At 53.3% G+C, this 57,671-nt stretch carries 47 protein-coding genes (2 of these 47 running past the window's edge); 12 read left to right on the top strand and 35 right to left on the bottom strand.

Going from position 1 to position 57,671, the window contains the following annotated elements; genetic code table 11:
* Together LX66_RS08210 and LX66_RS08205 are read right to left on the bottom strand one after the other, a co-directional pair.
* Positions 1 to 577, bottom strand: partial view of a hypothetical protein gene (locus tag LX66_RS08210; protein WP_145711650.1) — the 5' portion only. 179 nt of this gene lie to the left of the window's left edge; the window shows 577 of its 756 coding nt (coding positions 1–577); its start codon is at positions 575 to 577; the stop codon falls past the left edge of the window.
* A 121-nt stretch (positions 578 to 698) separates the two neighbouring features.
* Complete coding sequence (locus LX66_RS08205) at positions 699 to 2,003, bottom strand: M28 family peptidase (RefSeq protein ID WP_145711649.1); 1,305 nt, start codon at positions 2,001 to 2,003, stop codon at positions 699 to 701.
* A gap of 99 nt (positions 2,004 to 2,102) precedes the next feature.
* Between LX66_RS08205 and ruvB the strand changes: the two genes are divergently transcribed.
* On the top strand, positions 2,103 to 3,134 hold the full coding sequence (gene ruvB, locus LX66_RS08200; protein ID WP_145711647.1) for a Holliday junction branch migration DNA helicase RuvB: 1,032 nt from the start codon (positions 2,103 to 2,105) through the stop codon (positions 3,132 to 3,134).
* A gap of 8 nt (positions 3,135 to 3,142) precedes the next feature.
* Here the strand turns inward: ruvB and LX66_RS08195 are convergent, their stop codons facing one another.
* The 3 genes from LX66_RS08195 to LX66_RS08185 form a co-directional block, all read right to left on the bottom strand.
* Positions 3,143 to 3,844 carry a response regulator transcription factor gene (locus LX66_RS08195; protein WP_145711646.1) on the bottom strand — a complete coding sequence of 234 codons (702 nt, stop codon included), beginning with the start codon at positions 3,842 to 3,844 and terminating at the stop codon, positions 3,143 to 3,145.
* Between the two features lie 84 nt (positions 3,845 to 3,928).
* A complete protein-coding gene (locus LX66_RS08190; protein WP_145711644.1) occupies positions 3,929 to 4,726 on the bottom strand; it encodes a DUF3108 domain-containing protein in 798 nt (265 codons plus the stop codon).
* A 9-nt stretch (positions 4,727 to 4,735) separates the two neighbouring features.
* The gene (locus LX66_RS08185; RefSeq protein WP_244620333.1) at positions 4,736 to 5,647 is read right to left on the bottom strand and encodes a lysylphosphatidylglycerol synthase domain-containing protein; all 912 of its coding nucleotides are present in this window, start codon (positions 5,645 to 5,647) and stop codon (positions 4,736 to 4,738) included.
* A gap of 110 nt (positions 5,648 to 5,757) precedes the next feature.
* On the opposite strand from LX66_RS08185, the gene ruvC reads away from it, so the two are divergent.
* On the top strand, positions 5,758 to 6,324 hold the full coding sequence (gene ruvC, locus LX66_RS08180) for a crossover junction endodeoxyribonuclease RuvC (protein WP_145711641.1): 567 nt from the start codon (positions 5,758 to 5,760) through the stop codon (positions 6,322 to 6,324).
* 95 nt (positions 6,325 to 6,419) lie between these two features.
* The gene (locus LX66_RS08175) at positions 6,420 to 7,172 is read left to right on the top strand and encodes a response regulator transcription factor (RefSeq protein WP_145711639.1); all 753 of its coding nucleotides are present in this window, start codon (positions 6,420 to 6,422) and stop codon (positions 7,170 to 7,172) included.
* Here the strand turns inward: LX66_RS08175 and LX66_RS08170 are convergent.
* From LX66_RS08170 to rsmA, 4 genes are all read right to left on the bottom strand, one after another.
* Positions 7,147 to 7,545 (bottom strand): HIT family protein, encoded by a 399-nt coding sequence (locus LX66_RS08170; RefSeq protein ID WP_145711637.1) that lies wholly within the window; start codon positions 7,543 to 7,545, stop codon positions 7,147 to 7,149. The genes LX66_RS08175 and LX66_RS08170 overlap by 26 nt on opposite strands.
* A 79-nt stretch (positions 7,546 to 7,624) precedes the next feature.
* A complete protein-coding gene (gene greA / locus LX66_RS08165; RefSeq protein ID WP_145711635.1) occupies positions 7,625 to 8,098 on the bottom strand; it encodes a transcription elongation factor GreA in 474 nt (157 codons plus the stop codon).
* A gap of 110 nt (positions 8,099 to 8,208) precedes the next feature.
* Positions 8,209 to 9,135 carry an NAD(P)-dependent oxidoreductase gene (locus LX66_RS08160; protein ID WP_145711633.1) on the bottom strand — a complete coding sequence of 309 codons (927 nt, stop codon included), beginning with the start codon at positions 9,133 to 9,135 and terminating at the stop codon, positions 8,209 to 8,211.
* Positions 9,132 to 9,884 carry a 16S rRNA (adenine(1518)-N(6)/adenine(1519)-N(6))-dimethyltransferase RsmA gene (gene rsmA / locus LX66_RS08155; protein ID WP_145711631.1) on the bottom strand — a complete coding sequence of 251 codons (753 nt, stop codon included), beginning with the start codon at positions 9,882 to 9,884 and terminating at the stop codon, positions 9,132 to 9,134. Before rsmA ends, LX66_RS08160 begins: the two co-directional genes overlap by 4 nt.
* Before the next feature lie 130 nt (positions 9,885 to 10,014).
* Here rsmA and pdxA point away from each other — a divergent pair, with 130 nt between their 5' ends.
* Positions 10,015 to 11,076 carry a 4-hydroxythreonine-4-phosphate dehydrogenase PdxA gene (pdxA, locus tag LX66_RS08150; protein ID WP_145711628.1) on the top strand — a complete coding sequence of 354 codons (1,062 nt, stop codon included), beginning with the start codon at positions 10,015 to 10,017 and terminating at the stop codon, positions 11,074 to 11,076.
* A 96-nt stretch (positions 11,077 to 11,172) separates the two neighbouring features.
* Here the strand turns inward: pdxA and LX66_RS08145 are convergent, their stop codons facing one another.
* From LX66_RS08145 to LX66_RS08095, 11 genes are all read right to left on the bottom strand, one after another.
* Entirely contained in the window at positions 11,173 to 12,021 is an 849-nt protein-coding gene (locus tag LX66_RS08145; protein WP_145711626.1) for a class I SAM-dependent methyltransferase, read from the bottom strand.
* 91 nt (positions 12,022 to 12,112) lie between these two features.
* Positions 12,113 to 12,415 carry a winged helix-turn-helix domain-containing protein gene (locus tag LX66_RS08140; RefSeq protein WP_170232352.1) on the bottom strand — a complete coding sequence of 101 codons (303 nt, stop codon included), beginning with the start codon at positions 12,413 to 12,415 and terminating at the stop codon, positions 12,113 to 12,115.
* 137 nt (positions 12,416 to 12,552) lie between these two features.
* A complete protein-coding gene (locus LX66_RS08135) occupies positions 12,553 to 13,209 on the bottom strand; it encodes a hypothetical protein (RefSeq protein ID WP_145711624.1) in 657 nt (218 codons plus the stop codon).
* Between the two features lie 121 nt (positions 13,210 to 13,330).
* Positions 13,331 to 15,484, bottom strand: coding sequence for a TonB-dependent receptor (locus LX66_RS08130; RefSeq protein WP_145711622.1), 2,154 nt, complete (start codon positions 15,482 to 15,484; stop codon positions 13,331 to 13,333).
* 178 nt (positions 15,485 to 15,662) lie between these two features.
* Positions 15,663 to 17,240 carry a F0F1 ATP synthase subunit alpha gene (atpA, locus tag LX66_RS08125; RefSeq protein ID WP_145711620.1) on the bottom strand — a complete coding sequence of 526 codons (1,578 nt, stop codon included), beginning with the start codon at positions 17,238 to 17,240 and terminating at the stop codon, positions 15,663 to 15,665.
* Positions 17,241 to 17,268: 28 nt separating this feature from the next.
* Positions 17,269 to 17,829: an ATP synthase F1 subunit delta gene (gene atpH / locus LX66_RS08120; protein ID WP_145711618.1), complete on the bottom strand. Its 561-nt coding sequence runs from the start codon at positions 17,827 to 17,829 to the stop codon at positions 17,269 to 17,271.
* Positions 17,830 to 17,909: 80 nt separating this feature from the next.
* Positions 17,910 to 18,404 (bottom strand): F0F1 ATP synthase subunit B, encoded by a 495-nt coding sequence (gene atpF, locus LX66_RS08115; RefSeq protein WP_145711616.1) that lies wholly within the window; start codon positions 18,402 to 18,404, stop codon positions 17,910 to 17,912.
* 87 nt (positions 18,405 to 18,491) lie between these two features.
* On the bottom strand, positions 18,492 to 18,749 hold the full coding sequence (gene atpE / locus LX66_RS08110; RefSeq protein WP_145711615.1) for an ATP synthase F0 subunit C: 258 nt from the start codon (positions 18,747 to 18,749) through the stop codon (positions 18,492 to 18,494).
* 52 nt (positions 18,750 to 18,801) lie between these two features.
* On the bottom strand, positions 18,802 to 19,995 hold the full coding sequence (atpB, locus tag LX66_RS08105) for a F0F1 ATP synthase subunit A (RefSeq protein WP_244620330.1): 1,194 nt from the start codon (positions 19,993 to 19,995) through the stop codon (positions 18,802 to 18,804).
* An 81-nt stretch (positions 19,996 to 20,076) separates the two neighbouring features.
* Positions 20,077 to 21,825 carry an ABC transporter ATP-binding protein gene (locus LX66_RS08100; RefSeq protein ID WP_145711613.1) on the bottom strand — a complete coding sequence of 583 codons (1,749 nt, stop codon included), beginning with the start codon at positions 21,823 to 21,825 and terminating at the stop codon, positions 20,077 to 20,079.
* 155 nt (positions 21,826 to 21,980) lie between these two features.
* Positions 21,981 to 24,179 carry a hypothetical protein gene (locus LX66_RS08095; protein ID WP_145711611.1) on the bottom strand — a complete coding sequence of 733 codons (2,199 nt, stop codon included), beginning with the start codon at positions 24,177 to 24,179 and terminating at the stop codon, positions 21,981 to 21,983.
* A 167-nt stretch (positions 24,180 to 24,346) separates the two neighbouring features.
* Here LX66_RS08095 and LX66_RS08090 point away from each other — a divergent pair, with 167 nt between their 5' ends.
* From LX66_RS08090 to LX66_RS08080, 3 genes are all read left to right on the top strand, one after another.
* On the top strand, positions 24,347 to 25,096 hold the full coding sequence (locus tag LX66_RS08090; RefSeq protein ID WP_145711609.1) for a DUF1003 domain-containing protein: 750 nt from the start codon (positions 24,347 to 24,349) through the stop codon (positions 25,094 to 25,096).
* A gap of 153 nt (positions 25,097 to 25,249) precedes the next feature.
* Positions 25,250 to 25,933 carry a response regulator transcription factor gene (locus tag LX66_RS08085; RefSeq protein ID WP_145711607.1) on the top strand — a complete coding sequence of 228 codons (684 nt, stop codon included), beginning with the start codon at positions 25,250 to 25,252 and terminating at the stop codon, positions 25,931 to 25,933.
* Positions 25,934 to 26,138: 205 nt separating this feature from the next.
* The gene (locus LX66_RS08080; RefSeq protein WP_170232350.1) at positions 26,139 to 27,188 is read left to right on the top strand and encodes a sensor histidine kinase; all 1,050 of its coding nucleotides are present in this window, start codon (positions 26,139 to 26,141) and stop codon (positions 27,186 to 27,188) included.
* An 8-nt stretch (positions 27,189 to 27,196) separates the two neighbouring features.
* On the opposite strand, the gene LX66_RS08075 is transcribed toward LX66_RS08080, so the two are convergent.
* The 8 genes from LX66_RS08075 to LX66_RS08040 all read right to left on the bottom strand — a co-directional run bounded on the left by LX66_RS08075 (position 27,197) and on the right by LX66_RS08040 (position 42,572).
* Positions 27,197 to 28,516, bottom strand: coding sequence for a porin (locus tag LX66_RS08075; protein ID WP_211366065.1), 1,320 nt, complete (start codon positions 28,514 to 28,516; stop codon positions 27,197 to 27,199).
* 87 nt (positions 28,517 to 28,603) lie between these two features.
* Complete coding sequence (locus LX66_RS08070; RefSeq protein WP_145711603.1) at positions 28,604 to 30,106, bottom strand: MBOAT family O-acyltransferase; 1,503 nt, start codon at positions 30,104 to 30,106, stop codon at positions 28,604 to 28,606.
* A complete protein-coding gene (locus tag LX66_RS08065) occupies positions 30,090 to 31,298 on the bottom strand; it encodes a GDSL-type esterase/lipase family protein (protein ID WP_158642572.1) in 1,209 nt (402 codons plus the stop codon). Before LX66_RS08065 ends, LX66_RS08070 begins: the two co-directional genes overlap by 17 nt.
* A gap of 37 nt (positions 31,299 to 31,335) precedes the next feature.
* Positions 31,336 to 32,748 (bottom strand): GDSL-type esterase/lipase family protein, encoded by a 1,413-nt coding sequence (locus LX66_RS08060; protein ID WP_145711600.1) that lies wholly within the window; start codon positions 32,746 to 32,748, stop codon positions 31,336 to 31,338.
* A 38-nt stretch (positions 32,749 to 32,786) separates the two neighbouring features.
* Positions 32,787 to 33,317 (bottom strand): glucosaminidase domain-containing protein, encoded by a 531-nt coding sequence (locus tag LX66_RS08055; protein WP_145711598.1) that lies wholly within the window; start codon positions 33,315 to 33,317, stop codon positions 32,787 to 32,789.
* A 174-nt stretch (positions 33,318 to 33,491) separates the two neighbouring features.
* Positions 33,492 to 35,240: an aspartate--tRNA ligase gene (aspS, locus tag LX66_RS08050; RefSeq protein WP_145711596.1), complete on the bottom strand. Its 1,749-nt coding sequence runs from the start codon at positions 35,238 to 35,240 to the stop codon at positions 33,492 to 33,494.
* Between the two features lie 70 nt (positions 35,241 to 35,310).
* The gene (locus LX66_RS08045; protein WP_145711594.1) at positions 35,311 to 36,360 is read right to left on the bottom strand and encodes an NAD(P)/FAD-dependent oxidoreductase; all 1,050 of its coding nucleotides are present in this window, start codon (positions 36,358 to 36,360) and stop codon (positions 35,311 to 35,313) included.
* A gap of 134 nt (positions 36,361 to 36,494) precedes the next feature.
* The gene (locus LX66_RS08040; protein WP_158642571.1) at positions 36,495 to 42,572 is read right to left on the bottom strand and encodes an alpha-2-macroglobulin family protein; all 6,078 of its coding nucleotides are present in this window, start codon (positions 42,570 to 42,572) and stop codon (positions 36,495 to 36,497) included.
* Positions 42,573 to 42,693: 121 nt separating this feature from the next.
* On the opposite strand from LX66_RS08040, the gene LX66_RS08035 reads away from it, so the two are divergent.
* Positions 42,694 to 43,383, top strand: a complete 690-nt coding sequence (locus tag LX66_RS08035) for a response regulator transcription factor (protein ID WP_145711590.1) — start codon at positions 42,694 to 42,696, stop codon at positions 43,381 to 43,383.
* Positions 43,384 to 43,818: 435 nt separating this feature from the next.
* On the opposite strand, the gene sucD is transcribed toward LX66_RS08035, so the two are convergent.
* The 5 genes from sucD to LX66_RS08010 form a co-directional block, all read right to left on the bottom strand.
* Positions 43,819 to 44,706, bottom strand: a complete 888-nt coding sequence (sucD, locus tag LX66_RS08030) for a succinate--CoA ligase subunit alpha (protein ID WP_145711588.1) — start codon at positions 44,704 to 44,706, stop codon at positions 43,819 to 43,821.
* 199 nt (positions 44,707 to 44,905) lie between these two features.
* Positions 44,906 to 45,712 (bottom strand): ABC transporter ATP-binding protein, encoded by an 807-nt coding sequence (locus LX66_RS08025; RefSeq protein WP_145711586.1) that lies wholly within the window; start codon positions 45,710 to 45,712, stop codon positions 44,906 to 44,908.
* Positions 45,713 to 45,739: 27 nt separating this feature from the next.
* Positions 45,740 to 46,483 (bottom strand): MlaE family ABC transporter permease, encoded by a 744-nt coding sequence (locus LX66_RS08020; RefSeq protein ID WP_145711584.1) that lies wholly within the window; start codon positions 46,481 to 46,483, stop codon positions 45,740 to 45,742.
* A 33-nt stretch (positions 46,484 to 46,516) separates the two neighbouring features.
* Complete coding sequence (locus tag LX66_RS08015) at positions 46,517 to 47,548, bottom strand: hypothetical protein (RefSeq protein WP_145711582.1); 1,032 nt, start codon at positions 47,546 to 47,548, stop codon at positions 46,517 to 46,519.
* 10 nt (positions 47,549 to 47,558) lie between these two features.
* The gene (locus LX66_RS08010) at positions 47,559 to 49,868 is read right to left on the bottom strand and encodes an NADP-dependent malic enzyme (protein ID WP_145711580.1); all 2,310 of its coding nucleotides are present in this window, start codon (positions 49,866 to 49,868) and stop codon (positions 47,559 to 47,561) included.
* 130 nt (positions 49,869 to 49,998) lie between these two features.
* Between LX66_RS08010 and LX66_RS08005 the strand changes: the two genes are divergently transcribed.
* On the top strand, positions 49,999 to 50,439 hold the full coding sequence (locus LX66_RS08005) for a DUF4293 domain-containing protein (protein ID WP_145711578.1): 441 nt from the start codon (positions 49,999 to 50,001) through the stop codon (positions 50,437 to 50,439).
* Here LX66_RS08005 and uvrA read toward each other — a convergent pair whose 3' ends face one another.
* On the bottom strand, positions 50,440 to 53,256 hold the full coding sequence (gene uvrA / locus LX66_RS08000; RefSeq protein WP_145711576.1) for an excinuclease ABC subunit UvrA: 2,817 nt from the start codon (positions 53,254 to 53,256) through the stop codon (positions 50,440 to 50,442). It lies immediately after the preceding gene.
* A 474-nt stretch (positions 53,257 to 53,730) separates the two neighbouring features.
* Between uvrA and LX66_RS07995 the strand changes: the two genes are divergently transcribed.
* The gene (locus tag LX66_RS07995; RefSeq protein ID WP_145711574.1) at positions 53,731 to 54,312 is read left to right on the top strand and encodes a sigma-70 family RNA polymerase sigma factor; all 582 of its coding nucleotides are present in this window, start codon (positions 53,731 to 53,733) and stop codon (positions 54,310 to 54,312) included.
* 61 nt (positions 54,313 to 54,373) lie between these two features.
* Here LX66_RS07995 and LX66_RS07990 read toward each other — a convergent pair whose 3' ends face one another.
* On the bottom strand, positions 54,374 to 55,573 hold the full coding sequence (locus LX66_RS07990; protein ID WP_145711572.1) for a thiolase family protein: 1,200 nt from the start codon (positions 55,571 to 55,573) through the stop codon (positions 54,374 to 54,376).
* Between the two features lie 176 nt (positions 55,574 to 55,749).
* On the opposite strand from LX66_RS07990, the gene rlmN reads away from it, so the two are divergent.
* Positions 55,750 to 56,793, top strand: coding sequence for a 23S rRNA (adenine(2503)-C(2))-methyltransferase RlmN (rlmN, locus tag LX66_RS07985; protein WP_145711570.1), 1,044 nt, complete (start codon positions 55,750 to 55,752; stop codon positions 56,791 to 56,793).
* 67 nt (positions 56,794 to 56,860) lie between these two features.
* A protein-coding gene (locus LX66_RS07980; RefSeq protein WP_211366062.1) for a pseudouridine synthase crosses the window boundary here: on the top strand, positions 56,861 to 57,671 show its 5' portion. It continues 278 nt past the right edge of the window; 811 of the gene's 1,089 nt are visible here — the first part of the coding sequence; it begins with the start codon at positions 56,861 to 56,863; its stop codon lies off the right edge, out of view.

Raw genomic sequence — 57,671 nt, 5'->3', positions numbered from 1 at the left:
AGGAAAGGGAAGTGTCGGTAACCATAACGTCCCTGGCATGGGCTTTTAAATTTACCTCGCCGGCCAGGCGCACGCTGAAAGGAATATCATTACCTTCCCAGGTAATAAATCCTTTCATGATGGCCGCAGGATTTTCTTCATCGCCGGCTATTTTAACAGCTACTTTTACGTGCTCATAGGTACCCCTGGGTATTTCTATCATGCCCAGGAATCCAATGGCTTCCAGCACGTCTACCATACGGTCTGTCTTCAGTTTGAACTCCACTTCATCGTTGCCTTTTTTTGCGGCGAATTTTACTTCTCTTACCCGTACCATTACTTCCGTCCAGGTAAAGTCAAAGCTACCGGAGGTTTTAGCCATGGAAGGGTTGTTGGTAATAGTGGCCAGCCGCTCGATCCCGGCTGCATCGCCGCTGATTGTAGAGGAGGGATTGGTGGCGGTCATTTCATAACTGATCTTGCCATCAGCATCCGCATCCGGTGAAGGCGCCGGAGCATCCATCTTGGTGCAGGCGGAGACAAAAAGTATTGACGCCAGGGCCAATGCTCCGCAGATCTTGTGGAATTTAGGTTGCATTTTGATATGGTTTTAAGTGTGGGGATTGTGAAAACGAAGTGAATTTAAGCCTTAATCCCGATAAAAAATGCAACCGGCGCCGGAATTTAAATTAAATTAATTATATGTTACACCACGATTATTAAGGCTTTACTGTTGACTTCGGTTTATCCATCTCTATGCGGGTGGGCGTATCCGTGCCGTTCACGATAGATACAGCGCTTTGTGCAATAGCCTTGATGGTGTTGGTAATATTTTCGATATCCAGGCTTTCCACCTCATCATTTACCGTATGGTAGAGGGTGTCCTTATCGATCTGGTCTGTAGAAATAGTATGCGCCGGCACGCCCAGGCGGGCCAGGGTAGCATTGTCTGACCGGAAGAACAGGTTCTGCTCCGGGTAAGGGTCCGGGTGAAAGCGGAACACGGAATGCTCCAGGTTGCGCTGCAATATCGGGCCGAAGTCAGACCGTTCAAAGCCTGTAATGAAAGCAGTGTTTTTCCCAAACTTCGCTTCCTTGCCTATCATTTCAATGTTGAACATGGCCACTACTTTGGCGGGATCAAGCTGCCGGGAAAAATACCGGGCCCCGTAGCTGCCCATTTCTTCGCCTGTAAAAGCGGCAAACACCAGGGTGCGGGCCGGGGAATGGTGCCTGAAATAATAGGCCAGCGCAATCACGGCCGTAGTGCCGCTGGCATCGTCGTCCGCCCCGTTGGCAATGCTGTCCTGCTCCACCGGCGCTATAATGCCCAGGTGATCGTAGTGCGCGGAAAAGATCACGTACTCATCGGGCTTGCTGCTGCCGGGTATCATGCCCACTACGTTAAAAAGCGGCAGGGGCGTAACCTGCTGGCGCACCTCCAGGTTCACGCTGCGTATGGCCGTATCCGTAGGCTGCTGCAGCACCAGCACCAGGTTGGCGCTGTCTGCCATCAGGTTGCTGTTCTGCAGGTATTGCCGGTACTGGCGGAAAGCTTCAGCCTGGGCGGCGTCCACCCATACGATGGTGTTCCCTTTCTGCTGGCGCAGTTCCCGGATCCGTTCGTAGAAATTATCGCCGGCCTTTACATGCTGCTCCGCCACCTGCCCTTCCTGGTTCCAGGTAAGCTGGCCGGCGCTGCTTTGCACGATAACATCATCGGGTATACGTTTTTCATTATTGATGGTGAGATCTACGGACACCGGTTTGATACGGTACATATAAAAATTCTGGCGGAACCCCTTGGCGCCCTGCCAGGGCTGAAGCCCGGCTTTCTCGAATTCCTGCTCAATAAAGGATGCGGCTTTATCTATCCCGGGGCTGAACGTTTTGCGGCCCTGCATCTCGTCGGACGCCAGCGTGGTGATAATGCGCTCAACCTCCCCGCTGCTGATGCTGTCCTGGGAGCGGGCTACAGTACTGAATGCCAGCAGCACAAATCCGGTTAACCATATCCTGATCATAGAGGTAATATATTAGTAGATCACAAATAAACTAATATACTAATAAACAAGCAAACCCATACGGCATAATTGCGTATTTTTGGGCACTTTCAGTTGATTATGTCCAATCCGCATTTAAGACCTGATGAGCACCGCCTGAGCGCCGCAGAAAAAGAGTTTGAGAACAGCATACGCCCCCGGGAGATCGTGGATTTTTCCGGGCAGGAGCAGATCATTGAGAACCTGAAAGTGTTTATCAAGGCTGCCAAAATGCGCGGGGAAGCGCTGGACCACATCCTGTTCCACGGCCCCCCGGGACTGGGAAAAACCACCCTGTCGCGCATTGTGTCCAACGAGCTGGGTGTGAACATCCGGGAAACATCCGGGCCGGTGATCGAAAAGCCCGGCGACCTGGCCGGCCTGCTGACCAACCTGGAAGACAAGGATGTATTGTTCATTGACGAGATACACCGGCTGAGCACCGTAGTGGAGGAGTACCTGTATTCCGCCATGGAGGATTACCGTATTGACATTATGATAGACAGCGGCCCCAGCGCCCGCTCCATACAGATCAACCTGCACCCCTTCACTTTGATCGGGGCCACTACCCGCAGCGGCTTGCTCACCGCCCCGCTGCTGTCACGCTTCGGTATCAAGTCGAGGCTGGAATATTACAACGCCACTACCTTGCAAAAGATCATCTGGCGGGCGTCTGCCCTCCTGCAAACCAAGATCACTTCCGAGGCCGCCATGGAAATAGCCCGCCGCTCCCGGGGCACGCCCCGTATTGCCAACGGGCTGCTGCGCCGCGTGCGCGACTTTGCGCAGGTTATGGGCAATGGCTCCATTGACCTGGACATCGCCAAGTTCAGCCTCAAAGCCCTGAATGTGGATGAATACGGCCTGGATGAGATGGACAACCGCATCCTGAACGTGATCATTGAGAACTTCAAGGGCGGCCCGGTGGGCATTACCACCATTGCCACCGCTGTGGGCGAAGAAGCCGGTACGCTGGAAGAGGTATATGAGCCGTTCCTGATACAGGAAGGCTTTATCAAACGTACGCCCCGCGGACGCGAGGTAACCGAAAAAGCGTATGTGCACCTGGGGAAAACACCCGGCGCCAGGGGTGGCGCGGGGCAATTGTTTTAATACGCGCTCTACTCTTTCACCACCAACCTGAACCCGTTCCCGTGAATATTCACGATCTCGATATCGGGGTCCTCTTTCAGGTATTTGCGTAGCTTGGCAATGTACACGTCCATGCTGCGGCCGTTAAAGTAGGTATCGCTGCCCCATATCTTCTTAAGGGCCAGTTCCCTGGGCAAAAGATCGTTCTTATGTTCGCAGAGCATGCGCAGCAGCTCGTTCTCCTTGGGGGAGAGCGTATGCGACTCCCCGTTGCGGGTAAGCGTGCGCAGCCGGGCATTGAAATCGTAGCGGCCTATGGAGAACTCATGCTGCTCTTCCTCTTTGCTGCTCAGCTCCTGGTTACGCTTCAGGATAGCCTTTATCTTCAGTAGCAGCAGCTCGCTGTCAAAGGGTTTTACAATATAATCGTCCGCCCCCAGCTTGTATCCCTGGATGATATCCTCTTTCATGGTTTTGGCGGACAGGAAGAACAGGGGAATATCCGGGTCCACGTCCCGTATTTCCTCCGCCAGTTTAAAACCGTCCATATTGGGCATCATAATATCCAGCAGGCACAGGTCAAACTTGTCGCGCCTGAAGGCCGCCAGCGCCAGGATACCATCGCGGGACAGTTCTACGTCATAGTCGTTCAGCTCCAGGTAGTTCTTCAGCACCATACCCAGATTGGTATCATCTTCTGCCAGCAATATTTTTGGTTTACGCTCTTCCATAAGGATTATAGTTTGGGCAAATATAGAATTTTATAGCGTTTCCGGGCTGCTGCAGCTACTGATCAGCCGCCCGCAGCCTGTATTTTAACGTTTCTTTATTAGGGAGGAAAAGGCATGCCGGAGGTTTTTATACCCGATCATGTCTACCACGATGCTGCCTACGGAGATGGCGCTTTGTATGCGCAGGGGCACTTTATTGGCGTCATCGCTCACCCATACGTCCATCTGCTCCCCGCCCTGGAACATGGTGCCTTTGATCAGCAGGGGCTTGAACCGTATGGCCCGGAACTTGCCGAACTTGGTATTCACCTCCTCCTTTCCCATGTACCGGATATAGATGTTATACACCTCGTCGTCCAGGAACATATCAAAGTGTATCTTGTCATTGGGCTTGTACTTGTTGAAGTCGATATTGCGGGCGTAGTACACGGCGCTGATCACGTCCTGCACGCAGTCCGGCACCTTAAAGGTGCCATTGGTGCTGGTGGCGGTGTTCTGGGCCTGGTTAAAGGTAACGTTGTTGTATATCTTGTAACCGCCCTCGCTCACGTTCCGGATGAATTTCAGGGGTTTCAGCGTGGCGGTGTCCACATAGCTCTCGTACCGGTCGCGCACCTTAAAGAACCAGTCATAGGCCCGGTAGGTTTTGCCTTCTCCTACCAGGTGGTACACGTCTTTACCGCCCAGCTTTTCCAGCAGGCAGTTAAAGGTGGCCTCTCCGGCCCCCACGTATACGCCGCTGAGCCGGTAAAACACTTTGAGGGTGATCTGCTCTCCGGGCTGAAAACTTCCATTGGTAACACCACAAAACTCGCTTTGGGCTTTAACGGGATAACTGTGCAATAAACCTACCAGTAAAAATATGAGTATAAAATACCTCATTGATGGATCCTATTTATCCTTAAAAATCTTTACTCCTAATAGCAGTACACTGCCCACTATAGCCGGTAAAAGCAGGTTTATCAGCCAGATACCTACTGTGGCAGCTATGATAGCTGCGGTGTTTGTGCTTAACAGGCCCAGGAAGTAAAGGCTTACCTTTCCTCTCAGCCCTATCTCCACGATGGCGATGGTGGGGACCAGCGCCATCACCAGGTAGGTGACTGCATTCATCATAAATCCTTGCCACCACAGCATTTCAACGCCAAACGTATCTAATAAAATCAAATACTGTGCCGAGAAGACCATGTACCTGCAGGCAGAAAGCAACAAAAGATACTGCAATTCCGCAGTAGTATAACGGGTTATGATCTGTACAAACACTTTCGCCTTCCTTAAAGCCGGGATCCTTTCAAAGATGGCTACTATAATCTGCAACCGAAAATATAATATTATAATTAACGCGCCAATAATCACCAGCAGGCCCAGTAAAATTTTTTCCCAGAAGTTGGGGGCAAAATAGCCGTGTTCCTTTACCAGCGGGAAGTTGTTGATATAATAGACCAGCCCTGTTAACCCAAAGATAATAGTAATGATCAGTTGACTCAGGCTGCCTACCACGGCAGCGGCTATGGACTTCAGCTTGTTCTGGTTGCTCATGTACAGCATGCGCCCACCGTACTCGCCTATACGGTTAGGCGTATTGATGGACAGGGATACGCCGGACAGGATGGCGCTGAAGGCCCGCAGGAAGGATACCTGCTCCAGCGACCTTACCAGCAACTGCCACTTGCGCGCCTCCAGCCCCCAGTTAAAGAGCATGAGTATCAGCACCAGGGCCAGGGCAATCCCCCCCTTCTGCTGCAGGGTGAAAGCCATTTGTTTTAAGGAGGATGCCAGGTTGGGCTGTAACTTCACCTGCATATATATGGAATAGGCCAGCCAGCTAAAAAGGCCTATCCCTAACAGGTAATTGAGAATTATTTTGGTACTTTTGTTCAGACATTCAAGATTTTGGCAAAAATAAACTGCGGTTGGCAAAGAAGTCAAAAATAATTCTGGGGATAGATCCGGGTACGCTGGTAATGGGGTATGGTCTTATACAGGTACAGGGCAAAACGGCCAGTCTTATTAAAATGGATGTGCTAAAACTATCCGGTCATAAGGATCACTACGAAAGGCTACAACTGATACATGCCTGTATACAGGAACTGATATTTACCTACAAACCCGACTGCTGTGCTATTGAAGCCCCTTTTTTTGGCAAGAATGTGCAGAGTATGCTGAAGCTGGGCCGGGCGCAGGGCGTAGCAATCGCCACTGCCATGCACGCCGGGCTTTCCGTAGCAGAATATTCCCCGAAAAAAGTGAAACAATCCATAACAGGTAATGGTAATGCAGACAAGGAGCAGGTATGGCAAATGTTACAACGCATACTGCTGTTCTCCGAACGGCCTGATTTCCTGGATGCCACGGATGCGCTGGCAGTAGCCGTTTGCCATTTTTTCCAGGAAACCAGCCCGCTTTCCACGGTCTCCAAAGCGAAAGGCTGGGAACAGTTCATGCAACAGCACCCAGACAGAATAACGGGTGGTTATTAGTGGGCACGGGACAGCGCCATTACTGAACGATTTCCGTTAATACCAGACGATGGTAGAAAATATGACATTTTATATTAATCAGCATCACTGCAACTATGAAAGCAAGAATCCTATTTGTGGAAGATGATCAGAATGTGGGTGCGGTAACAAAACGTAGACTGGAAGAGCACGGCTATGAGGTAAGGCATTGTACTGACGGGCTGATGGCCTGGGAAGAATTCCAGCACCGGACTTTTGACATATGCCTGCTGGATGTGATGATCCCCAAAAAGGGAGGCGTTCCTGAAAAAGACCATGGGTTTGAACTGGCCAGGCAGATCCGTAAAAGAAATGATGTGATCCCCATCCTCTTCATCACTTCCAAATCAATGGTGGAGGACAAGATCGCAGGTTTCAAGACCGGCGCGGACGATTATATTACCAAGCCTATTAACCTGCAGGAGCTATTCTTACGCATAGAGGTGTTCCTGAAGCGGACCAAGAACATGGTACAGGCCAGCCAGGCCGCCAAGCCTTCGCGGTACGTGATCGGCAGGCTTACATTTGACTATAACGACCTGCGGTTGCACGACAACGTGGAGCAGAAATCCATTACGCTTACGCAAAAGGAGGCGGACCTGCTCCGGTACCTGTGCGAGAACGCCAACAAGGCGCTGAAGCGGGAGGACATATTATTCAATGTATGGGGGAAGGACGATTATTTCCTGGGGCGCAGCATGGATGTGTTCATTACCAAGCTGCGGAAGTACTTTAAGTCAGACCCGGATATAAAGCTGGAAACCCTGCATGGCGTAGGCTTCCGTTTCAATGTACCCCACGCCCCTAATGTTTCGACATCTCTGCCCTGATCTTTTCCTGCACTTCCTTAAATTCCGCCTCAGATAATTTCAGCTTCGGACGTGCAAAATTCATGTCATCTGCCGAATTGATCGGTATCAGGTGCATATGCGCATGGGGCACCTCCAGCCCTACCACGCTGATCCCTACGCGGTTGCAGGGGAAGATATGCTCCAGCGCTTTGGCAATGGGCCGGGCAAATACCAGGTACTCCGCCAGCAGGTCCTCGGGCACATCAAAGAAGCGGTCCACCTCCAGCTTGGGCACTACCAGCGTATGCCCCTTTACCAGGGGAAAAATGTCCAGGAATGCGTAGAAACGGTCGTTCTCCGCTATCTGGTAACTGGGTATCTCGCCTTTGATGATCTTGGTGAATACTGACATAGGACGATAAGATTGGATTTGGAAAAAAAATCCCGTCCGGAAATTACGAACGGGACCTGTGGATGTGCGTATCAGTTTATCATACGGTAATATGATCGATCTTGAACTTGATATTTCCGTTGGGCGCCTTTACATCGGCGATCTCGCCCACCTGCTTGCCCAGCAGCCCTTTGCCGATGGGAGAGGTAACGGATATCTTACCTGCTTTGAGGTCCGCTTCGGTTTCGGACACCAACTGGTAGGTCATGGTTTTTTTATTGGCTACATTGGTAATGGTCACCTTGCACAATATAGACACCTTTGACGTATCGATCGTATCTGCTTCCACTACCCTGGCAGTAGCAATCGCATTTTCGAGAGAAGCTATTTTGGCTTCATGCAGGCCCTGGGCTTCCTTTGCCGCATCATATTCCGCATTTTCTTTCAGGTCGCCTTTTTCCCTAGCTTCTGCAATAGCCCTGGCAATTTCCGCCCTACCCTTGGTTTTAAGCACACTCAGTTCATCTTTCATTTGCTCAAGGGTTTCTTTCGTAACATAGTTGACGCCAGACATAACTTTTGGGTTTTAGAGATAAGAAAAAAAAATCAACGCCTCCATTTGCACAGAAGCGTTGTACTATGTTGTATGTATCGCAAATATAGCCAATTTTCAATACCAGCCAACTAAATTCCCAACTTATCCAATACATAAGCAGGCATTTTAATGCTTGCTTCATGGGAGTATCCGGCAATGTGCGGGGTAAGCACTACGTTGGGCAATTGCAGCAGGCGCTCAAACTGGCGGCGCTCGGTTTCGGAGTAGGTGGACAGCTTCTCATTTTCCAGCACGTCCAGGCCGGCGCCCGCCAGGGTGCCCGCTTCCAGGGCGGCAATCAGGTCGGCCGTATGCACTATTTTGCCACGGGCGGTATTGAGGAACCAGGTGGGTTTTGCAAAAGCGCTGAAAAAGGCGGCATTGGCCAGGTGGCGGGTTTCGTCTGTGAGCGGCAGGTGAATGCTCACCACATCCGCGTTGGCATAGATATCTTCCATGGCGGCTTCCTGCACATAACCTGCGCTGAAGCCTTTTTTATATTTATCGTAGGCCAGCACCTGCACGTCAAAGCCCTGCAGCTTGCGGGCAAAGGCGGCGCCGGTGTGCCCGTAGCCAATAATGCCCACGGTTTTGCCATTCAGCTCGTACCCGCGGTTGCCGTCCCGCTCCCAGATATCGCGGCGCAGCTCCAGGTTGCTTTTCAGCACATTGTTGAGCAGGCAGAGCAGCATGCCCAGGGCCTGCTCCCCTACGGCGTCGCAATTGCCCTCCGGGCTGCTTACGCAGCGAATACCCCTGCTTTCCGCATAAGGCACGTCTATCAGCTCCATGCCGGAACCCAGGCGGCCTATCCACTGCAGCAGGGGCGCGTGGTCCAGCAACGCCTTGTCCACCCGCAGGCGGGTGGTCACTATCAGGCCGGTACAGTCCTGCAGCAACTGCATGGCCTCATCATAGGTAACGGAAGGCCGGTAGATCACTTCATATCCTTTTCCCTCCAGTCTGTTGATCAAATATTCATGTACCCTTGCGGTAATTAAAACTTTGCTGTTCATATCATCTTATGGGATAGTGCTACAAAGTCTGCCACGGTCAGCGCCTCCGCCCTTTTGCTGAAAATGCTGTCCTGCAGATATGACTTGTCAAATAATGCTTTCAGGGGATTGCGCAACTGCTTGCGCCGTTGGTTGAAGGCCGTTTTTACCAGCGTAAAGAACTTACGCTCACTGGCAATATCATACGGCTGCTCCAGGCGGGTGAGCCGTATCACGGCGGATTTTACCTTGGGCGGCGGCATAAAGCATTGCTCATGCACCTCAAACAGGTACTCCACCCGGTAAAAGGCCTGTACCAGCACGCTCAGGATGCCATAGTCCTTACCGCCATGCCCTGCTGCTATGCGCTGGGCCACCTCCTTCTGGAACATGCCCACTACCAGGGGCACCTGCTCCTTCCATTCCAGTATGCGGAACAGTATCTGGGAAGATATGTTGTACGGGAAATTGCCGATCACGGCAAAAGCCCCTTCAAAGGGCGGGGGTATCTCCAGGAAGCTGCGGTGGATCAGCCGGCCCCGGATGCCGGGATAGGTCTGCTCCAGGTACTGCACCTTTTCCGTATCCAGCTCCACGGCCTTAAAATCTATACCGGGCAACTGCAGCAGGTATTTGGTAATGGCGCCGGCGCCCGGCCCCACCTCCAGCACCTGCCAGCCTTCCGTTACGGGCAATGCCCGCACTATTTTACTGCACATCTGCTCATCTTTCAGGAAGTGCTGCCCCAGCGATTTTTTAAGTGTATACATGGCGGTGGCAAAAATACCAAAAATACCGGCAGGCCACTAATAATACTGAACTGTTACTGCTTAGCCGGGACGATTGCCGCCAGTTTGGGATTTGGAATTTGGTATTTGGAATTTGGTATCTTTGTTTGTCATGAGTAACACGCATATCAACAAACCGGTAATCGGTATCACGGTAGGTGATATCAACAGCATAGGCACAGAATTGATCATTAAGACCTTTGCGGACAGCAGGATGCTGGAGTTTTGCACTCCGGTGATCTTTGCGTCCAACAAGACCGTCAATTTCTACCGGAAGCTGATGAACGAGAGCAATTTCAACTACCAGAGCCTGAAAGAGTTTAACCGCCTGAACCACAAGCAGGTAAACGTTTTCAACTGCTGGGAGGAAGAAGTGCAGATAACGCCGGGCGTACTGAATGATACCGGGGGCAAATATGCGGCCCGCTCCCTGTCCGTAGCCATCCAGTGCCTGAAAGACGGGCATTTACAGGGGCTGGTAACGGCGCCCATCCATAAAAAGAATATCCAGAACGCCAACTTTAACTATACCGGTCATACTCCCTTCCTGCGGGACGCCTTCAGCGCCAAAGACGTGCTGATGTTCATGACGGCAGACAATATGCGCATCGGCCTGCTTACCGAGCATGTGCCGGTGGCGGAAGTAGCGCAGTATGTAACCCGGGAGAATATACTAGCCAAGCTGCAATTGATGAAAGACAGCCTGGTAAAGGATTTTGGCATAGACAAGCCCCGTATTGCGGTGCTGGGATTAAACCCCCATGCCGGCGATGAAGGACTGATAGGCCAGGAGGAGATCCAGCAGATACTCCCGGCCATTAACCAGGCCAAGACCGGCGGCATACTGGCCTTTGGCCCCTACAGCGCCGATGCCTTCTTTGCCCGCCACATGTACGAGCAGTTTGACGGCGTGCTGGCTATGTACCACGACCAGGGCCTGATCCCCTTCAAGTCGCTGGCTGCCGGCCATGGCATCAACTATACCGCCGGGCTGCCCATTGTGCGCACCTCCCCGGACCATGGCACTGCATTTGACATTGCAGGCAAGAACCTGGCCGACGCCGCTTCTTTCCGCCAGGCCATCTTCGGCTGCCTGGATATCCTGGAAAAGCGCGAACAGTATGCGGAAAATACCCGCAATCCACTGAAAAAGATGGAACTCGCGTCGGAATAAATTCCAAAATGGGCGCTGGCCACCAGTAACATCTTACTGTTACAGGTGGTTAGGCGACTGCTACCAGTTTGGGATTTGGACTTTGGGATTTGGACTTTATAAGTGAAAGGCCGCCATTTCCAGCACCCCGTCCCCGGGCTTGTTATATAGCTGGTTCTGGCCCTGCATGATGTATTCCGCCGCCTGCATATCGTAAATGTTATAGACCTCCGCGTTCAGCAGCTCCAGTATGTTCAGCACCTTCTTACGGCTGTACCGGTGAAAATCCACGCCCAGGGCTTTTTCTGCCAGGGCCACCAGCTCCGTGCCCATTTTGCGGAAACGGGGCGTGGTAATCTCCTCCCCCACCAGCAGGTAATCCATGATCACCGTGTTGCGCCCGTTCCGGGTGGTAAAGCACTGCATAATGTCGCGGAACTGCTCTTCGGAAATGTAATGGATAATGCCTTCGAATATAATGATGGTGGGCTGGGAAGCATCATAGCCGGCATCGCGGAGCTGCCGGATCAACTGTATGGTGTTGGTAACGTCCGTCTGGATAGTGACCGGCAGGGGTAAATGGGAAGCTATTTTGCGGTAAATGGCCTTTTTCTCCTGCATCCAGGCCTGGTCCACTTCATAAATGCCGGTTACCAGCATGGGATAATCTTCCGCCAGGGTGAGGCCCAGCGGATCGAGGCCGGCGGCAATAATGCACACCTGCTGCCTGGGGTACCGGTTAATGAATTGCTTGATGAGGTAGCGCACCATTTTCTTGCGCAGTTGAATGATGGGGCCGAAGTGCGTACTGATATGGTCTACCGCCGCCACCAGTTCCTTGACAGCGCTGAGGTCGATGTGCTGCATATACCTGCCGCTGAGGCCCTCCCGGTAGAGGTCCCTGACATACGACAGGACCAGTGCCGAGGTGGGCGCCACTCTCAACTTGGATTCAGGGGTATTCATGGGAGTAACATTTTGAATGAAGGCCGATCCGTGGCTTTTTATAAAATTAGCCTTTACAACTGAAGTAAGACCGCAGTATGGGATAAACGGTTCAGCCTGTTTTCCCCGCGTTGAGGTAGGATTGTATGGCGCTTACATAGGCATCAAAAGCCTTTTTGCCCAGGGGGGTGAGCCTGCACAGCGTTTGCGGGTAGTTGTCCCGGAACTGCTTGATCACCTCAATATAGCCGGCTTCCTTCAGCTTATTGATCTGTACGCTGAGGTTGCCTGCCGAGGCGTTGGTGCGCTCCTTCAGCAAGGTAAATTCCGCTTCCTGCTCACCTACCAGCACAGACATGACGGCCAGGCGTAGCTGCGAATGTAAAACAGGGTCCAGGTCTTTAAAATACATCATCACCAGCCTAAAGTTCAATAGTTAACAGCACTAAAAATAATTAATAATTAAAAATGAATAATTAATAATACACGTAGGAAACGTGCCACGATGTAACAACAGCGCTACGTGCATTATTAATTATTCATTATTCATTCTTAATTCATTTCGGCCAGTAACTGCTTTGCACGGGCTTCACCCCAGTGCGGCGCAATATTGCTGGCGGGCTTGAAGGCCGTAAATTTCTGCAGGGCCTGCTCCAGCACTTCCTTTGCTTTCACCTTATCGCCTCCGAACTGTTCCGGCGTGTAGTACAGCGCCTGGCCTTCCAGCAGGTATACACGGGGGTTCTCGGGGTTCAACTGCTTAGCCTTCACGAGCTGGGCGCCGGATTCAGGGCCGTATTGCTGGCCACGGCTGGGCGGATCCACTGAAATGCGAACGGTAGCGATCAGTGACTTAATGCAGGCGATCTCGTCATTGTCAGGCTGCAGGGCTTCCGCTTTGCCAATATTCATGTCCGCTTTGTCTGCCAGGGCATCCATCTTGTCCTTATCATTTTCCTGCATAAAGGCAGACATCACCTGTGCATAGGCGGCATAATAATAAGGCAGCCACTGGTTTTGTTCCGTAGCTGCAATGCGCTCAAAGGTGTTAGATATTTCCAGCATGGTCTGCGGGTTATAGCTGCTGCCTTCGTCCAGCAGGGCCACCTGTTTGGCCATGGCCTCCTGGTATTGCGGGCTTTGCGCGCCGGCAACCAATGCCGTCAGCAGGGCAAATAGCGTAAGAGAGAGTGTTCTTAAGTGTTTCATCTGTTAATATTTATTTTTTTTAGCAATCAGATGGAACCTCGCATGAACATGCCCCTGTGTAAGAGTTGAGTATCATGCTCGGTTTCATACTCGTTTTCATTTTTATTTGCGGGTTTAAGATTTACAGGTTATTGATCACATCCTGCCGCCGGTCTATACCAAAGTTCATGAACATGCCCACAAACAGGAAGCGGGGCGCATTCGGCACGATCTCCTCCCTGCGCAGCTTGTCGGAGGAGTACCGGTAACCGTACACCTGCTTAATGTCCAGCACATTGGTAACCGACAGCACGAACACGGTAAAGGCCCTGCCAATGGTGGTCAGGTAGCTGGCGCTGAGGCCCAGGGTATTGTAATCGATCGTTCTTTCTGACATAAACTTACTTTCCGGCAGGTTGGGATTATAATAGGGCCGGCCGCTGGCAAAACTGTAAGTGGCGCCGATATTGGTAGTGATCCCGGGAAAATATTTTTTCACCACCAGGCTGGCGGTATGCTTCGCTGCGAAATCGGGCTGTACTTCGTAGGGGTAGTACAGGTAGTTGCGTTTGGTATCCAGGTAAGAGTAAGACACCCAGTAGTCCAGGTTTTTAATGGTCTTGCGGTCGCGCCAGAACAGCTCTATGCCACGGGCGTAACCGGTGCCGGTAGTGCTGGTATCGGGCACGGTCTTTACCAGGTCCCTGTACTTTTTATAAAATGCTTCCATGCGGAAGGTATAATCGCCGGCAATGCGCTGAAAGCTGGCAATGTAGTGGGTGGCTTTCATGTAGCCCAGGCTACGGTTAAAGCGGAGGTATTGCGGTTCCGGTTTCTGGTAGTAATCGCCATAGGCCACGGAGAACTGGCTGTGGTCGTTCAGCTTGTAAGCCAGCGACACGCGGGGCGCCAGGCTCATTTTCGCCAGGATGGACGTATACTCCATGCGCCCGCCAAAGCGGCCTACAAAGCGAGGGGTGAAATAAACGTCCGTTTCTGCAAAGGCGGCCGAGTAGTTGTCTACATAGTCCGCCTCGTATGCATTGAAGGAGGAGCTCTCTACAGCGTACTGGTATTCGCCGCCCAGGCGCAGCACGGAAAGCACGCCCAGCGCTTTGGTAACCATCAGCCTTGCCTGGCTGAGGTTGGAAAGGCTGCGGATATAGGCAGGCGTTGTTTTTTCAATGGTATCTGTTCTGATCTTATCCCTGTTGGTGCTGAAAGAAAAACCGCTATTCAGGCGCCAGCCATTACCCAGGCTTTCCTTATAGGTGAGGTTCGTATATATGTTCTGGTTACGCACGTCAAACTCCTCGTGGTAGCCCGGGTATTCAATGCTGTTCTTGCGGAAACCCATCCGGCTCCAGTTGCCGTAGCCATAGAACTTGACCATGCCGGTGGCGGATGTTTTGCGCCGGAAGTTGAGGGAAGTACCCAGTATTTCAGGGCCCGTAGTGGGCTGCTGGTTGGGTTTGGCCACATCGAAATAAGGCGCCAGGTTGGTGTAATCCGCCTCAATGCCGTAGGAGCCTTTCTTATCTTTCATCAGCTCATCCAGGCCGCCGCTGATCCCGATCAGGGAAGCGCCCAGGCTGTAGGACGACTGCGTGGGCAGGTCCTCGGACTCCAGCACCAGCGCAGAGGAAAGCCCCTGCCCGTATTGGGCGGAGTAACCGCCGCTGCTGAAAGTAGTGCCCTTGAAGAGAAAAGGTGAAAAACGGCCCCGGCCGGGCATATCGGGCAGGCTGGTGAAGAAAGGGTTCCTGACCAGCAGCCCGTCAATGAATATCTGCGTTTCATAGCCCGTGCCCCCGCGTACAAACAGGCCCTCGCGGTCATTGGTCTGCTGGGCGCCGGGCAGGGTTTTAATGGCGTTCACGATATCCGCCGTGGCGCCGGCCGTGGTCACAATATCCAGGGGCTTCAGCACGGTATTCTGCCGGTCGTTGCTGGCCTCCACGCTGCCGGCGGAGATCGTAACGGCTTTCAGTTCGCTGATGGATGCTTTCAGCATCAGCGTAAGCTGCAGGGGGCCGCTGATGGTTACCGGCTGCTCCAGGGTCTGGTAGCCCATCAGGCTGCCCACCAGCACCTGCTGCCCCGCGGCAGTGGTGGTAAAGGAAAAGCTGCCGTCGGCGGCGGCTGTAGCGCCATCGTAAGTGCCTTTTATATAGATGTTCACGCCGGGAAGGGGTCTTTTCCTGGCATCGGTGATCCTGCCGGAAATTTTATGCTGCGCCGCCAGCAAGGCAGGCAGGCAGAGGAATGCTACAAGGTGGCCATATCGTTTCCACATGTTGGGTCGGGATTTGCATCAAAACTAATTTAGTTTACTTTATAAACCAAACTACAAAGTAAACAAACCTGTCAAGTGGGGGGAAAGTTCCGGTAAAAGCGGGGAAAAGCGCGGTGGAATAAAGAAGGTCCCGGTCAATGACCGGGACCCTGCTATACTCATTAATCACATGCTATACTTATGCAAACCTCGGCTTCAGTTCATTAGCCAGCGTCACCATTTTCCTGATGCCTTCTTCAGGCAGGGCGCCTTTCTTGAAATCGGCCAACACTTCGGGCAGGCGCACTTCCATTTCATGCAGGAAGGCTTCTTCAAATGCTTTCACATTCTTTACCGGCACTTCGCGCAGCAGGCCCTGGGTACCCAGGTAGATGATCGCTACCTGTTTTTCCACCGCATAGGGGCTGAACTGGGCCTGTTTCAGGATCTCCACGTTGCGCGCACCTTTGTCCAGTACGGCCTTGGTGGCAGCATCCAGGTCGCCGCCGAATTTGGAGAAGGCCTCCATTTCGCGGTACTGGGCCTGGTCCAGCTTCAGGGTACCGGCCACTTTCTTCATGGATTTGATCTGCGCATTACCACCTACGCGGCTTACGGAGATACCCACGTTAATAGCAGGACGGATACCGGCGTTGAACAGGTTGGACTCCAGGAATATCTGTCCGTCGGTGATGGAGATCACGTTCGTGGGGATATAAGCGGACACGTCGCCGGCCTGGGTCTCGATAATGGGCAGGGCCGTCAGGGAGCCGCCGCCTTTTACCAGGTGTTTGATGGATTCCGGCAGGTCGTTCATCTGCTGGGCAATTTCGTCTTTGGCAATGATCTTGGCGGCACGTTCCAGCAGGCGGCTGTGCAGGTAGAACACGTCACCCGGGTAAGCCTCACGGCCGGGAGGACGGCGCAGCAGCAGGGACACCTCGCGGTAGGCTACGGCCTGTTTGGATAGGTCATCGTAGATGATCAGTGCGGGACGGCCGGTGTCGCGGAAGAATTCACCGATGGCGGCGCCGGCAAACGGTGCGTAGAACTGCAGGGGAGCCGGTTCGGAAGCAGAGGCGGCCACGATGGTGGTATACGCCATAGCGCCGTTGTCCTGCAGGGTTTTCATCACACCTGCAATGGTGGAGGCTTTCTGCCCGATGGCTACGTATATGCAGTACACAGGCTTGCCTGCGTCATAAAATTCTTTCTGATTGATGATGGTATCTATACAGATAGCGGTCTTACCGGTCTGGCGGTCGCCGATCACCAACTCACGCTGTCCGCGGCCTACGGGGATCATGGCGTCAATAGCCTTGATACCGGTTTGCAGCGGCTCCTTTACCGGCTCGCGGTAAATAACGCCGGGGGCTTTACGCTCCAGCGGCATTTCGTATAATTCACCGCTGATAGGGCCTTTACCGTCAATCGGTTCGCCCAGGGTATTCACTACACGGCCTACCAGCCCCTCGCCCACGTTAATGGAAGCGATACGGCCGGTACGGCGTACTTTATTTCCCTCTTTTATTTCGGAGTATTCGCCCATCAGCACCACGCCCACGTTATCTTCCTCCAGGTTCAGGGCGATGGCCTTTACGCCATTCTCAAACTCCACCAGCTCACCGTAACGCACATTGTTCAATCCATATATACGGGCAATACCGTCGCCCACCTGCAACACCGTACCCACCTCTTCCAGGTCGGCAGCAGCATTGAAGTTGCTTAATTGCTGGCGCAATATCGCCGAAATTTCATCAGGTTTTATCTCAACCATAATTATGCTTTTTTAAAAGGGTAATTGCTTATTTGATATTAGGTGTGTAAATGTTTTGTGTGAACTGCTTCTTGATGTCTTTCAGGTCACGCAGCACAGAAGCGTCGTACAGCCGGTCTTCTGTTTCCAGCACAAAACCACCTATCAGGTCCGGCTCCACTACCGTCTCCATCTCTATGGTCTTATCAGTACCTGCTTCCACCTTCTGTTTGATAGCGCCCAGGATGGCGTTGTCCAGCGGAATAGCAGTGGTGATCTTCACCTTGCTGATATTTTTCAACTGGTTGTACTGCCGGGCAAATTCGGTTGTGATCTCTGCCAGGCTGCTCTCGCGGTTCTTGGCTACCAGCAGGCGGATAAAGGCGCTGGTAAGGTCGCTTACCTTGCCTTCAAGGATGGCGGAGAGTATTTTTTGTTTTTTATCCGGTTTAATAATGGGGCTCTTCAGCAAATTCGCCACATCGCGGCTGCCTCGAATGATCTGCTGCAGCACCAGCATATCTGCGCGCACCGCTTCCAGTTGGCCTTTTTCGGAGGCCAGATCCACTAAAGATTTTGCATACCGGGATGCGAGACGGGGATTTTGCATGTTCTAATAATGTGCGAATGTGCAGATATGCAAATGTGCAGATGATCCGGCATTTGCACATTTGCACATCCGCATATTAATTAATTTAATTTAATGCTTTCTGCCTGTTGTTTAATGTACTGTTCCTGCGCGGCTTTGTCGGACAGTTCCTTGCGCAGCACTTTCTCCGCAACTTCTATCACCAGGCTGCCTACCTGGTTCTTCACGTCGGTAAGAGCCGCCATTTTCTGGTTCTCAATAGCCGTGTAGGCTTCGTTGATGATCTTTTTGGCCTCTGCCTGCGCCTGCGTTTTGGCTTCGCTGATGATCTGGTCCTTGGCTTCTTTCGCTTCCTTCAGGATCTTGCTTCTCTCGGCCTTGGCTTCTGCCAGCACATGCTCATGCTCTGCCTTCATCTGCGCCATTTCTTCCTTCACCCTTTCCGCTGCAGCAATGGAGTCTGCAATGGAGGTTTCCCTTTCCTTCAGGGTGGAAAGAATGGGTTTCCAGGCAAATTTCTTCAGGATGAGGAAAACAATAATGAAAATTAAAAACGAAATGGTAAACAAGCCTAAAGCGGGCTGTAACAGGTCCATGTTTCAGAATTTATATTGGTTCGCATTGATTTAATAGCATTACTGCATCCTTTGCCCTGTGCGCCGGATGCAGTAATAAGTTTTGTCTTACAGCACTACTGCCAACAGACCCGCGATAACGCCGAACAGGGCCACACCCTCTACCAGCGCCGCAGCCAGGATCATGTTTGCACGGATGTCGTTAGCAGCTTCCGGCTGGCGGGCGATGGATTCCAGCGCGCTCTTACCGATGTTACCTACACCAATACCAGCAGCAATAGCAGCGATACCGGCACCGATAGCACCACCGGCCTGGGCCAGACCAGAGCTGGCAGCAGCCTGCAATAAAATTGTTAAAAGAGCCATAGTTTAAATATATATGTGTTTAAGTAATAAATGTCTGTCGTAATAATAGTGCTTAGTGGTGCTCGTCATGCCCGCCTTCCATGGCCTGCCCGATAAATACGGCGGTAAGATTGGCAAAGATAAACGCCTGGATAAAGGCCACCAGCAGCTCCAGCAACATCATCACGATGTTGAAGGCAATGGTAATGGGCAGGAATCCGTAACCGGCCACTTTATTCAGGGAACCAAATATAAACACCAGCGAAATAATACTCAATATAATAATGTGCCCTGCCAGGATGTTGGCAAACAACCTGATCATCAGGGAAATAGGCTTGGTAAACACACCTATCAGCTCTACCGGCGCCAGGATGAACTTTACGCCCAGTGGCACGGGGGGGTTAAAGATATGTCCCCAGAAGTGCTTGTTGGAGCTGAACAGGATGGCTATAAAGCTGATGATGGCCAGCGCTGCGGTAACGGCCAGGTTGCCGGTTACGTTGGCAGAGCCGGGCAGCAGCCCCAGCAGGTTGTTGATCAGGATAAAGAAAAATATGGTCAGTATAAAAGGCACATACCTTTCATAATGCTTGCCGGGGATATTGGGTTTCACCACTTCGTCGCGCATAAAGATGATCACCGGCTCTATCAGGCTCTGGAAGCCTTTGGGCGCCTGCTTGGAACCGCGCGTTTTGTAGGCTTTGGCTACATTCAGCATCAGCACTATCAGCAGGATGGCGGCCACTATCATGGAAGTGATGTTCTTGGTAATGGAAAAGTCGTAGATCTCTTCGCCGGTGGGCATGTCGTTGGCGTCTACCGCTATGATCTTACCTTCCTGGTATACTTTAGGGTCCAGGCCTTTCTCATGCAGGTAGTGGGCATCCACCAGGCGGTAGCCATCATAGGAGGCATGGCCGTGGTGGAACCGGGAAGAGGAGAATGCAGACAGGCCGCGCTCCGGGTTGTAAATGATCACGGGCAACGGCAGGGTAACGGCCGTTTCTCCGATATCCATCAGGTGCCAGTCATGGGCGTCCTTTACGTGGCCCAGGATCACTTCTTTGGCGTCGAAACCTTTCTTTTCTTCCTGCGCTTCATGGCCAGCAGCGGCATGTTCATGCTGTGCACCGGCATGCGCTGCTTCTTCATGGGTTTGTGCATGGGCAAATGAACTAACTCCAAATGTGCTAAGGGCCACTAACAGCGCTATCAGACTATGTTTGAACAGATTGCAGGAAATCACCGTTTCTGAAATTTTGCGCAAAGATAACCGATTTTATCTCAAAAAGAGAATGGTTTGCAAAAAAACGGGTACAGGCCCGGCAATGGCTTAATGGACAAGGATTTAAGGGGTATTTACCGCTTTCTTGAACTGCATGCTGTGCAGCTTGTAATAGAAGCCGCCCAGCTTCAGCAGCTCTTCATGGGTGCCCATTTCGCGTATTTCGCCTTTGTCCAGCACAATGATCTTGCTGGCTTTGCTGATGGTGCTGAGGCGGTGGGCGATCACAATGGCGGTACGGCCGGCAATGAGCTTGTCAATGGCCTGCTGTATCAGCATTTCAGACTCCGTATCCACGGAAGAGGTGGCTTCGTCCAGTATCAGGATGGAGGGATCGTACAACAGCGCGCGCACAAAGGAGATCAATTGCCGCTGGCCCAGGGACAGGGTGCTGCCTCTTTCCATTACCTGGTAGTCGTACCCTCCCGGCAGTTGCATAATGAATTCATGCATGCCGATGAGGCGGGCGGCCTGCTCTACCCGCTCCCGGCTGATGGCCGGATTGCGCAGGGTGATATTTTCGTAAATAGAGCCGGAAAACAGGAATACATCCTGCAGCACCACGCCTATTTTGCTGCGCAGCCCTGCCAGGGTATAGTCATTGATGTCTATGCCGTCTATTTTTATGTGGCCTTGCTGTATTTCGTACAGGCGGTTGAGGATGCTGATGATGGTGGTTTTGCCGGAGCCGGTGTGGCCTACAATGGCAATGGTCTCACCGGGGTTGGCATGGAAGGAAATATCCTTCAGCACATAGCGGTCCTCCGTATAGGCAAAGTATACATGATCAAAGGTGATCTCGCCCCGCACGGCAATGGCTGGCTGCTGCCCGCTATCCGCGATGTGATCCCCGCTGTCCAGTATGCGGAATACCCGCTCGCCTGCCACCAGGCCCATTTGCAGGGTATTGAACTTATCGGCCAGGATGCGTAGGGGGCGGAATAACAGGTTCAGGTACATGATGAAGGCGATCATCACGCCCTGCGTTACTTCATAGCTCAGCACCTTATTGGCGCCCCACCATACCATAAGGCCCAGGGAAATAGCCAGGATAATTTCCACTACCGGGTAAAACACGGAGTAGGCGAAAATGGCGTCTATGTTGGCCTGGCGGTGGTCCTTGTTGATCTGCCGGAAGCGGGCGTACTCCCTTTTTTCCGCGGAAAAAGCCTGCACCACCACCATACCGGTGATGTGCTCCTGCACAAAGGCGTTCAGCGCCGCTACGGCATTTCTCACGCGGTGGAAGGATTTGTTCACGCTTTCCTTGAACATCCAGGTGGCGATGATCAGCACCGGGAAGGGCGACAGGCTGATCAGCGTAAGCCGCCAATCTTCCACGAACATCACTACCAGTATGGCCACAATCATCAGCAGGTCTGCCACAATGGAAATAATGCCTTCGGAAAAAACATCATTGATGGCTTCAATATCGTTGATGGTACGGGTGGTAAGCGTACCAATGGGAGTCCTGTCAAAAAAGGAAAGGTTCAGCTTCACAATTTTCCTGTATACGGCCACCCGCAGGTCTTTTATCACGGACTGTCCCAGCCAGTTGGTAAGGTAGGAGAAGGTAAAGCGCACCACGGATTCCAGCAGCAGCACGCCTATCTGCACCAGCGTGATGGTGACCAGCATACGCATCCACTGGCTGGAAATGTATTTATCCACGGTAACCTGTATCAGGTAGGGGCGCAAAGGGGATAATACGGCCAGCACAATGGTAAGCACCATAGATATGTAAAGGGAGCCTTTATAAGGAGTGGCAAAGGAGAAGAGGCGCCGCAACAAGCTGAAGTCAAAAATCCGCATATACCCTAAAGGTAAATTCCAAAAAGGGAAAATTCCAAATCCCAAATTCCAAATTCCAGATGGGGACGGTGTTACACCTGAAGCAAGTTGTCTTGATACGAAGCGAATGACCTATTCCCTGTTTGGGATTTGGAATTTGGGATTTGGAATTTTATTTATTTATCATCTTTCATGATCTGCTTGTACGCCTTGATGAAAATGGCGCCCAGGTTTTTGTGAGGCGGCACATAGTCGCTGAACAGTTCCCTGTTGCGGGCATCGCCGGAAAACCTTTTACCCAGGCTAGCCCACATATCCACCCAGTCTACATTCTTGCCGCTGCGGATCACGTCTTCCAGGGTGCGAATGATCGGCTCGTTCACAAAGCGGGTGCCTACCTGCTTGGAGGAAATGATGTGCGCGTCCGGCGATTTTTCCAGCACCTTGGCCAGGTTGTGATAGCCGCCGCAGGAGCCCAGCACCACTATCTTGGCGGAGCTCTGCAGGTTGTCCATGGTGGTGGTCACATGGTAGCTGTGCCCGCGGTGTATGAACACGGTAGGATGTATGTCCCTCTCATCCAGGTACTCGCCCAGCTTTTGAATGGCCGTTTTATCTTCCGGCTCGTCCAGTGGCAGATTGGCAAAAATGGTGATGGGCTGGCCCTTCAGGGACGTAATGGTGGTCCAGTAGCGTCCCTTGCTCACCCGCCAGTCGCCGCCGCCAAAGCTGCTCATAAAGCTGGCATAAGATTCCTGCCCGTCCTTGTCGCCATAAAAGAACACCTGCTGGTAAATGCGGCCGCTGTCGCTCAGCAGCCCGCTGAAGTCCACGTAATTAATAGGTGGCAGCTTCAGTTTGGCGGCCATATCGGAGGCTTTGGAGGAGTCGTTGCCATGGCCGGACTCTGTGTCAAACAGGCTGGACAGCAGCTCGTATATCACCATGCCGCGCTTGTCGTGCTTGCGGGATACGAATGCAAAGTTCTTCCGTACCTCTTCCCGCAGGAATTCCAGCAGCTTGGGATCACGTATGCTGCCAAAGGAATTGGCCACATCCACCGCATCTTCCAGGTCCTCCGTTTTTTCCAGGCTGCTCACATATTTCTTCATGAGGTAATTGGCATTTTCCGGCGCCATGGACCGCAGGAAGTGGTCCAGGGTATTAAAGCCGGCTGCCATGGCAATGAATTTCTTAAAACGGTCGAAGTGCACCAGCAGCAGCAGGCTGTCGCCTTTGGGCGGCTTCATGCGCGCCATCATCTGGTCGTACAGGCCGTCGTTGCCGTGGTTGGTATAGCTGGAAGTATACAGCTCCTCCTGCCCGTTCACGATCAGGTAGTACAGCTCTTCCGGCGTAAAGTCCTTTACTACGCGGAAACGCACTTTATTGGGCTCCTCGTGCAGGTCGTTCACTTCGCGGATATAGCGCAGGGAGCGGGCCTTCATGTTTTCCATCATGGCCTTCAGCCCCAGGGGCTGCTCGCCGTTGCTTTTTTTCCGCTGCAGCACAACGGAGGTCTTTACCATTTGCTTAAAGTAAGGGTAATCGCTGCTCACCACCCGCTCCAGGGAGTCGATGGTCACGGTGCCGTCTATCAGCTCATCGATAAAGGGCAGTATGCGGGTGGACTGTCCGGAGCTGCCGATCCTCACGATCAGTTGCACTACGGGATCAGGGTTCCGCTTGATCACGCCCGCCACGGGGGTATAGGAGGTGGCGTAGGTGAGCACCTGGTTGGGATACTTGCGCGCCACGGCGGCAATGATGGAGTCCGTTTCCGGGTAATCCAGGTAACCGTCTATTTTCGTCATCACGGTTTCCAGGTTGTTGAAGGCATATTTGGCAAACAGCACGCCCCTGGCCTCTTTGTAGCCGGGGTTGTTCATAAACACTTCTATCAGCCTTTCGCCGGCCTCGAAAGAAAGTGTTCTGGCCACCGGCAGTATGCTTTCTCCTTTTATATCGGCCTTCATCATATCGCGGTAAGCCGCTATCAGCGCCGGCGCCTCTGCGGGATCTATCTTGCGGTAGGCGCGTTTGCCGTTGTAATCATGCAGGATGGAATACAGGCCGGACAGGTATTTCACCTTCAGGCGGTGGTCCAGCAGCGTGTCCCGTTCTATATCCAGTTGTATATCGTCCACCTGGTTCACAATAGCGTTGGTCACCTGCAGGTTAATGGTCTGGTCATCGCCTACTTTTACCATATTATCGGCCTTGCCGTCAAATTTCACGGCAGCCGCCTGCTCCTTGTCGATATTCTCGTGAAAACCCAGTCGCCCGATAGGGATATCAACCTGCTGTGCGCTTTGTGCATATACCCAGCCACCTTGAGAAGCCGCCAGGAATAAGAGTATTAAAAATTTTCTCATCTAATAATTGTACTTTTCGCTTTCCCTTACAGCAAATTTACGACCAAAATCATAAATGCCCGATCTGACAAGCCATTTGCTGCTTTCCGGATAGGCTTTGTTTGATAAATTGCAGCGTTGCCGGCAGGCAACTCAACTTTAACACCAGACCACTCATAAGTGTTTATATGCAAACCTTTATCAGCGATATTTCAGGGCGCCATTTTCCCACAACGGAAAGGGTGACCGGGCACGCCATCCGGCAGGAGCTGCTGGAACTGATCAAAAAAGAGCATCCGCATTTCAATAACAAATGCAGCCTGTCCATTTCAGAGCTGAACCGGTTCCGGCAGCAGTATTTCGAGACGCTCTTCTCCCGGGAGATCAGTGAGCTGACCGCCATGGAAAAAACCGTGCTGGAAAAAATGCGCGACCACGAAACCCTGACGGACAAGCTGGAGGAAGATGCGGCCAGGGCCCCTTTAAGCCCGGGACAGCGGCTGGCGGATAAAATAGCTGATTTTGGCGGCAGTTGGACCTTCATCCTCCTGTTCCTGGCGTTTATACTCCTGTGGATGGGCGTCAACCTGTACTGGCTGGCCAACAAAGGTTTTGACCCCTACCCCTTCATACTGCTAAACCTCATCCTGAGCTGCCTGGCCGCCCTGCAGGCGCCGGTGATCATGATGAGCCAGAACCGCCAGGAGGAAAAGGATCGTCAAAGGGCAAAAAACGATTATATGATCAACCTGAAATCCGAACTGGAAGTACGCATCCTGCACGAGAAAATAGACCACCTGATCATCCGGCAGCAGCAGGACGTGCTGGAGCTGCAGCAAACCCAGATAGAAATGCTGAACGAGATCACCCATGCCCTGAAGCGCCTGCACCCGAAGAATAATGATAAAAATCATAAGGATACAAATGATATAAAGTAACCATGTTACCATAGGCCGCGCCCGGTTATCTCGCCAATAAACCGTATCTTTGTACTGTTGGAAAGCCCCGGTGGCAGTGAATTAACAATTAGATAATGTTAACTTAACCTGACGGCTGTTTAATTTTGTGCCATCGTTAACAAAAGCACATTTATGATAGACCAAGCGGTAGTAGGAAAAATATTGGTGGTGGATGACGAGATGGATATCCTGGAGATTATCAGCTACAACCTCAAATCAGCAGGTTATGATACGGTGACCGCCAAAGACGGAAGCGAGGCTATTCAGAAAGCAAAGATCTTCCGGCCCGATCTTATTATGCTGGATATTATGATGCCCAATAAGAACGGGATCGATACCTGCCGGGAAATCCGGAAAATACCCGAGTTCAAAGATACCATGGTGCTGTTCCTCACAGCCCTTAACGATGAAAAGTCCGAAATTGACGGCCTTAACATGGGGGCCGACGATTATATCGCCAAGCCCATTAAACCCAAGCTGCTGGTAAGCCGTATCAACGCGCTGTTCCGCCGCCTGCACAAGCCGGAGGAAATGCAGATGCAACTGGGCGACCTCATTATCGACCGGGAAAAATTCACCGTCACCTACAAAGGACAGGAGATCATACTGGCCAAAAAGGAATTTGAGCTGCTGCAGCTCCTGGCCTCCAAACCCGGGCGGGTATTTCTCCGCAACGAGATCCTGAACCAGGTATGGGGCACGGAAGTGATCGTAGGCGACCGTACCATTGACGTGCACATCCGCAAAATACGCCAGAAAATAGGTATAGACCTGGTAACCACCGTAAAAGGCGTGGGGTACAAGTTTGAAATGTAAGCTGCATAGCAGAAAGCCGAAAGCTCAAAACAGAAAGCTGATGGCCGTTTGTTGATCTGCATTTTCCCCGCCTGTTTATTTTTCACTTTATTTGTAGCGCAACATTACTTTGCGAATAGCTTCGTTGCTTTCTGCTTTACGTTTTATGCTATTAAAAAAATTTACCTTAATTTCCCGGTATTACAATAATTACTCACTCTGGAGTATGTTCAAAGCAAAGAATCTTTCCCCTCAAAAACTGGCGGGGTTCACAGCACTTATACTGTCTGCGGTCATTGCGCTTGGCAGCCTCATAGCGGATGGCAGTTGGAAAATAACGCTCACCGCTTTTGTGCTGACCTTCCTGGTATCTTACTACCTGTACCTCTACACTTTGCAGAACTTCATTTACCGGAAAATAAAGCTGATATACAAGTTCATTTACCAGACCAAAGCCTCCAAACGGGAGGAATTCTTTAACAAGAACATCCTGCCGCTGAAAACCATTGACGAGGTAAGCGAGGACGTGGAAAAGTGGGCCATCCAGAAAAAGGAGGAGCTGGACGTGCTGCGCCGCAACGAGGAGTTCCGCAAGGAATTCCTGCTGAACCTGAGCCACGAGCTGAAAACGCCCATCTTTGCCGTGCAGGGCTACATACATACCCTGCTGGACGGCGCCATCGAGGACCCGAATGTGAACAAGGTATTCCTGAAGAACGCTACCAAGAACATAGACCGCCTCTGCCACCTGATAGACGACCTGGACGAGATATCCAAGCTGGAAAGCGGGGAAATGACCATCAACAAAGAGACCTTTGTGATACAGGACCTGGTGAAAGACGTATTTGACACCCTTTCCCTGAAGGCCAATACCAAAGGCATCAAATTCCAGATCAAAAAAGGCTGTGAAGCACCGGTGGCCGTGCAGGCGGACAAGGAAAAAATACGGCAGGTGCTGATGAACCTGGTGGATAACTCCATCAAATACGGCAAACCGGACGGGCATACGGTGGCCAGCGTATATACCATGGACGATCAGCAGGTGCTGGTAGAAATATCCGACGATGGCATCGGCATGTCCGAAGCGCATTTACCCCGCGTATTCGAGCGCTTTTACCGCACCGACCGCGCCCGCAGCCGCGATATAGGCGGCACCGGCCTGGGGCTGGCCATTGTAAAGCATATCATAGAAGCGCACAACCAGACCATTAACGTGCGCAGTAAACCCGAGGTAGGCTCCACCTTCGGGTTTACGCTGGAAACAGGAAAGGATTAATGCGACCGTCAAAACCGGTACTGCAGCCGGCAGGTAAACACATTGTCCTTAATATCTGACGTATATCCTTCCAGGTCAGTCGTTTCATTCCGCACCAGGTCATACCAAAACACCACTTTCAGGTGGGGATTAAAGTAGTAGAGATAACCGCCGCCAAAAGTATCAAAACGTACATCTGCCACCGTGGTATTGCTGCCGGGCTGGCCTATCTGCCCGCCGTCCAGTTCCCGGTTGGGATCATACCAGTCATATTTCAGCGCTACCTGGTGCTTTTCACTGCCCAGGTGCTGCAGGAAGTAGAAATAAGCGCCGTCAAACTCCCGGATGTACAGGGGCAGGCGGGAGCCGTCGTCCGCCACGGGTATCTCGCCCGGCGTTTCGCTGCCCAGGGCGGTGGAGGTTTGGGTGCCGCGTATATACTCTGCCCGGAACTCCGTGTGCCCCTTCCTGTTGGGTATCCGCAACTGTGCATCGGCCCCGTAGTAGTGCCGGGGCGCAATCCTGCCTTCGTTGCCGGCAGCAGAATCCAGCCGGAAGCCGGTATGGCCGTTTCCGGCGGTACCGGACCGGTAGATGTAGCGGGTAAACTGCTGCATGCCGCCATACAGGCAGGAAACGCTGGCCGACAGGCGCCAGCCCTGCGCATTCAGCGGCACCGGTTTCAGGGAAATGCGGGCTATCAGGTCCTTGTGGCTGTCAAAATCCGAAGGACCGGCCAGGCCCTGGCCGTTGAACAGGCCGGCCTGTATACGCAGGTTGCGCAAGGGATGATCCTTGCGCATCGGCTCAAAGGAGAGCATGGCGCCCAGGTCGCGCTCCGTTTTCATTAATATCTGGGACATACGCCCGCGCTCCGGGCTTTCCCGGTCCGATGAAGACCTGTTTACCTCATAACCGAAAGGCCGGGCAAACATACCGGTGGTTAAGGAAAGCACATTCCATTTATTCTCGAAAAAACGCCCGTAAAAATCCCGTATGAACACGCCCCGTTCCGTACCGTCAAACTGGAAAGCAAACTGCACTACCGGCATGCCCTCTTCATTGTAGCGCTCGTAATCCACGCGCAGGCGGCCGCGGCGCAGCATAAAACGATTATCTACCGCCTCCGGGAAGTCGCCGCCGGCGTAGCTTTCCGCTCCCTTGCTGCCAATCCACTGGAACTGCGGCTGTATATAGCCGCTAAAACGCAATGCATCGTACTTCTTGTACATGGAGAACATTCCTCTTCCCAAAGAAGTAGTAGTATCTATCATGTCTGTGAGGAACTGGGCCCTTGTAACCACTGAAAACAGCAATAGCAGGCACAACACCAGGAGGTGCTTTGTCATTCGCATATCGGTAAATAATTTGAGGACGAATGTAAAATCTAAAATGTGAAATGTGAAATAGAAATTACAGTCCTGTCCTGCAACCTGCTAAAACTGGAAGTAGATGGGGATCATGGGTTGTGTGGTCTTTACCTGAATCAGCAGCCAGATGAAGATCACCAGGATGGCTACACTGCCCCATACCGGCACACGGGCCAAAGCCTTTTCCATAACGTGCTGCCCGCCGGATGCAGAAAGGAAATGCAGGCCAAAGCCCAGCAGCATCAGTGCAAACACGGTACGGTAGCCCAGGTACAGCTCTTTCCATATTTCCGGCTGAAAGTCATACGCCACCTGGTGTATCAGCGCCCATGCATCATGGAAAGTGGCGGCCTTAAAGAATATCCAGCAAAAACATACGAAATGGAAAGTAAGCAGTATGCCCAGTCCTTTTAGCAGTATGGCGCCCCAGCCGCTGAACACCATGCCGGACCGTTTCAGCCAGGTAAGCCGCACCTTGTCCAGCGCCAGGGCCGTGCCATGCAGGCCGCCCCAGAAAATGAAGTTCCAACTGGCGCCGTGCCAGAAGCCGCCTATCAGCATGGTCAGCGCCAGGTTGATATACTGCCGCACCTTGCCCTTGCGGTTGCCGCCCAGCGGTATGTACAGGTAATCGCGCAGCCAGGAGGAAAGGGAAATATGCCAGCGGCGCCAGAATTCCGTGATGCTGGCGCTCCGGTAAGGCGTTTCAAAATTGGGCGGTATCCTGAAACCGGTCCAGCGGGCAATACCGATGGCCATGTCCGAATAGCCGGAAAAATCGCAGTAAATGACCAGCGCATAGCCATATACGCCCAGCAGGCATTCCAGCCCGGTATGCTTCGAGGGATCGTCAAAAATATATTGTACAAAGTTGAGGTAAATGAAATCCGAGATCACCATTTTCTTAAACAGCCCGCTGATGATCAGGTACATACCGGTGCCGATATCTTCCGCGGTAAGGTAATAGCGCTGCGATATCTGCGGGATAAAATCCGCAGCCCTTACAATAGGGCCCATCATCAGCTTGGGGAAGAAGGACAGGAAGAACAGGTAATCCATGAAATCGTCTACCGGCGGTATCTCGCGCCGGTACACATCTATCGTGTAGCTCAGGTTCTCGAAGGTGTAGAATGAAATACCAATGGGGAGCAGCAGGTGTAAAGGGCGTATATGCCCGGCCGTTACTTCATTGATAATGCCGATAAAGAAATCCGTGTACTTGAAATAGAACAGCAGCCCTATGTTCACAACTATGCTGAACACCAGCAGGAACACCCGCAGGGACCTGCGCTGCGCCTGGTGTAGCCACCGCGCCAGGTTAAAGTCCACGATGGCGGACAGTATGACCAACCCTACATAGTAGCCGCAGGCCTTATAAAAGAAGTATAAGGAAAAAAGCGTGAACACCCACACCCGGCCTTTTTTACTGCCGGAGAACAGGAGGTAGCACAGCAGGAACAAAGCGAAGAAATAAAAGAAGAACGCACTGTTGAACAATACCGGGTCTTCCGGGTTGTACAGCAGTGTTGACAACAGTTTCTGAACGTCGATATCAATTATCTTTTCCATGCTTTTGTTCCAGGTATTGCTGATATGCTTCGTGTAATGCTTCGTATAATAATTTGCCCTGCAACTGGTATCCCCTGGCGTTAAAGTGGATATGATCCGGCGCCCAGCCACTTCTGAAACTATCTGCCCGGGCCTTGTTCAGCGCGTTAAAGTTCCAGCAGGCCAGGCCCTTGCGCCTGCAATAGCTCACCATTTCGCGGGTCACCATGGCAATGGCCGGGTTGGTATAGTGGCGTGTGCGGTAGTAGGTGCGGTAGCGGCCATTCACTTTTTTACGGTAAGGCCTGCGCACCGTGCGCATGCACTCCGGCGGTGTTGTAAGCAGGATGGCTGCTTCCGGCCGCTGCGCCTGTATCATGCTCACCACGCTGTCCATCTGTGCCGTAAATGCGGCGGCGCTTAAACCCGCGTAGGCCTCATTGGTGCCCAGCGAGATGATGATCAACTGCGGCTGCAGCACCTCTAGCTGCGCAGCCAGGGTATTGGCGCTCTCCATATAATGCTGGTACTGCGCGCCATTAATGCCAATGGCATGGTACAGTATGCCGCTCTGACCGTTCCGCAGGATGGCCCCGTAAAACCGGAATGGATCGCTGCTCCTGTCGTCCCACCTGGCCTGGAAAGACTGCACGGTGCCCGGGAATTCCAGCGTGGCCCTGCCCAGCGTAGCAGAGCCCCCGAAGGGGCCAGGTGTAACCATTACCTGCGCGCCCGGCACTACTACGCTGCAATCGGCATTGCCCGCATCATAGAACAACTGCGCCGTATGCACCTCGTCCCCCGGGCCCTTTGTTTGCCGCACACTAAAAGACACGGCCGGCGATGCGCTGGTAGTGGTGATCACAATAGCGCCCGGCCCCAACTCGGCCTCCTTATGCCGGTCTATGACGCGGCTGGCCTTCCATCTTACCGTACTATGCCAGCGGTAGTCATCCGGACCATTGGTGCCGGCCAGGTTATAGGGGAATACCCAGCCACGGCCGGCATTACCAAATTCCTTTTGCAGGGCCTCGCCGGTGGCCACCGGCAGAAAGCCCGCCTGTATATGGGAATCGCCCAGGTGCAATACATTCACTACCGTGCTGTCTGCCTGCTCCAGTTGCGCAAAGAAGCCGTACAGCGCCGTGTCCTGTTGTATAGCGTTGGGCACGGCAGGCTGGGGCCCCTGTGCGGCCGCCTTTGTGGCAAACAAAAGTCCTATGTAAACCAAATATTTCCTGCTCAGCCGGTCAATAACTCCCTGAATATGGGTGTACCTCCTGCTTAAATTCATCCATTATCGCTTTATACAGCAGCGCGCCCACCCTGGCCGCTCCATGCCTGTTAAAATGAGTGTAATCCTTATTGGCTAATATGGTATCTCCTTCCACCCAATGGGTCATGGAGCCTTCACCGCCCATGGCGGCATACAGGTTCCAGTAGGCCGTGCCATGCTCCTGCGCCAGCGCATGCTGCACTTTCAGCAGCGCGGGCACACCGGGCGCCGTTACATAATGGTCCGCTTTCTTATAGGCCTTGTCTGCCGTACCTACGATCAGGAAGGAAGTACGCGGCCAGTTACTGCGCAGGGAGGCCAGCACCCGCTGCATAAGCTGCTGGTACCAGGAATAATCCGTGGCTTCCGGCCGGAACAGCACATTGGCGCCGTAGTGCAGCACCACCAGGTCATAGGGATGACTGCGCTGCATCTGCTGCAACATACGGCTGCGCAGCTTGCCCAGCTCCACCCCGCTGATGCCCCGGAAAGAGAAATTATCTACATAAATACCGGTGTCGCTTTCAAAGCTAAGACCGTAGAACGGCAGGGGCTCGCCGCCGGCGTATTGCAGCAGCACGGACCTTTGCAGGGTGTCCTGCCGGAGGGACAGCTCGTTGAGCGGAGCAGTACCGGTAAGCGTGTATACTTTATTGTTAATGGCCACGTTACAGTTGCCGGCTACGGGACCGTAGAAAACAGACACCCTTTTAAACCGGTCCAGCCGGCGCTTTTGCACGGGGCTATATTTTGCCCAGCTTTCTGCTTCCGGGAAGAAAGCGTGGCCGGAAAGGCCCAGCAGCACATCTTCCGGGGGATTATTCTTAAAGTGGTAGTCTGTCCAGTTATCAGAGAAGGTATGCCGGATGGTGCCCCTGAAAGCGGCCACGATGGAAGTAACCGGCACAAAACCCACGCCAGCGCCGCCAAAAATGGCCTGCAGGCTGTCGCGCAGGTCGCTGGTGATCAGGTCTCCCTCTATCATGGAATCGCCGAAATAGGCGATGCGCACTTTTCTCCGCTTTCCTTCCTTCAGCTCCTGCAACGCCTGCAGGAAATGCTGCATGCCGGCGCTGGCCGTGTCAAAGTTTTCCTGTATACCGGTATAGGTCATGAAATCGTAGGAAGGGCGGGTATGGGCCGGCATTTGCGCTGCCTGCAGCGAGTCCGTGGCATGCAAGGTATCAGGGGCCGGCTTTTGCGCCAATGGGCGCTGCTTACTGATGCGGGCGGGTATCTCTTTTTTAATATCTGCCAGCAGGTCTACTTTGCGAAAACGGTAGCCCTGCAGGGAGAAGCTGTTATTGACGGACGACAAAGCCAGCAGGCATACCATTGTGCCGGCAATGATATAAAAAGGATGTGCAGACCTATTGTTGGCAGGCATGTTTGTTCTTTCACTTATTGGTGTTACACTCCCAGTAATTAAGAATTTTTCACAAATCCCATTTGGGCGTCCAATTTATATAATTTATATCTTTTAATCAGGCTGGTAACCCTTTTTATCCACTCCTGGCCGGCGGTGCTATAGCCGCTGTGGTTCATATGCTGCAGCCAGACAGCGTATTCCGGTTTGCCCTGCAATTGCGCATACCATTTTTTCCTGGAAAGGATCTTTACGAAGTGATGAAAGGAAGCGGAATCCGAAGGATATTCCTTGTACCTGGAACGATAGGTAGGGTGCCGCTTGGCCAGCGTATTGCGTCCTACTATGCCAAAATGGTTATGCAGCAGCCGGGCGTTCCTGCTGGTGCCCATACCGGATTCCAGCATGCTCACGCCCAGTATTACGCTGGCGGGTATGCCGGTTTCGTTCATAAGCCGTATAGAAAGCGCCTGGAACTTGTCCAGGTAACGCTTCTTGTACTGCTGGGCATGCGCGGTATGCCCCATCAGCAGGTAAAATATCACTGCACAAAACCATACCACACGGCTGCGTAGTTGTTTGCCTCCCATAGCAGTATAATTTTTTGTAGTTGTATTCAATTTACAAATTTATATAATATAAATCAGAATTCCATATGCTTTCCTGTTGTGACAATCCCCTTTGACACCCTGTATGTTTCACTAGGCATCAAAGGGGATCGTTTATCAAAAAAGCACGTGCCTGCTGCGAAAGCTGTGCCAATTTTATTTTACCAGGGCAATTTTCAGTTCATCCAGTTGCGCCTGATCAATTCCGCTGGGGGCATCCAGCATCACATCCCGCCCGGAATTGTTCTTGGGGAAGGCAATGAAATCACGGATGCTTTCGCTGCCTCCCAATAAAGCGCAAAGGCGGTCAAAACCAAAGGCAATACCACCATGCGGGGGCGCGCCATATTCAAATGCGCCCAGCAGGAAACCGAATTTATGCGCCGCTTCTTCGGGGCTCATGCCCAGGGCGGCAAACATTTTTTCCTGCAGGTCGCGCTGGAAGATACGGATAGATCCGCCGCCTACTTCCGTTCCGTTCAGCACAATGTCATAGGCATTGGCCTTTATCTGCCCGTACCTGGAGGGATCATCCATCAGCCCAAGCTGGTCCGGCTTGGGGGAGGTGAACGGGTGATGGCGGGCTACCCAGCGCTGCTCCTCCTCCGCGTATTCAAACAGCGGAAAATCTATTACCCATAACGGTTTAAACTCGTTTTTGTTGCGAAGTCCCAGGCGCTCGCCCATCTCCAGGCGCAGCTCACTCATGGCCTTTCGGGTGCGCTCTTCACGGCCGGCCAGCACCAGCAGCAGGTCGCCGGGCTGGGCCTGGCACTGCGCGGCCCATGCTTTAAGCTGCTCCTCGTCGAAGAACTTGTCCACGGAGCTTTTCAGCGTGCCGTCCGTATTATATTTTACATAAATAAGCCCGTTCATGCCTATCTGGGGACGCTTTACCCACTCCGTCAGCTCGTCTAACTGCTTGCGGGTATATTCGCTGCAGCCTTTGGCTGCTATGGCCACTACCAGCTCCGCTTCGTCAAACACTTTAAAGCCCCTGCCTTTTACGGTGCCGGTCAGGTTCACCAGCTTCATGTCAAAGCGGATATCCGGTTTATCATTCCCGTAAAATTCCATGGCTTCGTCCCAGGTCATGCGGGGGAAAGGCTCGTTGAAGGTGATGCCCCTGATCTCCCGGAACACATGCTTCATCATATCCTCAAAAGTGTTCAGGATATCTTCCTGCTCCACAAAGCTCATTTCGCAATCAATCTGGGTAAATTCAGGCTGGCGGTCGGCCCGCAGGTCCTCGTCCCGGAAGCATTTCACGATCTGGTAATACCGGTCATAGCCGCTCACCATCAGCAGTTGCTTGAAGGTTTGCGGGGACTGGGGCAGCGCATAGAACTCGTTGGGGTTCATACGGCTGGGCACCACGAAGTCCCGGGCGCCTTCCGGGGTGGACTTAATAAGGAAGGGGGTTTCAATATCCATAAAGCCCCGGCTGTCCAGGAAATTGCGTACCGACCTGTTTACCCGGTAGCGCAGCTCCAGGTGCTGCTTTACCGCGTTGCGGCGCAGGTCCAGGTAGCGGTATTTCATGCGCAGCTCATCGCCGCCGTCCGTATCATCCTGTATGGTAAAGGGAGGCGTTTTGGCGGCATTCAGTACTTTAAAATCGCTCACGGTGATCTCGATATCACCGGTAGGGATATTCTTATTCTTGTTGGAACGCTCTGTTACGGTGCCGGTCACCTGCAGCACAAATTCGCGGCCCAGGGGCGCCTGGTCCAGCCTCGGATTCAGGGTTTCACCAAACAGCAACTGCGTAATGCCATAGCGGTCGCGCAGGTCCACAAAGGTGATGCTGCCAAATTTTCTAACGGTCTGTACCCAGCCGGCCAGGGTGACCTGCCGGCCTGTATGCTCTATATTAAGTTCACCACAGGTATGCGTTCTGTACATATCGGTCTGTTAAGTTTGTCTGTTTACTAGGGGGGCAAAGATACAGCATAGCGCCTGCATTTGTAGGCCCTCACCCATTAAAATATCGTTTAATATCCGTTTCCGGCAACAGGGGTTTCCCATGCAGCAGGTGTTGCGTAAGCGCATGGGCCATATAGGGCGCCAGGGAGCAACCCTTGGTGCCCAGCCCGTTGAACACGCCCAGCGCCGGGTACTGGGGATGCAGGCCCATCATGGGGCGGCGGTCCTTGCCGGAGGGGCGTATACCGGCCAGTTGATCCAGCACCGTATAGGGCACTTTTAGCAATTGCTGCAGCCCTTCCTCCAGGAAAGCCCTTTTCCCGGCCGTGGGCAGCTCGTCCGGGTAGTCCCATACAAAGGTGGAGCCCACCCAGTACACTTCCTTTTCCTGCGGCACCAGGGTAATGCTTCTTTTGATGATATTTTCCGAATCGAAGCCGGGGATATGCACTTTCAGCACCTCGCCCTTGTTGAGCAGGAAAGGCAGGTGGGGGCCAAACCAGGGATTCCCGGTAACCTGCGCGCCTTCGCAAAAAATAAGCGCCCGGGCCTTCGCACCCTTGTAGGCCACCCCGCTATCGCTCACCTGCAGCAGGGAAGGCGCCAGCCGTTCCGGCCACAGGCACCGCCGGCTTTCCAGGTATGCCCGCCAGGCCGGCAGCAGGTGCTGCAGCAGCACGGTAGCTCCTTTTACCAGCGCCGCCCCGTAAGGCTGGTGCAGCCAGGCCTCCCACAGTGCAGCATTGGCCGGCTGCGTGTATTGCCGCGCCGCGCCCTGCGATGTTTTAGCCTGGAAAGCGGCCCGCATCTGTTCAGAGGGCAGCACCATCCAGATATCCCTTTCCCTGAAAACCGGCACGCCCAGCAATTGTTCCAACTGCCGGTACGTGTGTACGGCAAAGGGGTATAACTGGTCGTACATCCAGGCCATTTCAAAGCGCCGGCCGGATACCGGGTTGATCACGCCGGCCGCTACGCGGGAGGCGCTGTTGGGTTTATGCTCATCTATCACCAGCACCCGCTGCCCGGCCTGCAGCAGGCTGTAGCTGAGCAGCGTGCCGGCAATGCCCTGCCCGGCAATGAGGTAGTCAAATTCCATGAGAAAATGTAAAATATTAAATGTAAAATTTCAAATGTAAAAGTTGGAGGATATGCATTACGTAACATCTCTGTTGTACTTATTATACTCCGCTGCCAACTTTTACATTTATTATTTTACATTTTACATTCTCACTACTGTTCTTTCACCACCTTCACATTCACCCCTTCGCTATGCGCGCTGAACTCCGGCGCATACATACACTGCGCAGTGCTGATGCCGTTGGAGAACCGGCCCTCGTGCGTTACATACAAGGTATACTCGAACACGTGCGTGCCTTTGGGCAGGTAACTGAAGAAAAAGTCCGTGGAAGCATCTTTGGTGCTTTCATAGTAGCTGAGCCCATTCTGCCATTTATTGGCGCTGATGACGTTCAGCGGCTCAAAACAAGCGGCGCGCATATCCCGCAGGTGGATGTATTCCATATCCCGGTCCGCACGCAGCACAATGCGCACTTTCACCTTGTCGCCTATCTTCAGCTCGTTGCCTGCGGCGATGGCGGTCAGCACCGGGCCTTTTTCCCTATCCCGTTGTATGAACAACTGTTTCTGCAATGACAGCGGCGTTTGTGCGGCGGTTATTTTATCCAACTGCTCAAAATACTGCCAGTATACCGCGCCCCAGGCCGGCTGGCCCTGGCTGTCTTGCAGCGATACCTGTATCCTGCCCATGGCGGGCTGCACTTCCCTGGCCGGTATGCGCTGCTTGAAGTAACCGGTGCCGGCTTCCGTTTGCTGCGTGGCGCTGCTAATGGTTTCCGCGCCCAGTCGGATGGTCACCTGCGGGTTGGCTTCCAGCCAGTTATTGCCGCTGAGCAACATGGCGTAGCACGCATCGGCCGTAGCTTTGGTAGTATGCCAGTTATTGGTCTGCTTGTTCTTCAGCAACCAGGTTTTCATGGCATCCACGGCGGCCGTGTCCCTGGCCACCAGGTCAAATGCTTCTATCAGCATGGCCTGTGTTTCAATGGGGGCCTGGTGCCAGTAGTAGCCCCATTGCGCTTTCCAGTACATGCCCATTTCATCGCTGGTGATGGCATGCTCTTTCAGCGATCGTAATATAGCCGCCGGCGTTACTGCATCATCGTTGCGGTACAGCGCCAGGGCGGCCATGGCCTGTACGAAACGGTTTTGCTGCAGCCAGTATTTTTTAGCCTGCGATAAATAGTAATCGTAAGCGGCCCGGAATTTTTGCGGCACCGGCCTGTCCTTGTAGAAGCTGCGCATATACAGGTAGTGCACATGTATGCTGCCGAGGTGCTGCTGCTGCATATCTGCTTTTGACTGCAGCAGGCGGTGATAGTCCTTGTCCACCTGCGTATCGAGATAGGACAGCGCTTTGCTGGTCAGCTCCTGCAGCGTTGCTTCCTGGCCGGCGTTCATCGCACCGAGTTGTTGCAGGCGGCCCAGGCCGGTAATAATATACTGGGTAATAAAGCGGTCTTCCCACATGCCGCGGAACCAGGGGAAGGCGCCGGAGGGCAATTGCAGTTGCTGCAGTTGGTCCAGCGCATGCGACAGTTCGCCGCTCATGCGCTGCAGGTCGAACAATTGGGCGATACGCGCTTTCTGCTCCTTTTCATTTTTTGCTTCCAGCACCCAGGGCGTTTGTGCCAGCAGCACCGCCTTCAGCTCTTCGTTCTTTTCCAGGTTGCTTTGCAGGGCGGAAGTATCCTGCTGCGCCCACTTGTCCAGCACGGCTTTCATGCCCGGCAGGGCGACGGCCATATGGGTAGCCAGCGCATTGGCATAGTAGCGGTTGAATACCTGCTCTGCGCACTGGTGCGGGTACTCCATGAGATAAGGCAATGCCTGTACGGCGTACCAGGCAGGATTACCGGTAAATTCCACAGTAAGCGCATGCTGCCGCAGGGTTTCAGAGGTATCTGCATGCAGCAGCTTGTCGAAGGTAAACTGGCGGGCGCCATCGCCACGCAGGGCCAGCGGCAGGGTTTCGGTTACCAGCATGCTGTTGGTGAGCACCGGCAGCGCATTCTCCTCGCCATCGCTGAAGGGGCCGGCCTGCGCCACCACGCGGTACAGCAGGGCGCTGTTATAATTATAAGGTATTTCCAGCGGAAAGGTCACCAGCGTGCTTTGCCCCTTTTGTACGGTAAAATGCTGTACGGGGAACACATTCTGGAACCAGCCGTCCACCGGCTGCATGGTGGCGGGGTCCAGCAGCTCCAGGCGGGCCTGGCCTATCAGTGTACTGTCTGCCAGGTTGCTGATCTTGGCGCTGAATTCCATCCGGTCACCTTCCCGCATAAAGCGCGGCGCATTGGGCTGCACCATCAATGGCTTTTGTGTTACAATACTGGTTTCGGCATAGCCCAACGCCATGTCCCTTGTATGGGCCAGGCCCATGAATCGCCAGCGGGTAAGGGCTTCCGGCACGGTAAATTCCACCATCACATTCCCGTCCTTATCGGTACGCAGGTCCGGGAAGAAGAAGGCGGTCTCATTGAAGTTCTTACGGGGCTGAATGTTTTGCTGAGATGGGGTAGCCGCGGCATCATCATCCGCCGCTGCCTGGTCGGCAGCCTGGTTACCGGCAGGAGGTGGTGGCGCGGGGGCTACCTGTACACCTGCAACCCTTCCCGCCAGCGCTTTTTCCTGTATTCCATAGGCCATCACTACTTCTTCACGCGCCTGGCGGGTAGCCATTCCTCTAACCGATACCAGGGGGCGGGCGTCACCGCTCCCGTCAAACCAGTTCAGGCGGTCATAGGTGATCGCGCTGTCCTGCACCGGGTCTGCCGGCGGATAGCGGTTAAAGGACTGCACCCGGGTAAAGTTATCCACCTCTTCCCAGTCCTGCCCGCCCGTGAAAACGGGATACAGATCCGGCAGGCTCCAGCGGTGCGGTACAAAGGCATCCAGCGATGCATCGTACATGGTAGCCAGCAATTCCGCGGCTACTTTATCCTTCTGGTGGCCTTTTATCTGCACCTGCCATTTTTCCGTTTCACCCGGCAACAGCTTATCGCGGTGCGTAGCGATAGATACGTTTAACTGCTTGTTGCTCCAGGGCACCTGTATGCGCTGCGACCAGCTAAACACCCGGTTATCCTTTACGGTGGTATACTGCAAACGCAGGCCGCCACGGTCCTTTTCTGTTACGGTATAGGTGAACGGGCGCTGGCCGGCAGCAAGCTTCACAAAATCATCTGTAGTTTTTTCATCTTCGCGTTCCACGGTCCTTAACACATGCAACTCCGGTACCGTAGTGCCCAGCACCAGCGCTGCCTCCTGTCCCGGCTCATAGGACCGGTTGGCCAACATCGCACGGAAGTAGGCAGGGGCAGGCAGGCGGTCTGCCTTTGCGTTGGCCAGGTAAAACACTTTCTTCTGTGTAACGGTGCCGCCTAAACGGTCTTCAGCATTCACCTCCAGTTCATACCAGCCGGGGGTTAATGCCCTGGCAGACAGGTCGATACTGCTGTCCTCCACGGTGGTAAATGCCTTTTCCAGCACGGGGGCGCTACGCTCCCAACTGGCCGGCTTATCTTCCTCCCTGTACACGTCCAGCGGGAAATAACGCAGGTATTCTTCTTTGCTCATCACAAACTGGTCCGGCGCTTTCCAGTAGCGCGGGCGGATCAGCCTGCCGGGATGTTGCAGCGGCAGCAGGCGCATCCTTACGGCCGCCGACTCAAAAGCGCCGTTCAGGTTGGCCGTTTGCACCTGCACCTGCTCCAGGTCTTTTGCCTGCAACTGTTCCTGCATATCCAGCTTTATTTCCAGCAATTGATAACCGGCGGCTACCCGTTGCTGCCCGCTACGGGTTTCGCCATTCAGGTCCGTTACATCTGCATAAATACGATAGGTAAAAATGGGCTTCAGCGCAGGATCTACCTGCCGGTCCGGCAGCGCGGCAAAGCGGATGGTAAAGCCGCCATCACTGCCTGTCTGCAGCTCTCCGTGCGCAATTTCCCGGGCGGCAACAGGGGGCATGGGCCGGTAGGAGAACATCCAGTAGTAAGGATAGCGCGCCTCCCGCACCACGCGGTACTTTACCTGCGCACCGTCAATATTGTTACCGGCATAAGCCAGCGCCTTCCCCTGCACGCTAACGGTATCGCCCACACGATAGCTACCTTTTACCGTATCAAATTCCACGTAGAATTTAGGGCGTTTATACTCCTCCACGGAGAAGTTGACGCGGCCTCCGGTCTCATCGTCTTCTATGCTGAAATTGCCGTTCAGCCGCCCGGCCGGCAGCGTGAACCTGCCATTATAAGCGCCATAGTCATTGGTGGTCACTTCCAGGGAGTCTATTTCCTCATCATTCGCATCCAGCAGCAGCACCCTGGTTTTGAAACCGGGCAATGCCTCGCTGGTCCTGTTCTTTTTATGCGACCTTACCAGTATGCCCTTGAAGTATATTGTTTGCCCCGGCCGGTAAATGGCCCGGTCGGTAAACAGGAAGCTCTTCGGATCATCCTCGTCTTCCTCATCTTCTGCGGCATGGTAGCGGTACAAATATTTGAAGTTATCCGGGAAGAGAGTATCCTTACCCAGGGACCATTCCAGGCGGATGTTGCGGCCCCGGTTATTGTCCGGTGTTTGCAGCGTCACCTTGCCATTGTTGTCGCTAACAGCGGTCTGTGTTACTTTATTATCGTCTACCAGCCCGGTGCGGTTGTTCCTAACAGTTTCCCATACACGCAATGTAACATCCTGTAAGGGGGCGCCGGTCTCCCGGTCCAGCACCCGGTACTCGTTACTGCGGCTGATGTAGCTGATGCGGGATACGTGGATGAACTGCACCGCCAGTATGCTTTCTTTCAAAGACAGCCGGGGCGTGGTGGAAGCTACTAACAGGTAGTGTCCCAGCGGCAGGGCGTCTGCTTTTATTTCCACTGCATGCTGCCGGTAGTCACCGGGATTGGGCAGGGCCTGCTCCCACTGCTTCACGGCGGACCGGTTCATGATAAGCCGCCAGTAACGCTGGGTAGTGTCCCGGTAATCGCTTTGCGCATTGCGCAACTGCTGCAGGAACGCTTCATCTATCCGGGCAACGCGCAGGTATATTTTACCAAGGTTCCGGTAGGTGACCAGCGAACGGAAAGGCAGCTCCGGCAGGTTTACCAGCTCTGTTTCCAGCTCCAGGGAAACGGATTCCAACTGCCGCAACAACTGCCGGCAATTACCTGCACCATAGCTATTGGGCGCCCGCTCTATGGCCTCTTTGCACAAGGCTACAGCGCGGATTGCCATACCGGCTTTACCGGTATCCCCTGCCTGCTGGTCCTCCTGGTAATAGTACTGCGCCAGCAGGTACATAACCTGCGTTACTTCCGGCTCCTGCGCATAGGACTGCTGCATATGCTCCAGCGCTTTCACGTACAGCTCTTCTTTATCTGCCATCACACCCACCTGGTATACGTAGCGGATGCGCTCCAGGTCCAGATCCAGCAGGGCGGCGCGGTTGCCCTTTTCATGAAAGCGCAGCAGGTCCTGCAACAACAGCAGGGCCATGAACTGCAGGGAGCTGGAATCCGTGGCGGCAAACCGGTGCGCGGCAAAAACAGGCGCCGGCGCAAATGCCCGGGGATCATCCAGCTCAAACAGGCCGGCCGGCTGGGAGAACCTGTTCTCCCCGGATTTAAAATAATCCAAAGCCCGGTGCGCCAGCAGGTCGTACAGGGTGGGGCGCAGGGCGCGGGCATTGCCTTTTACAAGAATATCGTCATATTCCGAAAGTTTTGTGCTTTGCAGGGCAGCGGGATCTTCCAGCGAGGCCAGGTAAGCCCCGGATATTTCGCGGTGCAGCCGGTCCGGCCCCCAGGTGCTGATATCCGCGCTGGTATCGCCCGCCAGCGCGGTACGGTTATAAATGTGGTAACGGTTCCGCTGCAGGTACTGCCATAACATTTCCGCTTTCATGCTTTGCAGCAGCGCCCGCAAAGTACCGCGGGAGCGCTGTATCTCGTTGTCCGTTTCCTCCAGGTTCAGCAGCGCCCCGTTCTCCGCAGTGCTTTCGCTATACTTCATCCTGAATATGAGCGCTTTGACCAATTGCGCCTCCCGGCCGTCCTTCCGGGCCTGCCGGTAAATAGCATCCACTACTTCCAACGCAGATTTGGGCAGTCCCTTCCTATCCAGCTCCATTACTTTTTTCCACTGATTTGAATAGTTGTTCTGGGCCATAACGGGTATATAAAAGATGGTGAGTACAAAGACCCCTAAAAAAGTTAACAAGCGCATATGGGATAGTATATTTTGCGGTAATATACCCATAATATTTTTTATGGGCGTTTCGTTGCATTAGCATAAATTTACCTGTAGAAGAATGCATGTTTACTCCCACCACACCCGCTGATTGAGTATGCACTATCTGTCTCAAATCCAGGATGGACCCTCAACTCCTGATCATGGCCGGCACCTGGTACCGGTTATCCTCACTGCTGATGCCCATTACCATACCATCCTTACAGGCGCATTGCCGGACCTGCGGCAGCATTGCTTCCACACGGCTTTGCTTCAGACCGCCACCTTAAAAAACCGGTTCGGTAACAACCTGCTGCTGTTTGTGGACATTGATTCCTATGGCGCAACGGCCCTGCAGCGTTTTATGGGGCACCGGCAGGATTTGCGGCCCGCAATCATAGGCCTGTCTGACTGCGAGGACCTGAAAACGGTGATCGGCTACCTGAAATCCGGTATCAGGGGCTATTTCCTCAAGAACGAAATGAATGCGGAACTGGTGGTACATGCGATCATGACCCTGCTGAACAATGGTTTCCCCTTGTCTGCAGGCATTACACAAAAGATCATCCACGACCTGATAGCGGTGCAGCAGGTCAATTACGAGGCGCTGCTCAGCGGGCGGGAACAGGACATCCTGCGCCGGCTGGTGCACGGCGGCAGCTACAAAATGATCGCCTCTGAACTGGATATCTCCGTGGAAACGGTACGCCACCATATCAAGAACCTGTACAAAAAACTGGGTGTAAATTCAAAGGGAGAAGTGATTGCCAAGATCCTGAACCCGGCGAACAATCCCCCTTTTATGTGATGGTCCCCACCTGATTATGGGATTGTCTGCTGTAGGTGTTACTCCTAATTTTACAAGCATCCCGTTGTTTGCCCTTGATGGATGATACCGGTGGCGGACGTCCCCCACAAGGCAGGTCCGCCGCTTCATTCTGTTCCCGGGGGTATTGCGCCCTATAGGATTCCTGCAATTATTTTCCTATTTTTCTGAAAATGGCCCCGGTAACAGCATTTCCGGCCCCATTCCTCACTTACCTATGCAGCGGCCTGCCGGCCGGCTTCATGGAATTCTTTCAGCCTGTCCTGTCATTGAGCGGCTACTTTGGCACCGTGGCAGCGGAGAACTTGGCAAACATACTTTTGAAGCGCATTAACGGCAAATCATGTATAAAAAAGTGCCCCGATACAGTAAGTACCGGGGCACGCTTGTATTAAGAAATCGTTATTTCCGGGAGGATTATTTGCCCACCAGCTCCTTCTGCAACACTTCCGCCATGGTTTTACCGATATTGGCCGGGCTTTCCACCACGTGCACGCCGCAGGCAGCCATGATCTTCATTTTGGCAGCAGCGGTATCGTCCGCACCACCAATAATGGCGCCAGCGTGGCCCATACGGCGGCCCGGAGGCGCGGTCTGGCCGGCAATAAAGCCTACTACCGGCTTGGTGCCGTTCTCCTTGATCCACTGGGCGGCTTCTGCTTCCATGCTGCCGCCTATCTCTCCTATCATGATGATACCGTCTGTTTCAGGATCGTTCATCAGCAGCTCCACCGCCTCTTTGGTAGGCGTACCGATGATGGGGTCGCCGCCGATACCGATGGCAGTAGAGATACCCAGGCCGGCTTTTACCACCTGGTCTGCCGCTTCATAGGTCAGCGTACCGGATTTGGACACGATGCCTATACGGCCTTTTTTGAATATGAAACCGGGCATGATGCCTACTTTGGCTTCCTCCGCGGTGATCACGCCAGGGCAGTTAGGCCCTACCAGGCGGGTGTTCCGGCCCTGCAGGTAAGCTTTGGCCTTTACCATGTCCTGCACGGGAATGCCTTCGGTGATACATACTACCAGCGCAATGCCAGCCTCCGCAGCTTCCATGATGGCATCGGCCGCAAATGCAGGGGGCACAAATATGATAGATACGTCGGCGCCGGTGGCCTTTACAGCATCACTTACCGTATTGAACACCGGGCGGTCCAGGTGGCTGGAGCCTCCTTTACCGGGCGTAACACCGCCTACTACCTGGGTACCATATTCTATCATCTGCGTAGCATGGAATGTACCTTCTGTACCGGTAAATCCCTGCACTATGACCTTGCTATGCTTATTAAGTAAAACACTCATTGCGCTTGGTTTATAAGTTTACTGTTATTGTTTTATCGGTTTTGGTGAACAAAAATAAAGTTCCAAATCCCAAATACCAAAATCTAAATTCCAAATACCAAAATCCAAATTCCAGGCATTGAAAGGGAGTCAAAAGGGAAAGCAGTATGCTTTTAGTCTGGACCTGTGCTTTCAGTTTGGACTTTGGATTTTGGAATTTTCATTCCGGTTTCTTCAGCCGGTCCCGCCAGTTCTTGTCCCGGAATATCTCCATCTGGCGCATTTCCTTGGCGTCCCGCAGGAAGTCGGATGCAAAAATGAAGTCGTTCAGCCGCTCATCCTTGGCGAAAATGATCTCCTCGTTGCTGCCCTCCCATTGTTTCAGCCCTTCAAACATATAAATGATGTGATCCCCGCTTTCCATCACGGTGTTCATATCATGCGTATTGATCACGGTAGTGATGTTATATTCCAGGGTCAGCTCCTTGATCAGCTTATCTATCAGCAGGGAAGTCTGCGGGTCCAGGCCGGAGTTGGGCTCGTCGCAGAACAGGTACTTAGGGTTGAGCACAATGGCCCGGGCAATGCCTACCCGCTTTTTCATACCGCCGCTTATTTCAGCAGGATACTTGCGAGCGGCGTCCTTCAAGTTCACGCGGTCCAGGCACTCCAGCACGCGCTTTTTCTTTTCGCGGTAGCTGCCTACGCCAAACATATCCAGCGGGAACATCACGTTCTGCTCTACCGTCATACTGTCAAACAGGGCGGAGCCCTGGAACAGCATGCCTATCTCCTGGCGGATGCTCTTTTTGTCCTGTTCGTTCATCGCGGTAAAATCCTGGTTGTTATACAGCACCTTGCCGCTGTCTGCCGTTATCAATCCCACGATGCATTTCATCAGCACCGTTTTACCGCTGCCGCTGGCGCCAATGATAAGATTTACCTTGCCGGCTTCCATGGTAGCGGATACACCCTTTAATACCTGTTTATCGCCAAATCCCTTTTTAATATCTTGAAGCTCGATCATAAGTTTGATATAGTTCCATGGAACTGTTTACAACAGTATTGCCGACAGTGCATAATCCGCGAACAGTATCAGCACGCAACTGACCACTACGGCCGTGGTGCTGGCCTTACCGATCTCCAGTGCGCCGCCTTTCACATTATAGCCATAATAAGCGGACACACTGGAAATGATGAAAGCGAAAGTATACGATTTGCTGAGCGCAAAGAATATGTTATAGATCCTCAGCTCCTGGCGCAGGCCCTTCATAAACTCGTCGTTGGAAATAATGCCCGCCATTACGCCGGCCACTTTCCCGCCCCAGATACCCAGGAAACCGGCTATGACCACCAGGCAGGGTATCATCAGCAGGGCGCCCAGTATCTTGGGCAGCACCAGGTAACCTTTGGTGTTGATCCCCATGATCTCCAGGGCGTCTATCTGTTCGGAGATGCGCATATTGCCCAGCTCAGAAGCTATCTTGGAGCCTACCACACCGGCCAGCACGATGGAGGTAAGCGTGGGCGCAAACTCCAGTATGATGGTATCCCTGACGATCTGGGCAATGGTAGCTTTTGGAATAATGGGGCTCACCAACTGGTAGGCGGTCTGCAGGGTGGTAACGCCTCCCATAAACAGGGAAATGATGAAAACAATGCCCAGGGAGCCGATGCCGATATCCACACTCTGCTGCATGAGCTGCTTCCAATACATACGCGGATTCTCCGGTTTGGAAAACATGCCCTTCAGCATCAGCAAATAGGAACCGAAATGATAGAAAAATCTGAATTCCATAGATGATCAAAGATAGTAAAATTGGTGAGCTATTTATTTCAGGCTTTTCACCAGCAGACGCTTCAGGCTTCTTTCAATGATCTCTCCCATGGTCCTGCATTTGGCAAATACCGGGTCTTCATAGTACTGGGCCAGCTCTTCCCCAAGCTGTTGTATCTTTTCAGGAAAGGATACATAGTCTGTCATGATCACGTCCCGCAGGTCCTTGATCCGGTGGCGCAGCACTTTCATGCGGCGGGCTATCAGCGCGCGTTCCTCCTGCTGGTACTGCTTTACCACCTCGGCGTTCAGGTGCTTCATGGCCAGCTCTACAAATACCCGGTTCTCCTTGAAGAACTGCGGCATGTACAGGGTGCGCTTGCCTTCGTAGAACTGCTGGTCAAAATCAATGGCGCGTATGCGAAACTGCACATCATCAAAGTCCGGCGTAATGTCAAACACGAAGTTGTAGGAACGCATATCGCCCAGCAGGCGCACAAAACAGCGCTCATTGAACTTTACAAACTCCTTGGCTATACGTTTTGGATTGAACTCCGGCCGGTGCAGGTAATGCAGGATGAACTGGTCGCCCGGCACGCCCGCAATATGCTCTTCCACCAGGGTGTTGCCGTCCACGAGGAAATTCATCCAGTAAGGTGAAAGAATGTGCTCCAGCTCCAGGCCATAAATGCGGGAGGCGTCCGCTATCTTGATGTAGAAATAATCGTATACCTCGTTGTAATTATTGACGATCTTGATGCGGAAAGGATGTGAGTTCCCGAATGTGCAGTAGTCGATCCGCTCAATATGCAGGTGCTCTTCCGCCCCCTGGTCGCCGCCCGCTTTCAGGAAAGAATAGATGCGCTTCAGCCCGGCATGCAACTGCCCGATCATGCTTTGCGGGTACAACACGGTTTCCCACAAAGTATCCTTCCCCTCCTTGTCGTACACAGGGAAGCCGCTCTCAAAATACCGCAGCTCCTCGTAAGACACCGGTAGCTTCAGTTCCCGCTCATACAGCTTCAGGTATTTCCTGAAAGCCGGGTTGAGCGGGAAGAATATTTTCTTGCGGGAGATACTTTGCATATCCGCATCATTATTTTCTTTTCTTTCTGGCAACGCCATCCTCTTTGCAGCATTTATGCTGCGCGTCCACTACAGCGATATTCACCATGTTCACGATCTGCCGCACGGTACTGCCCAGTTGCAGGATATGCACGGGCTTTTTCATGCCCAGCAGTATGGGGCCGATGGCGTCAAAACCGGCCACTTCCTGCAGCAGGTTATAGGCGATATTACCGGCGCTGAGGTTGGGGAAGATCAGCGTGTTCACCTCCTCGCCTACCAGCTCGGAGAAAGGATAGCTGTCCCGCAGTATCTCCTGGTTAAAGGCCATGGCGGCCTGTATCTCGCCATCCACGATCAGGGTGGGGTCCATTTTCTTGACCAGCTCCCGGGCCTTGCTTACCAGTTGCGCTTCCGGGGTGGGGCTGGAGCCGAAATTGGAATAAGACACCATGGCAATACGCGGTACAATATTGAACAACCGTACTTCCCTGGCCACCATGATGGTGATCTCCGCCAGCTCTTCCGCCGTGGGATTGAAATTCACCGTGGTGTCTGCCAGGAACAGCGGCCCTCTTTTGGTATTGATAATGTACATGCCGGCCACCCTTTTGGCGCCTTCCTCCATGCCTATTACATGCAGGGCCGGGCGGATGGTGTCCGGGTACTTGCGGGTAAGGCCGGAGATCAGGGCATCGGCCTCGCCGGTTTCCACCAGCATGCAGCCAAAGTAGTTGCGCTCCCGCATGATCTTGCCGGCTTCATACTTGTTGAACCCTTTTCGCTGGCGCTTTTTGAAGAACAGATCGCCGAAGTGATGGCGCTTTTCCCGCATTTCATCGCTCTTGGGATCGATGATCACAGTATCTTCCAGCTCAATGCCGTTCTCTTCCGCCAGGCGACGTATATTGGCTTCATTGCCCAGCAGTATGGGATGGGCAATGCCCTCATCCCGCACTACCTGCGAGGCTTTCAGCACCTTCAGGCTGTCTGCTTCTGCAAACACCACTTTGCGCGGGTCTTTGCGCGCCTTGTTACCGATCACGCGGAACAACTGGTTGTCCAGGCCCAGGCGGTGGTTCAGCTCATCGCGGTAGGCATCCCAGTTGGTGATGGCCCTTTGCGCCACGCCGCTTTCCATGGCGGCTTTGGCCACGGCCGGCGCCACCTCGCAGAGCAGGCGGGGGTCCAGCGGTTTGGGAATGATATAGTGGGGGCTGAAGAAGAGGTTACGTTCGTTATAAGCCAGGTTCACCATGTCCGGCACCGGCTCCTTGGCCAGGTCTGCCAGCGCGCGCACGGCGGCCAGCTTCATGGCTTCATTGATCTGGGTGGCCCTTACATCCAGCGCACCGCGGAAAATATAGGGGAAGCCCAGCACATTGTTCACCTGGTTGGGATAATCGGAACGGCCGGTAGCCATGATAATGTCCGGGCGTGCCTGGATGGCCGTTTCATAGGCTATTTCCGGGTCGGGGTTGGCCATGGCAAACACAATAGGGTGCCTGGCCATGCTCTTGATCATTTCCGCCGTTACCACGTTGCCCACGGAAAGGCCCACAAACACATCGGCTCCCTTCATGGCAGCCGCCAGGTCGGTTACTTTGGAAGTAGTGGCAAACTGCAGGTGCATATCGGTCAGGTCCGTACGATCCTTATTGATCACCCCGTCCTTGTCGAACATAATGAAGTTCTCCGGTTTGGCGCCCAGGGCTACGTACAGCTTTACGCAGGCCATAGCGGCGGCGCCGGCCCCGTTTATCACCAGCTTTACTTTGTCGATCTTCTTTTTTACCAGCTCCAGCGCATTCAGCAGCGCCGCCCCGGATATGATGGCGGTGCCGTGCTGGTCGTCATGCATCACCGGTATCTTCAGCTCTTTTTTCAGCCGCTCTTCTATGGCAAAGCATTCGGGGCTTTTAATATCTTCCAGGTTGATGCCCCCGAAAGTAGGCTCCAGCGCTTTCACCACCTGTACAAACTCATCTACATCCCTGCTTTTCAATTCTATGTCAAACACGTCTATATCGGCGAATATCTTGAACAGCACGCCTTTTCCTTCCATCACCGGTTTGCTGGCCTCGGGGCCTATGTCGCCCAGGCCCAGCACAGCGGTGCCATTGCTGATCACGGCTACCAGGTTGCTTTTGGCAGTGTATTTATAAACGTTCTCTACATCCTGGTGAATTTCCTTGCAGGGCTCCGCTACCCCTGGCGAGTAGGCCATTGACAGGTCCCACTGTGTTTTGGTGTTCTTGGTGGATACTACTTCGATCTTTCCGGGCCGTCCCTGCGAATGGTAGTCCAGTGCATCCTGCTTATTCAGTTTTTTTCTCGCCATAATATAAAAGACAATTGGGGGTGCAATATACGAAGTATTGCAGGAACGGGTACTAGCACGAAAGAGGCAGGTATAGTTAGCATACTGTTAAAATTGTTTACTTTTACAGGGTTAAACATTCGGGAATATCATGATACAACGCATTCAAAGCCTTTATCTGCTGCTGGCAGCGGCTGCCGGAACCGCCACCTGGTTCTTCAACCTGTGGAAAGCCCGGCTGAGCAATAATTCAGTGAGCTATTTCAACGCCCAGTCCAGCTACCTGGTATTTTCTGTATACATGATCATTGTGTTGCTGGCCTTTATCTGCATCTTCCTGTATAAGAACCGCAAGCTGCAGTTCAGGTTAACGGTCATTAACATACTGTTTGCCATTGGCGCTATTGCCCTGCAGTACCTGAAAGTACGGGACCATGCCAATGACCTGGTGGCAGGCGGCGTTAGCATTGTATCCGCCACCTACCTGCCGGGCGCTTTTCTGCCGGTGCTGATCCTGGTTTTCCTTTTCCTGGCCGCCCGGGGCATTTACAAAGATGAAAAGCTGATCAAATCGCTGGACCGGCTCCGGTAATTACAAATACTTCCCCGTATAGCTTTCCTTCGCCTTTTTCAATCCTGCGGGCGCGCCGGTATATAACAGGTTGCCACCGCCCGCGCCGCCTTCGGGCCCCAGGTCTATAACCCAGTCCGCGCTGCGTATCACGTCCAGGTTGTGCTCTATCACCAGTACGGAGTGGCCCTGGTCTATCAGGGCATTGAAAGAGTTCAGCAGCTTCTTGATATCATGGAAGTGCAAGCCCGTGGTGGGCTCGTCAAAAATGAAGAGGATATGCCCCTGCGCACGGCCCTTGCCCAGGAAAGAGGCCAGTTTCACACGCTGCGCCTCCCCGCCGCTCAGGGTATCGCTGCTCTGGCCCAGCTTCACATATCCCAGCCCCACATCGCTGAGGGGGCGTATCTTGTTGCTAACGTCCTTTTCGTCCTTAAAGAATTCCAGCGCCTCGTCCACTCCCATTTCCAGCACATCATAAATGTTTTTGCCCTTGTAGGTCACTTCCAGCACCTCGTCCTTAAAGCGCTTGCCGCCGCAGCTTTCGCAGGTAAGGTGCACGTCTGCCAGGAACTGCATTTCGACTACCACTTCCCCTTCTCCCTTGCAGGCGTCGCAACGGCCGCCATCCACGTTAAAGGAGAAATGCTTGGGCTGGAAACCGCGCATTTTGCTCAGTGGTTGTTTGGAGAACAGGTCACGGATCTCGTCGTAGGCTTTGATGTAGGTAACGGGGTTGGAACGGGATGACTTGCCGATAGGGTTCTGGTCGATCATCTCTATCTGCGTAATGTCATCCACCGCGCCTTTCAGCGCCCGGTGCTGGCCTACCCGCTCGGCAAACTCCCCTTTCAGCTTCATCAGCGCGGGATACAGTATCTGCTTTACCAGCGTGGTTTTGCCGGAGCCGCTTACGCCGCTCACCACGCACAGCACCTGCAGCGGGAAGTCTACAGTAATGTCCTTCAGGTTATGCTGCCGGCAGCCTTCCAGCGTAATGGCTTTTTTCCATTTGCGTACATGGGTGGGCGGCTCTATGGTGAGCTGCCCGCTGAGGTACTTACCGGTAAGGCTTTTGCTGTCCTTCAGTATCTGCTGGTAGTTGCCGGCGAATATTACTTCCCCGCCCAGGTGGCTGGCCAGGGGGCCCATATCTATAATGTAGTCTGCTTCCTCCATCATCTGCTCGTCATGTTCCACCACCACTACGGTATTGCCCAGGTTGCGCAGCTCTTTCAGCACGCCGATAAGGCGGTGCGTATCACGCGCATGCAGGCCGATGCTTGGCTCGTCCAGTATGTACAGGGAGTTGGTCAGGTTGCTGCCCAGGGAGCGGGTGAGCTGTATGCGCTGGCTTTCGCCGCCGCTGAGCGTATTGGCCACGCGGTTCATGGTAAGGTAGCCCAGGCCTACGTCCAGCAAGGTTTTAATACGGTGGTGCACCTCGATCAGGATACGCTTGGCCACCTGCTGGTCGTACTCGCTGAGCTGTAGCTCGTCAAACCATTGTTTCAGGTCGGTAACCGGCATGTCTACCAGGTCGGCAATGCTTTTGCCGCCTACCCGGATGTAGAGCGCTTCCTTGCGCAGCCGGCCGCCCCTGCATTCCGGGCATACGGTACGGCCGCGGTAGCGCGCCTGCAGCACCCGGTATTGTACCTTGTACAGGTTCTGCTCCACCATCTTGAAGAACTCATGGAGGCCGTAAAAATGCTCGTTGCCGGTCCACAGCAACTGCTGCTGCTCATCTGTCAGCTCTGCAACAGGCTTATGCACCGGGAAGTTGAACTTGCGGGCCGCTTTGATCAGCGTTTCCTTGTACTCGCCCATTTTCTCCCCGCGCCAGGGCGCAATGGCGCCTTCGTATACACTCAGGCGTTTGTCGGGTATCACCAGGTCCGGGTCTATGCCCAGCACCTGCCCAAAACCTTCGCACACCGGGCAGGCGCCATAAGGATTATTGAAAGAGAACAGGTTCGGCACCGGTTCTTCAAATTGTATACCGTCCAACTCAAAGCGGTTGGTGAAGTGCTGTTGGGTGCTGCCATCCACTTCCAGCAGGCAATCGCCTTCACTTTCATAAAAGGCCGTTTGCACACTGTCTGCTATCCGGTGCTTGTCGTCTTCCTCAAACTCCTTCACTACAATGCGGTCTATCAGCACAAAAACGGCTTCCGGCAGCGCCGGTTTCTTTTGTTCCAGCAGTTCCTCTATGCGCAGCAACTGCCCGCCTTCCTTTTCCTTCACATACATACGGGAAAATCCTTTCTGCATCAGGATGTTCAGCTCCTCCTTTACATCCCGTTTGGCATGACGGCGGAAAGGTACCAGTATCTGTACCCTGGCGCCCAGGGGCAGGCGGGTGATAAAGTCCACCACATCGCTCACCTCATGTTTTTTCACCAACTGCCCGGATACAGGGGAATAGGTTTTCCCGATGCGGGCAAAGAGCAGCCGCAGGTAATCATAGATCTCCGTCATGGACCCCACGGTGGAGCGGGGCGTACGGGTGATCACCTTCTGTTCTATGGCAATGGCCGGGCAAATGCCCTTGATATAGTCCACATCCGGCTTGTTCATCCGCATGAGGAACTGGCGGGCGTAAGCGCTGAGGCTTTCCGCATAGCGGCGCTGCCCCTCGGCATACAGGGTGTCCATGGTCAGGGACGACTTGCCGGAGCCGGACACCCCGGTCACCACTACCAGCTTGCTGCGGGGAATGCTCACGCTTACATTCTTCAGGTTATGTACCCTTGCTCCCTTTATGAAAATATGATCTTGTGTGTTAACTGACTGATCGTCAACTACCGTTTCCTGTTTCTTAACTTTTGTAGCCATGATTGTTGGGCAAATTCTTCGAAAAATAAAGACAATCTGAACACCCTTTCCCAATGGTCCGAATGTAAATTCGAAAGTACGGTATAAAATCCAAAAAGCAGTGGCGGGGTGCCAAACGGCCGCCGGCGCTCACATTTAAAGGTGATAAATAAAGCAATGCGCTAATATCGGTTGAAAGATATATAACTGCTGATACTGTTGCAGTTATAACGCATCCCGGCCCGGGGCGGCCATGCCTGCGGGTTTTATTCGGAAAATAGGTATCATTTTTAGGTTACGGGAACTTGTTTTTTTAAAGTATTCAATTATATTTGCAATAGACGTGAACTATACCTAGATTTGGCGAGGCCTAAGGACAATTACGAACTTTAACCAAAAAAACAGCAAAACTATAGCATAAACTCTACTTAACCAACACAACCTACAGACTGTTAAGTCCGTATTATTTACTAACCCGTCTATTAGTAGAAGTTTATGCAGATAACGTATAAATTAAGTGACGAGCAACTGATCACCCTCTTCAAAAAGGGACACACTTCGGCTTTAGAGGAGCTGGTACACCGGCATAAGGACAAGCTGTTTACTTCCATCGTTTTACTGGTAAAAGATCCCTTTCTGGCAGAAGATATTTTTCAGGATACATTTATTAAGATCATTGACACGATCCGTGCGGAACGGTATACTGAAAAAGGAAAGTTCCTTCCCTGGGCTATGCGCATTGCCCATAACCTCTGCGTAGACCACTTCCGGAAGATCAAGCGCACGCCTGTGATCAAGACCAGCGATGATAAGGACATTTTCAACATGCTGGGGTTCAGCGACGGTTGCGCGGAAGACAGGATGATCACCCGCCAGAGTCATGACCGGGTACGTAAGATGCTGGACATGCTGCCGGAAGAGCAACGGGAAGTGATCATTTTACGGCATTACGCAGAACTGAGTTTTAAAGAAATTGCAGACCTCACGCAAGTGAGCATCAATACCGCATTAGGTCGTATGCGTTATGGCCTGATCAATCTCCGGAAGATGATGACGGAGAAGCAGATTTGTTTGTGATCCCTTTTTTGCTTGCCATCAACGGGCGGCCGGATGTAATGTCCGACCGCTCGTTTATTTTTTAGCTTCTTTCAAACACCATCGCTGTCCCCTGGCCCACGCCCACGCACATGGTGGCCAGCGCATACCGTGCTTCCGGCCGCCGCCGCAGCTCATGCAGCAAGGTGGTAGTGATACGGGCGCCGCTGCATCCCAGCGGGTGACCGATAGCAATGGAGCCGCCATTTACATTCACCAGCTCCGGGTTCAGCTCCAGGTCGCGGATACAGGCCAGGGACTGGCAGGCAAAAGCCTCGTTCAGCTCCACCAGGTCCAGTTGCCCCGCTGCAAGGCCGGCCCGCTGCAGGGCTTTCCGGGTGGCCGGTACCGGCCCTATGCCCATGATGGAAGGATCTACCCCGGCTACCGCCATGGCCTTTACCTGCGCCAGCGGCTTTAGCCCGAAGCGCTGCAGCGCACTTTCAGCAACGATCAGCACCATGGAAGCGCCGTCATTGATACCGGAGGAGTTGCCGGCGGTCACGCTGCCGTCTTTGGCAAAGGCAGGCTTCAGGGCGGCCAGCTTCTCCAGGGAGGTTTCCCGGGGATGCTCGTCTTTGGCAAATACCACCCGCTCTTCCCGGTTGGGGGTAATTTCCACGGGTACGATCTCCGCCTGCCAACGGCCTGCTTCCAGGGCCGCCCGGTATTTCTGCTGGCTGCGGAAAGCGAAGAGGTCCTGCTCCTCCCGGCCAATGCCCCACTGCCGGGCCAGGTTCTCCGCGGTTTCTCCCATGGAATAAGGGTAATACATGTCCGCCAGTTTTTTATTGGTAAAGCGCCAGCCAATGGTGCTGTCATATATCTCCGTGCTGCGGCTGAAAGGCCCTTCCGATTTGGCCATTACAAAAGGGGCGCGGGTCATGCTCTCCACCCCGCCGGCCAGGTACACTTCCCCCTCTCCGCACATGATCGCCCTGGCTGCGTCCATAATGGCCTGCAGGCCGCTGGCGCAAAGACGGTTCACGGTATTACCGGCCACCGTAACCGGCAGGCCGGCCAGCAGCACCGCCATGCGGGCCACGTCCCGGTTGTCTTCCCCGGCCTGGTTGGTAGCGCCGGCTATCAGGTCCTCAATGGCGGCGGGGTCCAGCCCCGGGTTACGCTCCAGCAACGCACGGACCATCAGGGCCAGCATATCATCCGGCCTTACGGTCCTGAGCGCTCCGCCATAGCGGCCTATCGGCGTACGTACCGCGTCTACGATATAAGCAGTCTGCATTTGTTAAAATTGAGGTGTAAATGTAGGGAAAACCTTGCTTACAACTATTTCCCTTATCTTTGCAGTTGCTTTCCGACTGCCGTAAGGCAGCCATCTGCTCATTTAACGACTGACTGATCATGAAACGGCAAGCTCCACCCGGCATAGCGGGGAGTGTACAGACAACTACTTAAACCATGAAATCTGATAAGCAAAATATCCGGCACCTGAGCCTGCCGGCCCTGCAGGAGTATTTCAGCACCATCGGGGAAAAGCCATTCCGTGCCAAACAGGTGCACGAGTGGCTGTGGCAGCGGCATGCCACCAGCTTTGAGGCCATGACCAACCTCTCCAAGCAATTGCGCAGCACCCTGGAAGCCAATTTTACCCTGCCGGCCCTGCGGGTAGACACCACCCAGCATAGTACGGACGGCACCATCAAAAGCAGGTTCCGCCTGCACGATGGGCACCTGGTAGAAGGGGTACTGATCCCCACGGAGAACCGGCAAACCGCCTGCGTATCTTCCCAGGTAGGCTGCAGCCTTAGCTGCAAATTCTGCGCTACGGGCTATATGGACCGCAAACGCAACCTGGATTTTGACGAGATCTACGACGAAGTAGCGCTCCTGAACCAGCAATCCCTTGAAGCATCCGGCAAAAAGCTGAGCAACATTGTATACATGGGCATGGGCGAGCCCCTGCTGAACTATAAGCACGTGCTGCAGTCCATTGAGCGTATTACGGCTGCCGACGGGCTGGCCATGTCGCCGCGGCGTATTACCGTATCTACCGCCGGCGTAGCCAAAATGATCCGGCAACTGGGCGACGACAAGGTGCGGTTTAACCTGGCCCTGTCCCTCCATGCCGCCAATGACAAGAAACGCAGTGAGATCATGCCCATTAACGATACCAATAACCTCAAGGTATTGATAGAGGCGCTGAACTATTTCTACAAGGCTACGCAAAGCCAGATCACCTTTGAATACATCCTCTTCCAGAATTTTAACGACTCGCTGAAGGATGCGGATGAGCTGATCCATGTTTACCGGCAGGTACCGGCAGACCTGATCAACATCATCGAGTACAACCCCATTGACAATGCGCGGTTCCAGCAACCGGACGAGGATGCCGTGGCAAAGTTCATGGATTACCTGGGCCGGCACCGGGTGAACGCCCGCCTGCGTCGCAGCCGTGGCAAGGATATAGATGCGGCCTGCGGACAACTGGCCAATAAAGGATAACGACAACAAAAAAACCTGTCAGGTTTTAAAAACCTGTCAGGCCTGATGGTATGAATAAATGCAGCAAATGAAAAAGAACAAACCTGCACAGAAAGGTTTTTCCCCTTTTAAAGAAAATAAAAAAGGCGCTGACAGGCCGGCGCCGCGTAAAAGCCGGCCGGGCGCCGAGGACAGGCCCGGGCCCGCTCCCCGTAAGCGGAACCTGGACGAAAAGCCCGCACGCCGGCATGACGATGACAGCGCCTTTCACGGCGGCGGCACCCGGGAGAAAGGCCCGGTACGTGAAACGCCCAGCGGCTTTAACCGCCAGCAATTCTTTGACCGCGCCAATGACCGCTTTGCGGATAAACAGGCCCGGAAGCAGGACCGTAATAAGTCCAAACGCGACGCGCAGCCTTCTAAAGGCAAACCGAACCGCCGCAGCGAGCAGGCGCCGGAAGGCGAAGGCATGCCGTTGAACAAATACATTGCCCACTGCGGCGTGTGCTCCCGCCGGAAAGCAGTGGACTATATCAAGGAAGGTAAAGTAACGGTAAACGGTCAGCTCATCCAGGAGCCGGCATTCAAAGTAACACCCAATGACGTGGTGAAATTAGGCACCAGGCGCATCTCCATCCAGAAAAACCTGGTATACATCCTGCTGAACAAGCCCAAAGGCTATATTACCACCACCGACGATCCCGAAGGCCGCCAAACCGTGATGGAGCTGGTGGCAGATGCTACGGGGGAAAGAGTATTCCCCGTGGGCCGCCTGGACCGCAACACCTCCGGCCTGCTGCTGCTGACCAACGATGGCGAGCTGGCCCAGAAGCTGGCGCACCCCCGGCACAACATCAAAAAAATATACCAGGTGGGGCTGGACAAGCCGCTCACCAAAG

Origin of the sequence: Chitinophaga japonensis (genome assembly GCF_007830125.1) — a bacterium.
GTDB lineage: Bacteria > Bacteroidota > Bacteroidia > Chitinophagales > Chitinophagaceae > Chitinophaga > Chitinophaga japonensis.
This window is presented reverse-complemented; position numbering and strand designations above follow the sequence as displayed.

Coding starts and splice junctions, on each gene's coding strand:
- LX66_RS08205 (WP_145711649.1), bottom strand. CDS start 2,003: ATGATCAGGATATGGTTAACCGGATTTGTGCTGCTGGCATTCAGTACT.
- ruvB (WP_145711647.1), top strand. CDS start 2,103: ATGTCCAATCCGCATTTAAGACCTGATGAGCACCGCCTGAGCGCCGCA.
- LX66_RS08195 (WP_145711646.1), bottom strand. CDS start 3,844: ATGGAAGAGCGTAAACCAAAAATATTGCTGGCAGAAGATGATACCAAT.
- LX66_RS08190 (WP_145711644.1), bottom strand. CDS start 4,726: ATGAGGTATTTTATACTCATATTTTTACTGGTAGGTTTATTGCACAGT.
- LX66_RS08185 (WP_244620333.1), bottom strand. CDS start 5,647: ATGCAGGTGAAGTTACAGCCCAACCTGGCATCCTCCTTAAAACAAATG.
- LX66_RS08175 (WP_145711639.1), top strand. CDS start 6,420: ATGAAAGCAAGAATCCTATTTGTGGAAGATGATCAGAATGTGGGTGCG.
- LX66_RS08170 (WP_145711637.1), bottom strand. CDS start 7,545: ATGTCAGTATTCACCAAGATCATCAAAGGCGAGATACCCAGTTACCAG.
- greA (WP_145711635.1), bottom strand. CDS start 8,098: ATGTCTGGCGTCAACTATGTTACGAAAGAAACCCTTGAGCAAATGAAA.
- LX66_RS08160 (WP_145711633.1), bottom strand. CDS start 9,135: ATGAACAGCAAAGTTTTAATTACCGCAAGGGTACATGAATATTTGATC.
- rsmA (WP_145711631.1), bottom strand. CDS start 9,884: ATGTATACACTTAAAAAATCGCTGGGGCAGCACTTCCTGAAAGATGAG.
- pdxA (WP_145711628.1), top strand. CDS start 10,015: ATGAGTAACACGCATATCAACAAACCGGTAATCGGTATCACGGTAGGT.
- LX66_RS08145 (WP_145711626.1), bottom strand. CDS start 12,021: ATGAATACCCCTGAATCCAAGTTGAGAGTGGCGCCCACCTCGGCACTG.
- LX66_RS08140 (WP_170232352.1), bottom strand. CDS start 12,415: ATGATGTATTTTAAAGACCTGGACCCTGTTTTACATTCGCAGCTACGC.
- LX66_RS08135 (WP_145711624.1), bottom strand. CDS start 13,209: ATGAAACACTTAAGAACACTCTCTCTTACGCTATTTGCCCTGCTGACG.
- LX66_RS08130 (WP_145711622.1), bottom strand. CDS start 15,484: ATGTGGAAACGATATGGCCACCTTGTAGCATTCCTCTGCCTGCCTGCC.
- atpA (WP_145711620.1), bottom strand. CDS start 17,240: ATGGTTGAGATAAAACCTGATGAAATTTCGGCGATATTGCGCCAGCAA.
- atpH (WP_145711618.1), bottom strand. CDS start 17,829: ATGCAAAATCCCCGTCTCGCATCCCGGTATGCAAAATCTTTAGTGGAT.
- atpF (WP_145711616.1), bottom strand. CDS start 18,404: ATGGACCTGTTACAGCCCGCTTTAGGCTTGTTTACCATTTCGTTTTTA.
- atpE (WP_145711615.1), bottom strand. CDS start 18,749: ATGGCTCTTTTAACAATTTTATTGCAGGCTGCTGCCAGCTCTGGTCTG.
- LX66_RS08100 (WP_145711613.1), bottom strand. CDS start 21,825: ATGCGGATTTTTGACTTCAGCTTGTTGCGGCGCCTCTTCTCCTTTGCC.
- LX66_RS08095 (WP_145711611.1), bottom strand. CDS start 24,179: ATGAGAAAATTTTTAATACTCTTATTCCTGGCGGCTTCTCAAGGTGGC.
- LX66_RS08090 (WP_145711609.1), top strand. CDS start 24,347: ATGCAAACCTTTATCAGCGATATTTCAGGGCGCCATTTTCCCACAACG.
- LX66_RS08085 (WP_145711607.1), top strand. CDS start 25,250: ATGATAGACCAAGCGGTAGTAGGAAAAATATTGGTGGTGGATGACGAG.
- LX66_RS08080 (WP_170232350.1), top strand. CDS start 26,139: ATGTTCAAAGCAAAGAATCTTTCCCCTCAAAAACTGGCGGGGTTCACA.
- LX66_RS08075 (WP_211366065.1), bottom strand. CDS start 28,516: ATGACAAAGCACCTCCTGGTGTTGTGCCTGCTATTGCTGTTTTCAGTG.
- LX66_RS08070 (WP_145711603.1), bottom strand. CDS start 30,106: ATGGAAAAGATAATTGATATCGACGTTCAGAAACTGTTGTCAACACTG.
- LX66_RS08060 (WP_145711600.1), bottom strand. CDS start 32,748: ATGCCTGCCAACAATAGGTCTGCACATCCTTTTTATATCATTGCCGGC.
- LX66_RS08055 (WP_145711598.1), bottom strand. CDS start 33,317: ATGGGAGGCAAACAACTACGCAGCCGTGTGGTATGGTTTTGTGCAGTG.
- aspS (WP_145711596.1), bottom strand. CDS start 35,240: ATGTACAGAACGCATACCTGTGGTGAACTTAATATAGAGCATACAGGC.
- LX66_RS08045 (WP_145711594.1), bottom strand. CDS start 36,360: ATGGAATTTGACTACCTCATTGCCGGGCAGGGCATTGCCGGCACGCTG.
- LX66_RS08040 (WP_158642571.1), bottom strand. CDS start 42,572: ATGCGCTTGTTAACTTTTTTAGGGGTCTTTGTACTCACCATCTTTTAT.
- LX66_RS08035 (WP_145711590.1), top strand. CDS start 42,694: ATGCACTATCTGTCTCAAATCCAGGATGGACCCTCAACTCCTGATCAT.
- sucD (WP_145711588.1), bottom strand. CDS start 44,706: ATGAGTGTTTTACTTAATAAGCATAGCAAGGTCATAGTGCAGGGATTT.
- LX66_RS08025 (WP_145711586.1), bottom strand. CDS start 45,712: ATGATCGAGCTTCAAGATATTAAAAAGGGATTTGGCGATAAACAGGTA.
- LX66_RS08020 (WP_145711584.1), bottom strand. CDS start 46,483: ATGGAATTCAGATTTTTCTATCATTTCGGTTCCTATTTGCTGATGCTG.
- LX66_RS08015 (WP_145711582.1), bottom strand. CDS start 47,548: ATGCAAAGTATCTCCCGCAAGAAAATATTCTTCCCGCTCAACCCGGCT.
- LX66_RS08010 (WP_145711580.1), bottom strand. CDS start 49,868: ATGGCGAGAAAAAAACTGAATAAGCAGGATGCACTGGACTACCATTCG.
- LX66_RS08005 (WP_145711578.1), top strand. CDS start 49,999: ATGATACAACGCATTCAAAGCCTTTATCTGCTGCTGGCAGCGGCTGCC.
- uvrA (WP_145711576.1), bottom strand. CDS start 53,256: ATGGCTACAAAAGTTAAGAAACAGGAAACGGTAGTTGACGATCAGTCA.
- LX66_RS07995 (WP_145711574.1), top strand. CDS start 53,731: ATGCAGATAACGTATAAATTAAGTGACGAGCAACTGATCACCCTCTTC.
- LX66_RS07990 (WP_145711572.1), bottom strand. CDS start 55,573: ATGCAGACTGCTTATATCGTAGACGCGGTACGTACGCCGATAGGCCGC.
- rlmN (WP_145711570.1), top strand. CDS start 55,750: ATGAAATCTGATAAGCAAAATATCCGGCACCTGAGCCTGCCGGCCCTG.